This window comes from Streptomyces sp. NPDC090442, assembly GCF_044769405.1.
In the GTDB taxonomy this organism is placed as follows: Bacteria; Actinomycetota; Actinomycetes; order Streptomycetales; family Streptomycetaceae; genus Streptomyces.
On sequence record NZ_JBIVXW010000077.1, the window covers coordinates 1 to 45,240 of the forward strand.

Below are 45,240 nucleotides of genomic sequence, written 5' to 3' on the forward strand. Positions count from 1 at the left end.
GAGCCTGATGAGTCATCACAACCCAGACAACTCATAGAAACCACTCCATGTCCCCAACCGTGAGCAAGATCATCAATCGTGGGGCGACCCGTAACGTCGGCGACCGTCCGCACGGACGTCGTCCGACTGACGAAGGAACTGTCCAGGTTCCGGAGCCACCGGGCCGTCCGCGATCTGCAGCCTGCGTTGATCCGCGTGTCGCATACGGCTCAATGCTGACCAGGTCCGGTGGGCCACTCGGCGCGACCCCGTCATCTAGATGATCGGCACACAGGAGGCCGACGAGTTGTCCTGGATTGCCCGGCGATCGCATTCGCGTTCGCTCCGGTGTCCTCAACGTGTGTTGCCGCAATTCTGCGGAGACCGCCGCTCGAACATCCACTCTTCATGAGCGAAAGGAAATAGTCATGCCCGATGTCTTCGTCAATTACCGCACAGGGGACGAGGAGGCGACTGCGACGCTTATCGAACGAGAATTATCTCGCCGCTTCGGTAGCGAACGCATCTTCCGGGCCAGCAAGTCGATCTCCGGAGGGCAAGCCTTCCCACGGGAACTGATCACCGCCGTACGACGCAGCAGTGTCTTGCTGGCCGTGATCGGACCACGGTGGCTGGAGGCACGCACATCGGACGGCCGCCCCGCACTCGCTGACCCAAAGGATTGGATCCGTCGCGAGATCCTGGAGGCGTTCGGCAGTGGTGCCCAGGTCATCCCGGTCTTGGTGGGCCGTACCGACCGGCTCACCCGGGAGGCGCTGCCGCCCGCGTTGAGGCACCTGGCCGACTGTCAGTACCGGCGGCTGGACCACCGCAATGCGGAAGCCGACCTGGCACGGATCGGAAATGAACTCGCCCAACTTGTACCGGTGTTGGCACAGGCCGACCAGGCCGCTCGGCACAACGATGACGCACCGGTGGACTCCGAGCGCCACGGTAACCACTCCGGCGAGGTGCGAGGCACCCAGGTGCAGGCCCGCACCGTCACCACCCGGCAGCGGGGTGGCATCGGCAACGTCGGCCGTGACTTCTCTGGGACCTTCATCAGCGAACCGCGAGGCCCGCTCCATACCGGCAGTGGGGACCAGTACGACCTGCGGGACCAGTCCAGCGGTCCCCGGTTCACCGGCGATGGAATGGGGGTCAGTTATGTAGCCGGAGACAACTCCGGGAGCAACGAGCACTCGTCTGCGCCCCGGCACGGTGAGGGTGAGGAGCAGTGACGAGCGAGGGCGAAGGCGAGGAAGGCGCGCCTTGGAACGGCGCGTGGGTCGATGGCTCGCACAGCCGGGTCCACACGGGCGACGGGGCGCAGTACAACTACGCCTGGTACGTCATGGGTTCCGCCGAACGGCTGGTGCGGAAGGGAACCAACCGATGGCGGATCGTTCAAGACCACCGACTTCAGCTCAGCAGGTGTTTCGTGCCACCGATGGGACAGGTGGTTGCCGCCGAACGGCTCACCGCGCCCGGGGCGGTGGTGCTGCTCGACGGCGGGGTGGGGACAGGGCGGCGAACGGCGGCGACGATGCTGCTCCAGCACCTCGACACCGGCGCCGGAAGGTTCGAGGAACTCGCGGTGACCGACGAGGATGACGACCTGGACGCCTCTTCGGCCGACCGGTTCCTCCTCGACCTCTCGGGCGTGACCGACACCGAGTACTCCTCGGCCCAGCGCAACTTGGCACAGTACCGATCGGCGGTTGAGAAGTGCGGAGCGCGACTGGTCGTCGTGCTTCCTGCCGGGCGTGACCACCTGCTCGACACCGATCTTGTACCGCTCGTCGTACGGCTCGGCAGACCGCCCGCTGCCTGGGTCTTCGCTCGCCACCTGAAGACCATGGGCGTCGAGTTCTCGCCCGAGCAATTCGACGATGAGCGGTTGCACAAGCTCTTCCAGCGTTCCCCCATGGGCGAGTTGGCCTGGCTGGCCGAGTTGGTCCGCCGCGCCCGTGACAGCCGGGCGTACGGCACCACGGTTCCCGACTGGCTCGACGAGGCCATCACGGCAGTGACCGACCGGGCCGGTGCAGTGGCCCGGCAGATGGCCGCCCATCGGGACGCTCACCAGCGTGCCCTGCTGCTGAGCGCCGCCATGTTCAACGGTGCGACCGCCGATGCTGTGTTGCAGAGTGCTTACCTACTAATGGAGGTGCTCGACCACGACCGCGACGAGACACCGCGGCTGGCTCAGGCGGATCTCGGTGAGCACTTGAACACACTGGAGATCAGACGTGACCCGAGTGGTCGGGTCGGGTTCGAGCGACTCGCCTATGACGGAGCGGTACGGACGCACTTCTGGAACAACTTCCCGGACCTGCGCGAAGGCCTGCGCGACTGGGTCGGCAAGGCGGTGCTCCTTCCCGAACTGGCAGCTGAGGACCGTACGAATGTCGTGGCGAGGTTCGCCGAGCAGTCCCTTGCCGCCAACCGGCCGGACGACCTCTGTTGCTTGATCGAGGAGTGGACTAGTCCGGACCTCTCAGGTCGGCTGCGCGCGGAGGCGGCGGCCGCGCTGGAACTGGGGCTCAGCCATGATCGCCATGGCAGCAGGTTCCGGTCACGCGTCTACCGGTGGACCACCGGACCACGGTTGTCGCCCGACCTTGCGGAGGTACTCACCGACGTCTGCCACCAGGTGCTAGCTGCCACTCATCTAGACCAGGCCCTCGTGCGGCTCCGCCACCTGGCCTTGGGAACCGCGGGCAGACAAGTCTGGTCGGCCCGTTCGGCACTGCTTGAGCTGGCCCGGGGCAACGTAAGTGCGTACCAGAAGCTCGTCGACCATCTGGTCCGTAAGCCGACTGCGGTCGGCACGGCGCTCCTGCGTGACGCGCTGGACCCGGCAGAACTGCGCGTCGTCCCGCATTGGCCGACGGTGGCCCTCGCGTGGCACGCCGTCATGGTGGCCGGCACGCCGGACAACTGGGCGCCACTGGTGCACCGTTGGCTCACCACTGTCCATGCGGACCGGAGTTGGGCCTCCGGACTTCAGGCGCTGCTAGTAGCCGCGGCGACCGACACCAGCCTGCTCAACCGGCTGTATGCCATCACCTGTGACTGGGCAGCGGCCGACTCCCTGGGTGCCGCAGACGGCGGTACGCCGCGGGCGCTGACCGCCGATCAGTTCTGCCAGAAGATCGACCTCGCGCAGGGCGTCGACACCAGTGGTGGCGGCGTGCCGGATTCGGGAGCGCACACATGAAACGCGATAACGCGACTACGGCGGCGGCCTCGGGGTTCGCGGGCTGCCTGCTGCTCGTCCTCCTCGGCGGTCTGATGCAGTGGCCGCTGTGGCTGTGCATCTTGCTCCCCACCCTCGTGGCCGGGGTCACCCTGTTCCTGCTGAAGCGACCTGTCGACTCGGTTGGTCAGCCTCAACAGGGCACCCCTCCACCGCCACCCCCTCCTGGCGACGAGCCGTATCAGTGGATGTACTTGGACAGCGTGCAGGTCGCGAGTGCGGTCGCGGACTACTCCTTCCATCTGTCCGCTACGGTGTGGTGGCGGATGACGGCCCATCACCACGGTTTCCTGCACGCCAATCCGGCAGGTTTGGCGAACGCGGCGATCCTGCAGCGTGCCCGAGCCTTCGTGGCCTCCGCCCATCCAGGGGAGAGCGATTGGGGCGAACACCAACTCGCCGCGATGCTCGGGGCGCCCGCACAGGACGACTCGGGTCTTGTCCTCGCTTACGCGACCGACGTACGGCTGTCTCTGGCCGAGGCCGACCGAGAACGCCTCGCCGAGCAGGCGAGCCTCCGCAAGACGGTCGAGGCCTGGGAGCACAGCCGCCAGTACGAGCGCAACAAGCGTGCCTACATAGGAGGCGAGGTGCTCAAGTCCCCGGGCAGCGCGGTCGTGTGGTGGCTTGCCCGGCACGACGAAGAGGTCGAACGAGCGGTGGAGATGATCGGTCCGCTCGCCTGTCTTTCGGCGGCCGCCAACGATCTGGAACTTCCTGACTCCTTCCGACACCTCGTCTCATCCTTCGAGGACAACGAGGTGGCCGATCCGCCCGGCGGGCACAGTCATCCAGCCACACCGGACGTGCCGCCACCGAGCAGGCCACCCACCGGTGGGATGAGAGCGGAGCGGTTCGCCGAGTTGTTGGACGAGATCGACTTCCCCGAGGGATCAGCCGAACGTGCCGCCTACTTGGACCGCATGGCACGCGTCGCGGAGAACATGGGCAGCCCCGTGACCAGTGCCCGGCTGCGCGCCTACCTGTCTGAGCTTCGGAAGCCCCGATCCGATGGCGAGGCGCCAGCCGACACACCAACGGAGCAGCATGACGGCCCAGACACCGTCCGCCGAGCCGCAGACGGTGGCAACGAGGCGCCGTATCGCAGGGTTTGGGCGACGCCGTATCAGGCGCCATTCGCAGAGGCTGCTACTGAGGAATCGCCGGCTGGCCAAGAGAGCTCGGGCAGTGAAGAGACGTCGCGCGCCGACGATGGCGCAGTGACCCATACCGAAGCCGAAGGAAGAGGAAGCCATGACCGCTCTCCGTTCGATGGGCCTGATGAGTTCCGTTGACACATGGGTGGGTCGCGTTTGTGCGGACGAGAGGCTCTGCCTGCACCGTGCCTCGGACACCTGCGACCCGGTCGAGCATCTCGACCTTTTCGCCGCAAGGGCGGCGGTGTCCCCTTGGGCTGCCGATGAGGAAGTGCGACGCATGGTGTGGACATGTCTGGTCCGGCTCGCGCATGCCGAGGAGGACGGCATGGCGAGCCGATGGCCGGTGATCACCCTATGGATGGTGCTTCCGCAGTTGACGCGCGGCTCCCGCACCATTGCCCGGTCGCTACGGGCCGAAGTCGCCGACGTCCACTCGGCCATGGTCGCGGGGTTCCTTGCTGGCCTCCGCACGCTCGACCCGGACCGGCAATCAGATGTCGGGACCGCGCTCATCAGGCACGCCTTTGCCGCCGGGTGGCGGGTCGGCCGGCGGCCTGCCGCGGAGATACCCACGGAGGAAGTGGGCCTGGCGCCGGCGGCCGGTCTGCAAGGGGACCCGGAGCCGAAACCTCAGGACACGTTCCACGTCATCCCGGTGACGTGGCTTTCGTCCGACCTTGCGCAGCGGATCCAAGGCGAGCGGTTGGGGGCCCTGGCCGAACACCTCGGACTGATGGACCACGTTCGTGACCAGCGGAGGCGCCTGCGGACCCGCCGGCGGCAGGCCCTGCCGAGGGCGCATTCCGCATCTGTGAGGGCGCAAGAGACTCTCGACCTGCCTTGGGGAGGTGCGGGATGACCCGGCGCAGCGACGACACCATCACTCTCTCCGAGGCGTTCGGGCTGCCAGACGCGGTGAGCTTGGTCTTCGCCGCCGGCCTGTTCGGAATGAGCCGTTCCACGGCGTATCGGAGGGTCCGGCGAGGCGAGTTCCCTTGTGCCGTGGAGAAGGTGGGGCGCAGATACATGGTCACCATGAACGCCCTGCTGCGCGGCCTCGGAATCCAAGACGTCCGAATCCGCCCTGATGACATGGAGCGGGGTGCCACTCACGCACGGCAGGAGTAAACCCGACCGAATGCGTGCGGGCTTGACGGGGTGGACTGCGGGAGCTCCTCCGCCATGGCGCTCAACCCCCGTGTCTCTCCCGCCACTTGAGGGCGTGTTCCTCGATGTCGTAAGGGGTGAGGCCCAGCGGTGGGCCGTCCTGGGGGGCGGCCAGGGCTGCCCGGATGCGGTCGTTGATGTCCGTGAGGATGCGGCGGAGGGCGGCCTCGGTGGGGGCGTCGGCGGCGGCCGTCAGCGCGTCCTCGGCCTCCTTGCGCAGGACGAGGCTCGGCGGGAGGAAGGAGAGGTGCTCCCGGTGCATCTTGTCCCTGATCCACCAGGTCTCGTCGTAGGGCCGGTCGAGAGCGGGGAGTGGCTTGCCGAAGCCGGGGAGGCGCTCGAAGGCGCCCTGCTCGGCCGATTCGCGGATCTGCTTGTCGACCCAGCTCTCGAAGCTGACGCCGGGGGGTTTGCGCTCGGTCATCGTGGGGCCTCCCGAGATGTGGCCGGACGGTTCCCGCTCTTTCACGGTAGCGCAGTGCCACCGGCCGCCCGGGCCCGGGACGGCCGGTCAGCCGTCCCCGGGGCCGAGGCTCTCGGCGGGCCGCGGGGTCGGCTGGACGAACGGGAAGGCGTTGTTGCCGCCGCACACCATGGGGCCGACCTGGACGCCCTCGCCGACCAGGGTCACCATCACCAGGCCCGGTGGCTTGCCCCCGGGGACGCGGGCGTTGGCGGCGGTGCACACCAGTTGGTTCAGCGAGGCCGGGTCCACCAGTTTGGCGTTGACCGGCAGGGTGATGGTGACCCGGCCCTGCCCGGTCGAGGCGGTGAGCGGGGCGGGGAACTTGGGCACCACGCTGGAGAGTCCGCGCATCCGCTCGGCGTGGTTCGGCCCCTGCGTCAGGAGGTCGAGCGCGCCCTGCGGCTCCAGCGGCTCCTTCGTCCGACGGGTCGCCGAGTGCAGCCCGTCCGGGCCGTAGAAGAAGAGCTGCACATCGGCCGGGGGTTTGCCCGGGCCCCGCACCCCGGACGCCGGTTCGCCGGCGTCGATCACGTCGGTGGGCTCGATGCCGCAGCCGGCCAGGGCCGTGGTGAGCACCCCGGCCAGGGCGACCAGGCGGGCGGTGGTGCGGTGCGCGGTCAGGCGTCGGGCGGTCATGCGGTGTCGGTCCCCTTCCCCGGGCCGGCGGGATCGTCGGTGGGCGGGTCGGCCGGTGCGTCCGTGGGCGCGGCGGGTTCGTCGGCGGTCTCGCCGGGCGGCGCCTCCTCGTGGCGCAGCGGCAGCTCGACGGTGAACACCGCACCGCCCTCGGGGGAGTTGGCGGCGCGCAGCGCGCCGCCGTGCAGCCGGACGTTCTCCTGGGCGATGGCCAGGCCCAGCCCGCTGCCCTCGGACCGGGCGCGGGCCGAGTCCGCCTTGTAGAAGCGGTCGAAGACGTGCGGCAGCACCTCGGGATCTATCCCCGGGCCGGCGTCGCGGATCTCGATGCGGAGCGTGGCGTCGCCCGGCTCCGGCGCGTGCAGCACCACCCGGACCGGCTCGCCGCCGTGGTGCAGCGCATTGCCCACGAGGTTGGCCACCACCACGTCGAGCCGGCGCGGGTCGAGCCGGGCCCGGACGTCGTCCGGCAGGTCCGCGGTCACCCGCTGCTGCCAGGCGCGGGCCTGAAGGGTCTTGCGGATCGTCTCGGCGACGTCCACCTCGTCCAAGTGGAGCGCGGCGGCGCCCGCGTCGAACCGCGAGACCTCCATCAGGTCCTCCACCATCCGCGCCAGCTTCCCGGTCTCCTGGCTGATCAGCCGGACCGCGGAGGCGGTGTCCGGGTCCAGCGAGTCGGCGTCCTCGTCCAGTACGTCGGTGACCGCGGACATCGCCGCCAGGGGCGTGCGCAGCTCGTGCGAGACATCGGCCGCGAACCGCCGGGAATTGGCCTCCATGCGGCGCAGCTCCGCCATGCTCTCCTCCAGCTTCGCCGCCATCTCGTTGAACGTCCGCGACAGATCGGCGAGTTCGTCGGCGCCCTTCACCTCCAGCCGGGTGTCCAGCTTGCCCTCGGCGATCCTCCCGGCCGCCTGCCGCAGCCCGCGGACCGGGCGCAGCACCCCGCGCGCGGCGATCAGCGGCAGGATCACCGCCAGCGCGAACGCCGGCAGCGCCCCGCCGCGCGCCGCGCTCACCAGCGCCTCGACGTTGGCCTCCTCGGCGCGCAGCGGCAGTTGGGCGTAGACGGTCAGGGGGGAGGCCGTGTTGTCGGTCTGCCGCACCGGCATCCCGATCAGCAGCCAGGGCGAGCCGTCCCGGTCGATGCGCTGGAAGGCCGGCACCCGGCGCTTCTCCACCGACGACTTGAAGCCGGCCGGCACCACCATGTCGCGCCGCAGCCCGCCCTCGTCGCTGTCCGGGACGCCGTTGTAGTGCACCGAGATGTCCCAGTCCCGGGACTTGCCGGAGCGCTCCAGTTGCACCCGGAAGAAGTCCAGGTCGGACCGGGACGGCGGCACCGCCAGCTCCGGCGCCAGCGAATTGATCTGCGCCCGCAGGTCGTTGACGGCGGTGTCCTGGGACCGCTGGAGGATCGCGTTCCGCGCCTCGCGGTAGGTCAGGCCGGCGGTGGTCAGCGCGCTGACCGCGGCCACCAGGAGGAACGCCACCACGAGCCGGGCGCGCAGCCCGCGCACCGCGGAGGCACCCGACAGCAGGCGGCGCAGGCGGCTCACAGTGGTCCGAAGCGGTAACCGAAGCCCCGCACGGTCTGGACGTACCGGGGCGAGCGCGGGGTGTCCTCTATCTTCGTCCGCAGCCGCATCACGCAGGCGTCCACCAGCCGCGCGTCGCCGTGGTAACTGTGCTCCCAGACGTGCTCAAGCAGTTGTTGGCGGCTGAAGACCTGGCCCGGGGTGGCGGAGAGGAACAGCAGCAGCTTCATCTCGGACGGCGCCAGCGCCAGGTCCTTGCCGCCCTTGCTGACGACCAGTCCGGCCCGGTCGATGGCCAGTTCGCCGTAGGTCTCCACGGGCGCGGGCCCCGGCTCGGTGGCCGGGGCGCCGTCGGCGGGCAGCGCGGTGCGCCGCAGCACCGCCCGGATACGGGCCTCCAACACCTCGCCGCGGGCCGGCTTGACGATGTAGTCGTCGGCCCCGGCCTCCAGTCCGAGGACCACGTCGAGGTCGTCGCCGCGGGCGGTGAGCATGATGATCGGCAACTGGCGCTCGGCCCGGATGAGCCGGCAGATCTCGAAACCGTCCTTGCCGGGCAGCATCAGGTCCAGCAGTACGATGTCCGGGCGGAAGGCCGGCAGCGCCGCCAGGCCCTCCTCGCCGCTGGCCGCGGCCGCGACTTCATGGCCGCGCCGCCGCAGGGCGAGGGACACTCCGTCGCGCACGGCAGCGTCGTCCTCGATCAGAAGTACACGTGGCATGGGTCCAGTATCAATAAGTTTCATGATGGATCCGTAACAGGAGCAGCCTGTCCCGAGTCCTGTGCATCTGTGGGGGTGCGAGCGGCGTCCGTGCTTATGGGGCACACAAGCCGCCGGCAGACACAGCATCGCAGTACAACGAGGGGCGGGTTCGACATGGCAGGGCGCTTCGGCAGGGGACGGCGCTTCGGGATAGAGAGCGGCATCATCGGCGTGGCCACCGCGGCGGTGGCCTCAGCGGCGGCGGTGGGGGCGTTCGCGCTCCTCCAGCCCAGTGCCGAGGCCGACGTTCCCCCGGCGAAGAAGCCCGCCCAACCGCCGCGCACCGCACCGGTCGACCCGTCCATCGTGCACGCCTCGGACCGCCCCGGCCGCAGCCTCAACATCACCATCGACGACGGCCCGGACCCGACCTGGACCCCGAAGGTCCTGGAGGTCCTCAAGGAGAACGGCGTCAAGGCGACCTTCTGCATGATCGGCCCGCAGGCCGCGGAGCACCCCGCCCTCGTCAAGAAGGTGGTGGCCGAAGGCCACCGGCTCTGCAATCACACCGTCAACCACAACACCGCCATGGACCACCGGTCCGAGGACTACCAGTCCCAACAGATACTCGACGCCCAGAAGATGATCGAGGACGCGGCCGGCGGCGCCAAGGTCGAGTACTACCGCGCCCCCGGCGGCGCCTTCACCCCCTTCAGCCGCAAGCTGGCCGCCGAGCACGGCATGCGCCCGCTCGGCTGGAACGTGGACAGCAAGGACTTCGAGGGCGGCAGCGTCGCGACGATAGAGTCCACCGTCCGCGGCGAGCTCCGCAACGGCCCCACCGTCCTCTTCCACGACGGCGGCGGCAACCGCGCCCGCACCGTCGAGTCGCTCAAGCACCTGCTGCCGTGGATGAAGCAGCAGGGCTACGGCTTCGGCTTCCCGCAGCGGTAGCCGACGCCCTCCCGCGAGCAGCCGAACGGGCCGGTCACCACCGGCCCGTTCGTCGTTCCGTCGCCCCGCGCGCCTCATGCCGCGCCGAACAGCTCCGCCAACTCCCGCTCCACGCCCAGGTACTCGTGCTCCCGCCCGGCCGGCACCGCCTCGTACGAGCGGGCCAGGAACCGCCGGACGTCCGCGGTCCGCAACTGCACCATGGCGATGCCCTCGTCGGCGTGGAACTCCATCAGGACGCGCTCCGGGCCCGACGGCCGGATCCGCACATCGCCCCGCCCGGCGGCGGTCCGCAGCCCCTCGGCGAGCAGGTCCCGGGCGAACGCCCAGTCCACCGCGGCGCCGTCGAGCGAGATCTCCGGGGGGAAGGTCATCCGCACGGCCAGCGGATCCGACCGCCGGTAGTGCAGCACCGCGGGCACCGCTTCGCCGACGGAGGTCGCGAGGAGACGGACCTGGACGGCTTGGTCGATGGCGGGGTGCATCGCGCGGCTCCTCACGGCTGGTCGGCCCGCGGAACGCGGGCGCGGTCAGCCTGTAGGACGGTCTGCCCGGCTCCGCCGTGCATACGGCGGGGGTGTGATCTGCGTCATGTCGACGCCGTCGAACCGTCCCGCCGCGGGGAGATGAGGAATTCCTCCAAGATGCCGGGGGCCGCCGACGCCGCGAAGCCGGGCGCCGCCCCCTCCGCGAGGTCCGGGATGCGGTAGCCCTCCTCGCCCGCCGCCACCGCCGCGGTGAGCGTGACCAGCCCGGCCCGCCGGGTGAACGGCGAGGTGGTGAACGTCCAGGCGGCCACCGCCTCGCGCCGCAGTGCCACGGTGTCCCGGCTGAACGTCCCCGAGCGGACGACCAGATGGCGCCCGGCGATCCCGTGCCCAAGGTTCCGGTACGCGTCCCGGGCCAGCCACAGCACCACCGGCGTCGTCAGTACCGCGTAGATCCAGGCGGCGTGCAGCAGGACCGGGGTGAACGCCGCCCCGAGGCCGGCCAGCAGCGCGGTGCCCGGCACCACCGCGAACAGCAGCCCGCGCACCCGCCGGCGGCGCAGCGCGACCCGCGGATGCGGGGTCAGCGCCACCCCGGGGTGGCGCGCCAACGCGGCGTCGGGGAAGGCGGATTGGAGCGTTCCGCCGGCCACCCGGACCGCCTCCCGTCGGGGTGCCGGCGGCAGCAGTCCGCTGCGCTTGCGGTTCTCCTCCCTGTTGCCCAGCCCGCCGGCCACCGCGCGCACCGTCGCCCCGCCACCGGCCCGCAGCAGCAGCGGCTCGCACAGCACCACGCCGCGCAGCCGGGCGCGTTCGACGGTCACCGAGCGGGTGGTCAACAGCCCCCGGTGCACCCGCAACGAGCCGGCGTCGGCCCACTCCAGGCGGTAGTTCCACCAGTTCTCGACGTAGAGGACGACCGCGCCCACCGAGCCGAGCGCGATCACCGCCAGCAGCGCCGCCGGTACGGTCAGCCACAGCATCCCGTTGCCGAACTCCGCGAACGCCCGCCGCACGAAGCCGAGTTTCCACGGCTCGATGCCGATCTCGTGCAGCACCCGGTAGGCCGAGCCGCCCGCCACGAACACCCCGCCGACGACCCAGAAGGTGAGCGGCGCGTACCGCAGCCAGCGCCAACTGACCCGGGCCAGCACCGGATCCTCGGTGCCCGCCCCGGTGGCCGCGCGGGCCAGCAGCTCGACGCGCAGCCGCTCGCCCTCGGCCACCGGCAGGGCGTCCAGCGCCAGTTCGCCGCCGCCGTCCCGGGAGCCCGCCGTGCCGGCCCGCAGCACCGTGACGCCCAGCAGCCGGTGCAGCGGCGAGGCGGTCAGATCGACGGTGCGCACCCGGTGCAGTGGCACGCTCCGCAGCCGCCGGGTGAACAACCCGCTGCGCACGTCCAGGCTCTCGCCGGTGACCCGGAAGTCGGTGCGCGCCCAACGGATCAGCGCGGCCACCGTGACCACCGCGAACGCCGCCGCGATCGCGCCCAGGGTGAACCACGCGCCGGCGGTGATCCGGCCGCCGGTGGCCAGCGCGGTCAGCGCCAACGACCCCAGCGGCGCACCGAGCCACCCGCAGTGCACCACCAGGGTGCGCGGGCTCAACCGCCGCCACCCGCCCGCTCCCTGCTCCCCGACGTCGGCCGCGCCGCCGCCCGGCCCGATGCCGTCCGCGGCCCCGTACCCGCTCATGCGGCATCCCCCGGCACGTCCTGCGCGACCTCGCCGATCCGGCGGGACAGCTCCTCCGCGTCCGCGTCCGACAGCCCGGCGATCTTGATGTCGCCGGCGGTCGAGGCGGTGGTGACCACCACCGTCGCCAGCCCGTACCGCCGCTGTATCGGACCGCGCACGGTGTCCACGGTCTGCACCCGCGACAGCGGGGCGATCCGCCGCTTCTGCCAGAACCAGCCGCCCGCCGCGTAGACCGCGCGCTCGCCCAACTCCCAGGCGTGCACCGCGTACCGCATCCGCGGCATCACCGCGAGATAGCCCACCGCCGGCAACACCAGCACGACCAGCAACAGCGGCCCCAGCCACGGCAGCGCGCCCGGGAAGAAGAGCAGCGACAGTGCCGCCAGCACCAGCGCGGTCAGCAGCATCGGACCGCTGAGCGCGAGCAGCGCCTGGAGCCGCCACCAACTGCGGGCGCGCGGATCGACGCGGTGGCGAGGCGGTCGCAGGAGCGGTGCGGCGTGCTCGGGCATGAGGGTTCACCGTTTTCCAAGTCAAACGTATTGTGAGGCGGTACGTTATAACGGTACGGGCGACTTGTAAAAGTCGGCCGGTCAGCGGCACCGCCGGGAGTGGGCGCCGCGGACCGGAGCGCCGGACCGAAAGAGCCGTACAGCAGAAAGGACGCCGCCCGTGCCGAAAAAGGTGGATCACGAAGCCAGGCGTCAGGAGATCTCCGCGGCGCTCTTCCGGCTCGCGAACACCCGGGGTGTGGACGGGGTCAGCCTGCGCGACGTCGCCGCCGAGGCCGGCATCTCCCTCGGCCGCATCCAGCACTACTTCCGCACCAAGGACGAACTGCTGCTGTTCGCCCTGCGCCATATCAACCAGATGGCCACCGAACGCATCCGGCGGCGCATCGAGGCCCTGGCGGAGGAGCCCACGCCGCGCACCGTCCTGCGCGCCTGCTGCGCCGGGATGCTCCCGCTCGATCCGGAGAGCCGCGCCGGCCTCCTCGTCGCCGCCGCCTACTACTCCCGCGCCGTCCACGACCCCGCCCTCGGCGCGGAGGCCCGCGACGGCATCCCCAAGCTCCGCGACTTCTTCGCCGACCAGCTACGCCTGGCCGCCGCCCGCGGCGAACTCCCGCCCGAGCGCGCCACCGAGGACGAGGCCCTGCTGCTGATCAGCCTCACCGATGGGCTGGGGTCCTACGTGCTGCTGGGCGTCCACGAACCGGAGAAGGCCCTGGAACTGTTGGACCGGCATCTGGGGCGGTTGTTTGGCGCGGGGGGCGACGCCGCGGGGGGCGTGGCGGAGTGACGTGGGGAGGGCGCGAGGGAGGGGCGTGAGAGTGCCGCCTGCCGGCTCAGTGTCGCGCCGCGCGCTTCGAAGCGCCGGCTGGGGCGCGCCCCCCGAGCCGTTCGCCGTCCTCCCTGCGCCCTGACGGCGAGCCCTGGCGCCGCCCCTGACGCCTCCGCTGACGTGACGTCAACTCGCCCGTCGGCCGGCTTTCCGCGCTTTCCCGCCATCCGGCTCGGCCCGTACGCGCGCTCTGCCATCCTGTCGTCCGACCGTCGCGCGGAACCCGCCCCGCCGCAGCCCGGTGGGGCGGGTTCCGCGCGTCACCAGCACGACCAAGGGGAGGCGGCAATGCCGTACATCGGGGAGACCTGGCGGGTGGAACGGGGTGCGGACGTGGTCGGTGAGATCACCATCACCGAGGCGGGCTTCCCCTGGCTGAACGGCCGTTTCACCCCCGGTCCGGCCTTCGCCGAACTGGAGCCGCACTTCGCCCGGGAGCTGTCGCTCATCGACACCCTCGACGAGGACCTGGCCGCCTGGGAGGACGCCTACGCCCGCGCCAGCGACGGCGTCCGGCTGGTCGCCCCCGCCGGCCCGGTGGCGGAGTTCCTGCTGCACATCGAGGACGACGCGGCGTGGTTCCGCTGGAGCGACGAGCCGTTCCCGGTGGAGTAACGAGGGGCATCAACGGGCTTGGTGACGATGCATCAGATGACCTCTCGCCCCCACTCGGTCCAGTCGACCCGACCGACTCGACCGGCCACCCGACTGATCGGTTCGATCCGATCAATCCATGAGGCCGGCCAGCCGGCCCTCCAGTACCACCAGCAACTCGCCCAGTGCCGTGGACAGTTCCTCCTGGCGCCGCTCGCCGATCCCCTCCAACAGGGCCGCCTCGTACCGCAGTTGCTCGGGCAGCAACCGGTCGATGATCTCCCGTCCCTCGTCCGTGAGCGAGAGGTGGGTGACCCGCCGGTCGCGGTCGTCCGGCCGACGGCGGAGCAGCCCGCGCTGCTCCAACTGCCGGACGCGTTTGGTGACCGCCGCCCCCGAAGCGAAGGTCTCCCGCGCCACCCGGCCCGGGGTCAGCTCGCGGCCCATCCGCCGCAGCGTGGCAAGGACGTCGAACTCGGGCCGGGTCAGCCCCGCCCGCCGCAACGGTGCGTCGGCCGCCTGCTGGAACAGTGCGGAGCAGCGGTTGAGCCGCCCGATCACCGCCATCGGGCCGGTGTCCAGCCCCGGGTGCACCTGCTGCCACTGGCGCATCACCCGCGCGACGATGTCCTCGGTCACCCGCACTCTCCTCTCGGCCCCGTCCGTCCGGCCGGAATCCCGGTCGCTCACCGCACTCAATTGTGCCTGCCCGGCGGCGCGCCGAGGGGGCACGGGGGTCCAGGGGCTGAGGAGGCCGTCAGGCGGCCAGTGCCGGCGCGGACAGCCGCCGGACCAGAGCCGCCAGCGTCCGGTGCCCCTGCTGCTCGGCGTGGGCGATCCGCTCCTCGGGAAGCGCCCGCTGCCACCACTCGCCGGACGCCACCTCGACCGCCTCCCGCAACTCGACGAGCGAGCCGGCCAGTCGATCCCGCGCCCAGCCTGCCTCGCGCGGGGCGTCGGGGGTCGGGGATGGGGGAGGGGTGTGAGGTGAGTGGGTCGGCCTGGGGAGTGGGGCGGCGTCGGCCGGCACCGGTCGCGGCCCGAAGCCGTCCGGCCTCGGTAGCGGCCCGGCCCCCGCTGTCCCGGTCCCCATCCCCGAGCCCACCCCCGAGCCCGCCACCGTGCCCGGCAACCGCCCGGCAGCGCCCGCCGCCAGCAGTCGGGAGGCCGCCTCCTCGGCCCGGGCGACCCCGGCCAGCGCCAGATCGATCCGGTCCGCGGCCCGCCGGTTGGTGACCAGTACGCAGCACACCAGCCCGACCGCCGCGCCCACCACGGTGTCCAGCCACCGGTCGGCGATCAGCGTCCCGGCCGGCATCGGCCGGCCGAACTCCGTCAGCAGCAGCGCCATCGGCGTCACGCACACCGACCCCAGCCAGTAGTTCCGGCTGATCATGGCCTCCGCGCCGAGTTGGAACGCCAGCGCCATCACCACCATCGCGACGTGCCCCGTGTGGGTCACCGGCAGCACCACGGTGAACAGCGCCAACCCGAGCAGGTTGCCGAGGGTGCGTTGGAACGCGCGCTGCCAGGAGAGCGTGGTGTTGGCCTGGTAGATCGAGGCCGCGGTCACCACGGCCCAGTACGGATGCCCGACCCCCACGGCCATCGAGGCCCAGCCGGCCAGGACGCAACCCACCGCGACCCGCGCCCCGATGGGCAGCAACGGGGACCCGGGCCGGAGCCGGCCGACCACCGCCCGCACGCCCCGCGTCCGGTCCGGTGTCGGACGCCGGAGCCCGGGCCCGCTACCGGCCTCCAACGCCATGCCGGGCTCCAGCGCCACCCCCGACTCCCAGGCCACGCCCGCCAGTTCGGCGGCCTCCGCTGCGGTGAGCGTCACCTCCGGCAGCGGCCGCCCGCCGCGCAACTCCCGCGCCCAGCCGCTGAGTCGGCCGCCCTCCGCAGCCGGGTCCGGCGGGGTGCCGCCCAACGCCGACTCCGCCCGCACCAGCAGCCGTTCCCACCCCGCCCGGGTCGCCGCCTTCTCCGGCGTACGCGCCGGGACCAGGAACAACGTGTGCCAGGCCGCGTTCACCGCGGCCGCGGTGGCATGCCGGGCATGCGCCACCCCTGCCGGCTCCGCGCCAGCGGTCGACGAGGCACCGCCGGCCTCAGCCTCCGCCCGCGCCCGCAACAGTCCGGCGGCGGCCTCCAACGCCCGCGCGGTGGCGATCCGTTCCGGCCCCCGCGGCCGCACCAGCGCCGGCGCCATGCACACCAGCCACGCGAACGCCCCCGTGGCCAACGCCAGCCCCGCATGCGGCAACACGTCCGCCGGCCGCTGCGGCACGAAGAACGCCGAGGCCGCGATGAACGTCAGGATCAGATTCCCCGGCGGACCGATCCGCGACGCGTCGCACACCATCTTGTGCACCGCGGCGACCAGCGACGCCAGCACCACCAACACCGCGGCCGAGGTGACCAACGACGCCGCGGTCAGCGCGACGGCCAGGCTCGCCACCATCCCGAGCACCACCCACGACAACGCCCGGGCCCGCGCCGCGTACGGCAGACCGTGCGCGTACAGCGCGCACATCGCCCCCGCCGACGTGTAGAGCACCAGATCCAGCCGCCCCAACCCCAACAGCACCAGATCCGGCACGCCCAACGCCACCACCGCACTCAGCGCCGGCTTGTGCCACATGTCAACGGGCCGCCGCAATCGCACCGTGCTGCGCACCGGCAACGCCCGAACCCGCACGGCCCCCGCCCCACTCGCCGCCCCGGCCTTCTTCGACGTCTCGTCGGACACCTGGCCGACTGTCTCGTCCGTGGTCCGCTCCGTCCTCCACCACCCCGTGGCCCTGGCGCGCTTGGCATGCTTCCCCATGCAAAAACCTTAGCAGGTGTTTTACTAGTAAAAGAAATGCCTGGATCTCACCGCACCTCCCCACCACGCGACAATGTCCCCGTGCCAACCCCCAGGACCCTCAAGCCCACCGAACGGACCGGCGACATCGAGACCGTTCCGGAAGCTGGAGGTGCCGTGGGCGTCGAGGGCGCAGGGGGCGCCGCGCACGCCGGGAGCGCTTGGCGGGCCGAGAGCGCTCGGAACGTCGGGGGCGTCGAGGGCCGCGGGTGCGTCGGGGCACCGAGAGGACCGGGCCCGCCTGGAGTCTTGCGAGTGCCGGGTGTGTCCGAAAATCCTGCCGGGTCGGGAGCGCCGTGAAGGCCGATGAACGCCAAGGGTGCAGGGGCGTCGGGTGTGTCGGAGCAGGCGCGTCGAAGAAGGGCTGGGGCGTCGAGGACGCCCGGACCCTCGTGAAAGTCGGCACCACCACGCCCGCCGAGGACCGGAAGGAACCTGCTGCCAGTCGGAAGAGGGTCTGCTGGGCACTGGTAGTGGCCCGTCGAGAGTCGGAAGCGACCTGTCAAGGAGAGGAAGAGGTCCATCGGGGGCGGGCGCGGGGCAGCCGAGAATATTGAGGACGCAGGGAGCATGGGGAGCGCGGAGAACGTGAGGGGCGGAGTGGGAGACATGGAGACCACGGGGGTTACGCAGAGCGCCGGGGGTGCGGTGAGCGCGGGAGACGGCGCCAAGGCCACGAGCGGCGCGGAAGGTGTGAAAGGCGTGCGGGGTGCGGGTGGCGTGAAGAGGATCAAGGGCACGGAGGGCAACCAGGGCACCAGCGGAGTCAGGGACACCGGCAGCAACGCCGGTTCCGCCAGCGCTCGGAGCGCCAAGCCCCCCAACAGTCCCCAGCGCACCAAGCCCGCCCAGGACGCTGAGCCTGCCAAGGGCACTGACGGCACCAAGGCCACCAGGAGCACCAGGAGCACCAAGACCATCAAGACCGCCAAGAGTGCCGGGAGGGCGGCGACTACGTCCCCTGCCGCCGCCACCTCCGCCTCACCGGACCGCCGACGCGAACTCCTCGACACCGCGGCCGAGGTGTTCGCCGCGCAGGGCTACAACGCGACCACCGTTCGACAGATCGCCGACGCCGCGGGGATGCTCGCCGGCAGCCTCTACTACCACTTCGATTCCAAGGAATCGATGATCGACGAGATCCTCGCCACCTTCCTGGACGAGCTCTGGGCCGGCTACGACGCCGTGCTGGCGTCCGAACTCGGGCCCCGAGAGACCATCGAGGCCCTGGTCACCGAGTCCTTCCGGGAGATCGACCGGCACCGCGCCGCGGTCGCGATCTACCAGAAGGAGGCCCAACACCTCGCCGCCCAGCCACGGTTCGGCTATCTCACCGAATCCCAGCGGAAGTTCGAGCGGGCCTGGCTCGGCACGCTGGAGCGCGGCGTGGCCGAGGGAGTCTTCCGCTCCGACCTCGACCTCCGGCTGGCCTACCGCTTCCTGCGCGACACGGTCTGGGTCGCCGCGAGCTGGTACCGACCGCAGGGCCGACACAGCCCCGAGGAGATCGCCCGCCAATACCTCGCCATGGTCCTGGACGGCATCGCCCTCCCCGACTGACGCCCACGGGGACGTCCCCGCCACCCCACAAACCACGAACGCACCGCGGTCCCCGCGGCCAAGCGGCACCCGTTCAGGACCACCCACGCTCGCGCCCGGCCGCGCCCAGCGGCCCGCCCCTGGCCTGCCCTAACAGGGCACGTTCTTCACATAGAGGGCCCGCGGCCCAGCGGCCGTCCCGTACAGCACGTCCTTCGTCACGCCCTGCGGGAGCCGCCCGCGCCGGTCCGCGTGCTGCGGGACGACGATGGTGTAGCAGGCCGGTCGCTTGGCGCACAGGTTCGTCAACCGGACGTAACGCTGCTCGCCCCGGTCGAAGAACGCACGCACCGTCACGCACCGCGGTACGTGCTCGGCGGCCATCGCCTGCGGTGCCGCGGCGAGCGTCAGCGAGGCGCCGCACACCGCCCCCGTCACCGCTATCGACAAGATCTTCCGCATCCGCTGTCCCCCGCTCACTACGCCGGGACGGCGCACCGCCCGGCCCTCACTCGGCAGGCCACTCCGCCCCACCCGCGTCTCCCCAGACCACTCCACTATCGCGCCAACGGCGCCGGAACGCCCGGGACGTCCACCACGCCTATCACGCCCACCTAGGCATCGGCCCCCGCCCTGTCGCCCTGGGCTCCGCCTCATTCTCCACACCCGCACCCCGGATTTCAGCCCCCGATGGTCACCCGGGGTTCACCCACCCCATAGGCACGCCAGCGCGAGCGCCCAGCCTGCCGCCCCACCGCCGCCAGGCCGCCCGGCTCCTTTGGCCAACCTCGTCAGCACCCCCACATCCGTGCTGCGCTGCCCCCGTGCCCCCACCCCGCTCATAGGCGCGTCACCCATGCCGCACAGATCGACGTCGCGACGTCGCGACGCCTCAGCGTCTCGTCGACGACCCGGCGATCAAGCTGCTGAACTGAACGCCCCGCCCCCGCCCCCGCAACAATCACTTCTCAGTCGTTGCCGGAGGGGCGGGCCGCGATCACCTTCACCCCGCGCTCCGTGAACTCCCGACGCGTCTCCTCGGACACCGCACCATCCGTGATGAGGGTGTCGAAGACATCCGCGTCACCGACCCTGGCGAAACACCGCTGACCGATCTTCGACGAGTCCGCGACGATCACGGCCCGCCGCGCGCGCTCGGCCATGAGCCGGTTGATCCGGGCCTCGGCCTCGTCGTGCACCGTGGCCCCCATCACCGGATCCACACCGTTGGCCCCGATGAACGCGATATCGATGGAGATCTGCTGGAGCACCAACTCGCTGAACGGGCCCACGAGTTCATACGAACGGGAATGCGCAACGCCACCCGTGAGCACGATCTTGATCTGCGGCCGGACGGCCAGCTCGTTGGCGATGTTCAGCGAATTGGTGACGATCGTGAGCTGGGGTTGCGGGTCCGACTCCGCGAAGTCGGACCGGGTGGCGAGCACCCGCGCGATCGCGGTGGTCGTGGTCCCCCCGCTCAGCCCGACCACGTCGCCTCGCTCCACCAGCCGCGCCGCCGCCTTCGCCACGGACTCCTTCTCCGCCGACCGGTGCCCGTGCTTGTACCGGATCGGCAGGTCGTACGCCACCGAACTCAGCACCGCCCCGCCCCGGGTGCGGATCAGCAACTGCTGCTCGGCGAGGGCATCCATGTCGCGCCGCATCGTGGCCGCCGAGACCTCCAGCTCGGTCGCCGCCTCCTCGACATCCACCCGGCCCCGGTCCCCGAGCAGCTCAAGCAGTGCGTTCATTCGTTCATGGCGCTTCATGGCGCGAGCCTAATTCGTTGCCCCAACCGCAGCGCTCCCCGGCCCACGGACACCTGCTCACCTCCACCAGCCGACCCGTTCCCCGACCCCGCTCGCGGCAGCCGGGCATGCGCGTCGAGGCCAGCGCGATCGGGTCGGGGTCGCCTCAGCCACTCCCACTCACCCCCGAGCCGTGGTCTCCGCCACCCGGAGTTCCGCGGGGGCCGTCACCGGAGTGTTCAGCACCTCCAGCAGTCGGGCCGCCTCCTGTGCGACCGCCTCCCGTGCGGGCTTGAGGTACTTGCGGGAGTCCACCAGCGACGAGTCCGCGTCCAGCGTGCGCCGTATTGAGCCGGTGAAGACGGAGACCAGGTGCGTGGAGATGTTGATCTTCGTCATGCCGGCGGCGATGGCACGGCGGAGCTCGTCGTCCGGCACGCCGGAGGAGCCGTGCAGGACCAGGGGGACCGGCAGCGTGGTGCGCAGCGCCGCGATCAGCTCCTTGTCCAGTTCGGCGGTGCGCTCCCGCATCGCGTGCGAGGAACCGACGGCGACGGCGAGCGCATCCACGCCGGTGGCCTGGACGAACGACAGGGCCTCGGCGGGGTCCGTGCGCGCTCCGGGCGCGTGGACGCCGTCCTTCCCGCCGACCTCGCCGAGCTCCGCCTCGACGAAGGCGCCCCGTTCGTGGCACCAGGCGGTGAGGGTGGCGGTCGTGGTGACGTTCTGCTCGTAGGGGAGGGCGGAGGCGTCGATCATGACCGATCTGACGCCGGCCGCGATGCCCTGGTGGACCAACTCCGCCTGGGTGAGGTGATCGAGGTGGACCGCGATCCGGGCCGTGGACTCCTCGGCGAGGGCGAGAGTGGCCCGGGTGAGGGGCAGCAGACTGCCGTGATAGCGGATGCAGTTCTCGCTGATCTGGAGGATCAGCGGGCGGTCCGTGCGCTCGGCGGCGGTGACCAGCGCCTCGGCGGTTTCCAGATGGATGACGTTGAAGGCCGCGGCGCCGACCCGCGCGTCACGCGCGGCATCGACGATCGATGCGGTGGGGACGAGGGGCATGTGTCCTGACTCCCTTGTGGAACCGGTCGGTTGAGGTCGGGGAGGGGAGGAGGGAGGGGTGAGGTCGGATGGTCAGGGGGTGGCCGGTTCCTGGAGCATGACGGAGCGGGTGAGGCTGCGGGGGTTGTCCGGGTCCAGGCCGCGGGCGCGTGCCCGCTCCAGGGCGACCCGCTGGACGAGAACCAGGTCGGCCAGCGGATCCCGGTCGTGGGACACGAAGTGCGCCCCGGTCCGTGCCACGTCCGCCTCCAGGCCCTCCGGTGCCGGCCCGAAGAGCCAGGTGACCCGGCCGGGGGCAGCTATCGAGATCGGGCCGTGCCGGTACTCCATCGCCGGGTAGGACTCGGTCCAACTCTGCGATGCCTCCCGCATCTTGAGGGCCGCCTCGTTGGCCAGGCCGTAGGTCCAGCCGCTGCCGAGGAACGAGAACTGTTCGGCGTCCACCCACTCCTGTGCCACCGGCGCGGCCAGTGCCTCCTCGGCGTCGTCCACCGCGCGCGAGACGTCGTGGCCCAGTTGCGCGCGCAGCAGGGTCAGTGCCGTGGTCGCGAAGCGGGTCTGTACCACGGACTGCTCGTCGGCGAACGGCAACTCGACCGTCGCGTCGGACAGTTCGACCGCCGGCGTCTCCGGGTCGCCGAGCAGCGTCACCGTGGGGATCCGGCCCCGTACCGCCTCCAGCACCCGCAGTACCTCGGTCGTCGTGCCGGAGCGGGTGATCGCCACCACCGCGTCGTAGCCGCGGTCGCCGTCGAGGAACGCCTCCGACGCGGGGAAGGGGTCCGTGACGCCCAAGCCGGCGCTCTCGCGCAGCGCGGCGTAGGACTGGGCCATGAACCACGAGGTGCCGCAGCCGACGACGGCCACGCGCTGGCCGGCCTTGGGCAGTGGCCCGCCGGCGGCTCCGATGCGCGCCGCCTCCCGCCAGGTCTCCGGCTGGCTGCGCAGTTCCTGCTCCATGTACGAGGTCTCGCTCATGGACGCCTCCCGTGGTGCGTGATCCCTGATGGGGATGGGTGATGGATGGTGCGTGATTGAGTGCAGTATTGCAGTCGTGGTGCAACTTTCTGCTTTGCTGATGCCGACTCTACGCATGTTCGCGCACTCGTTCCATCCCTCGTGCGGGTGATCGCGGTAGAGGGGTTCTGCAGTTGGGTGTCTGTGTAAGGGAGTTGAGGGATGTGGCGTGGCGTAGTGGGGAAGGGGAAGTGGGTAGTTCATTGTTGACAGGTGCGTGAAAGGTGCCTGATATTCGCAAGATCGGTCATGCGGTCCGGGCGTGACCGTCGACGTGGCGCCCCGGCGCCCGTCACGCAGTACGCAGCAATGACGCTCCGTCGCACTAAGGACTCCCCATGTCCACTGCCCCGCTCTCCGCACCACGCCGCGCCGGCGGCCTGTTCGCCCTCACCGGCGCCGTCGTCGGCGTCATCTACGGCTATGACACCGGCAGCATCTCCGGTGCTCTGGTGTTCCTCAGCAAGGACTTCGGCCTCACCGAGACCGAAAAGGGACTGGTCAACAGCATCCTGGTACTCGGGTCGATACTCGGCGCGATGTTCGGCGGCAAGTTGGCCGACGTGCTGGGCCGCAGGGCCGCGATGCTGATCGTCGCCAGCTCGTACGCGGTCTTCGTCGCCCTGTCCGCGTTCGCCCCCAACGTCGTGGTGCTCGACGCCGTCCGCTTCCTGCTCGGCATCGCGATCGGCATCTCCATCGTGGCGGCGCCCCTCTACGTCGCCGAAGCGAGCCCGGCCCGCATCCGGGGCGCCTCCGTGGCCGCCTACCAAGTGGCCACGGTCGTGGGCATCGTCCTCACGTACTTCGTCAACTGGGGCCTGTCCGGCGGCGGTCACTGGCGCTGGATGCTCGGCCTCTCGGCGATCCCGGCGGCGATCGTCCTGATCCCGCTCTTCCGGCTGCCGGACACGCCCCGTTGGTACGTCCTCAAGGGGCGCGACGAACGGGCCGTCGAGGTCATGGCGAGGACCGACCCCGAAGCCGACGCGCGGGCCGAAGTCGCCGCGGTGCGTGCCGCGTTGACAGCGGAGAGCGGCGGCTCGGCGCGTTCGCTGCTGCGCAAGCCGTACCTCCGCGCCGCGCTCTTCGTCGTCGGCCTCGGCTTCTTCTGCCAGATCACCGGCATCAACGCCGTGACGTACTACAGCCCGCAGATCTTCGAGCAGATGGGCTTCACCGGCAACGGCCAGAACTTCCTGCTGCCGTCCTTCGTCGAACTCGCCTCCCTGGTGGCCACGGTGCTGGCGATCCTCATCATCGACCGCCTGGGCCGCCGGATGGTGCTGCTCACCGGCATCGGCACGATGGTGGTGATGCTCGCGGTCCTCACCGTCGTCTTCAGCGCGGGCGAGCTGCACGGCACCACCACCTGGGTGGGCTTCGTCGCGATCCTCCTCTTCACCGCCGCCTTCAACTTCGGCTTCGGGTCGCTGATCTGGGTCTACGCGAGCGAGGCGTTCCCCGCCCAGTTGCGCTCCATCGGGGCGTCGGCGATGCTCACCGCCGACCTGGTCGCCAACCTCCTGATCGCCCAGTTCTTCCCGTCGCTGATGACGAAGCTGGGCCCCGCCCCGACCTTCGCGGGCCTGGGCGTGCTCGCTGTCGGAGCCCTGGCGTTCGCCGCGTTCACCGCGCCCGAGACCAAGGGCCGCCAACTGGAGGAGATCCAGGACTACTGGCGCAACGGCGGCCGCTGGCCCACCGCGTCCGCCGCCGGCACGGCCGACCCCGGACCGCTGGGCAATTCGGCCGCCTCCCCGGCCGCGCCGTCATAGCGCGCGCCAGGAGGAGCCGCGGTACACCGCGCGTCCGTAGCCAGCACGCGGCCCGGCCCGCCGGACGGTTCCGGTGGGCCGGGCCGCGGCGTGGACGGGGGCGTCAGGACGGGAGTTGTTCCCGGTACTCCGCCAGGGCCGGCGCGGTCTTGGTCGCCACGAACTCGGTGATCCGGTACGTGCAGACGCCGGCGCGCACGAACGGGTCCTCGGCCGTGAGCTTCTCCACGGTCGCCCGGTCGGTGCCGGTGGCGATGATCACGCCGCCGTCCCGGGGGTTCTTCCGCCCGGAGGCGATGAAGTGGCCGGCGTCGTAGCCCCGTTCCAACCAGGCCACATGGTCCTGAAGGGCGGCGTCGACGCGGTCGAGGGGCGCGGTGTAGGTCAGTTCCAGCACGAACATGACAGCAAATATAGAGCGCGGGCCGCGGGCCGCCCGCGGCGCACCCGCCCGGCCGGCGGTTCGGTAGCGTTGCCGGCACCATGGACACTCCCGCAACCATCTCCCGCGCCGACGAACTGCGGCACTGGCCGGCGGACGAAGCCTCGGCCCGCGCGGTCCAGGACCGGCTGCGCGCCCGCGTACGGCTCGACGAGGCCGGTCCTGAGCCGGGCTTCGAAGGCACCGTGGTCGGCGTCGACGTCGCCTACGACGACGAGCGGGACGTGGTCGCCGCGGCCGCGGTCGCCCTCGACGCCCGCACCCTCGCGGTCGTCGACGCGGCCACCGCCGTCGGCCCGGTCGCCTTCCCGTACGTCCCCGGTCTGCTGGCCTTCCGGGAGATCCCGACGGTGCTCGACGCGCTGGACCGGCTCGCCCGTACGCCCGGCCTGGTGGTCTGCGACGGCTACGGGCTGGCCCATCCGCGGCGCTTCGGACTCGCCAGCCACCTGGGGGTGTTGACCGGACTGCCCACCATCGGGGTCGCCAAGAACCCCTTCGCCTTCCGGTACGAGGCGCCGGGCCCGGAGCGCGGCGCCACCTCCCCGTTGTTGGACGACCGGGCGGCGGGCGGAGTGCCCGAAGAGGTGGGACGTGCCGTGCGCACCCAGAAGGGCGTCAAGCCGGTGTTCGTCTCCGTCGGTCACCGGGTGGATCTCGACCGGGCGTGCGCGCACACGCTCCACCTGGCCCCGACCTACCGCCTACCGGAGACCACCCGGGCCGCCGACTCCCTGTGCCGTCAGGCGCTGGCCGGCGCCTGACGGCTGGTCCGGCTACCCGCGGACGACCCGGAACGTGATCCCGGCATCCTGGAGCCGCCGGGTGAGCGCGTCCCCCATGGCCACCGCCGGCGTCACCTGGCCCGCGGTGTCCGGGAGTTCGTCGAAGGCCAGGCTGAGCGCCCCCTCGGCGAGCATCTTCGCGGTCTCGTCGTAACCGGGGTCGCCGCCCGCGACCTCGGTGATCAGGCGGGTCCCGCCGCCCGAGGCCACGAACCGCACCGCGAACCAACTGCGCGCCCGCCGCTCCGGGGCCGGCCCCTCGCCCGGTTGCAGCCAGCCGGACAACCACCGGCGGGCGGGCGGTACTTGGGCGAGGGCGGCCAGCGCCCCTGCGCCCACCATCCCGGCGACCGCCGTCGGCAGCCTGCGCACCCCCGCGTAGTGCCGGTACCGGAAGTCCGGGCCGTAGTCGTCGAGGGCGGTCGCCGAGCGGGCCACGACCCGTGGGTCCAGGGTGGGCAGCGGGATGCCCCAGGTGCGGGTCTCGCGGCTCCGTACGGGCGGCCCGAAGGGGGCGCGCACGCTGCGGCCGGCGGGCGGCGCCTCGGACCGCCGGCGGGCCCGGGCGACCCGCGCCATGGCGGCCGGCCGCCCGACCGCGGTCAACGCGGAGGCCAGAGTGCCGCCGGAGAACGACGCGTTGGTCCGCACGAAGCCGTCGATGCGCAGCGGGACGCCCTTGGGGAGCAGCCCGACCGTGTAGTGCACGCCCAGGTCGTACGGGACGGAGTCGAAGCCGCAGGCGTGCACGAGCCGCGCCCCGGACGCGCGGGCGGCGGCGTCGTGGCGCAGGTACATCCGGTCGACGAACTCCGGCTCGCCGGTGAGGTCCAGGTAGTCGGTGCCGGCCTTGGCGCACGCCGCGACGAGCGGTTCGCCGTGCAGCAGGTAGGGCCCGACGGTGGTGGCCAGGACGCGGGTGCCGGCGGCGAGGGCGCGCAGCGACTCCGGGTCGGCGCTGTCGGCCCGGAGCAGTGGCAGGTCCGCGCAGGCCGGGTTGAGGGCCGCCAACTGGTCGCGCAGGCGCTCCAGTTTGGCGGTGCTGCGGCCGGCGAGCGCCCAGCGGCAGTCCGCGGGGGCGTGCCGGGCCAGATAAGTGGCGGTGAGCGCGCCGGCGAACCCGGTTGCTCCGTACAGGACGACGTCGTGGTCCCGTCCCGAGGTGTCGTGCCGTGGCATCTGGGTCCTCCCTGGTCCGAGGTCCGGACCCTAGGCAGGCCGCCGGCGGAACGTCAACGACGGGAGGGGAGGGGGCTGCGGGCGGTATTGACGTGGAGAGCGCGCGGGGCCAGATTCATGCGGTGAGGCGGGACGTCCGACGTCCGGTTTGGGCGGGAGTGTGCGGGTACGTAACGGCCGTGAGGCGGGCGGCTCTTGGAGGAGGCCCGATCCTGCGATGACACGCCCCGTGGACACCCCGGACCGGGCGCCGCGCCGCGCCTGGTGGCGCGAGGTCGCCCCGCGCCAGTGGAAGGCGCTGGCCGCGGCCTGGATCGGGTACCTCCTCGACGGCTTCGACTTCGTGCTGATCACCCTGGTGCTGACCGAGATCGCCCACGATTTCCGCCTGGACACCGCCACCGCGGCCTCGCTCGTCGCCGCCGCGTTCATCACCCGTTGGCTGGGCGGCGCGCTCCTGGGGGCGCTGGGCGACCGACGCGGCCGGAGAGCGGCGATGGTGGCCAGCATCCTGCTCTACTCGCTGGGCACCTTCGCCTGCGGGTTCGCCTGGGACTACACCAGCCTGTTCGCCGCCCGGTTGGTGATCGGGCTGGGCATGGCGGGGGAGTACAGCACCAGCGTGACGTACGTCCTGGAGAGCTGGCCCGCACGACTGCGCAACCGGGCCTCCGGATTCCTCATCTCCGGCTATGCGGGCGGCACGGTGCTGGCCGGTCAGCTCTACGCCTGGGTGGTGCCCGTAGGGGGCTGGCGCTGGATGTTCTGGATCGGGGTGCTGCCCGTTCTGGTCGCCCTGTGGATGCGCAGATCGCTGCCGGAGTCCGCGGAGTGGCGGAACGAGGTCGGCGGCGCCGCGCACCGCCCCGGGGACGAGGAACCGGAGCGCTCCCATCCGTTCTGGTCGTTGTTCGTCCGCGGGCCCCGCCGGCGGGCCAACTCCGCGCTGGCGGCGGTCGCCTGTGCCGCCCTGTGCTGCGCGTTCACGCCGCTGGGCGCGGGGTTCGTGCCCTGGTCGGCCACGGTCGCCGCGCTGTGCCTGGTCGCCTTCGCGGTGCAACTGGGCGGACGTCGGGGCTGGTTGCGGTACGTCTCCCTGATGGTGACGGTCTTCTGCGCGTTCCTGTACAGCTGGCCGGTGCAGTCCCTGTTGCCGACCTACCTCAAGTCGGACCTGGGTTACACCCCGAGGCAGGTCGGCGCGGTGATGTTCTTCGCGGGCTTCGGCGCCATGGCCGGCTGTTGGCTGGCCGGGTTCGCCGGCGATCTGCTGGGGACCCGACGCGCCTACGCCTGGACCCTGTTGGCGTCGTTGGCGTTCGTGTTCCCGGTGTTCGCGGTGCGCGGGAGCCTGGTGGGGCTGGGGGTGCTGATCTTCGTGTTGTTGGCCCTGGGGCAGGGCATCTCCGGGATCCTGCCGAAGTACATCGCGGGCCACTTCCCGACCGCGACCCGTGCCGCCTCGCTCGGTTTCGTCTACAACGTGGGGGCGCTGGGCGGGGCGGTGGCGCCGGTCCTGGGGGCGCAGCTCGCCCGGGGCATTCCCCTGGGGCGGGCCCTGGCGGTGCTCACCTTCGGGCTGACGCTCCTGGTCGTCGTCCTGGTGGGCGGCGATGTTCCGCGGCGGCTCGGGCGGTTGGCTGACCGTCAGGCGATCGATGACCACCTCGTGCCGGGGCGGGAACCGGGGTCGGAGCGGGACGGAGTGCGCGGGGTGCGTGCGGCGGACGCCGACGGCGGGGAGGCGTCGGCGGGTGCGCCGTAGTAGAGGAGCGGGCCGCCCATGGGGCCCCTGGGTGGCTCAGGCGTGCGCGTCGGGGGCGGCGGTCACTCCGTGCTGTCGTCGTGCCGCCCCAGTGCCACCCCGCGGACGCCGTCGAGTTCCGTCAGCGCCTCGACCAGGGGGTGTGCGGAGCCACTGCCCTCCAGCCGGAGCAGTACCTCGGCCGCCATGGAGACGTCTGCCGGGGCGGTCTCCACCTGGACGTCGGTCACCCGGAACCCGCTGCCGGTGCACAGCGCCAACATCCGTCCCAGCAGCCCCCGTTGTGTCTGGTAGGTCAGGCGCAGCTCTATGCGGTCGAGGGGTGTGCCCGAGGTGATCCGCTCCGACACCTTGGAGAAACCGCGCACGATGAGGAAGTGCACGGCCGTCGCGCCTATCGCCAGCAGCGGCAACCCGCCGCCGCACGCCATCCCGATGGCGCAGGTCAGCCAGATGGTCGCGGCCGTGGTCAGCCCCCGGACCGCGTCCTTGCGCACGAAGATCAGGCCGCCGCCGATGAAGCCGATGCCGGAGACGACCTGCGCGGCGACCCGGGACGGGTCCAGCGCCACGCCCTCGATGCCGAGCATGGAGCTGAAGCCGTGTATGGACACTTCCATGAACAGTGCGCTGCCCACGCCGACGAGGGTGTGGGTGCGCAAACCGGCGCTTTTCTGCCGGGCCTCGCGCTCCAACCCGATCAGCGAGGACAACAGCAGGGCTATGGCCAGCTCGGCGAACTGGCGCAGTCCCTGCCCGGCGCGGACGTCGAACAGTGCGGAAGAGAGCTGTGACATGACGGCATTGTCCCTCCACCGGCCCGGCGTTCGGGGCTGTGCGGGCCGTTGTCAGTGGTCGCGGTTAGCGTTGTTGGCGACGGGATGCGCGGGCGCATGCGCGGCTCACGGACGGGCAGCGCGCCGGTGTCGGGACGGGGGAGCGGACGTGGAGGACGGCATGACGAGGACGGCGCGGCCGAGGGCGGCGGCGGTGCGGGCGACGGCGGCGCCCGGTCGCCGGATAGCCCCCGTGCGGCTCATCGACCGGCTCGGCGGGGGATAGCGGCGCGGCGACAGCGGCGCGCGAAGGCCCGTGGCGGAGATGGCGGTTGAGCATCGACGCGACGGGTCTTTTGACGTTGACGGCCACTTGGCGCGAGGGGGCTTGTGGAAAGTGGAACGCGTTCTTAACATCGCGAGTGTTACATCAGAAGTGTCACAGTGCGGAAGGCATGGGGCGCGATGACGGAGTCAGGCAACGGCCCGCTGAGCGGCGTGCGGGTGGTGGAGCTCGCCGGCATCGGCCCCGGCCCGTTCGCGGCCATGCTGTTGGCCGATCTGGGCGCCGACGTCGTCCGGGTGGACCGGCCAGGGGGCGCCGGGTTGGGCATCGATCCGGCGTCCGACCTCACCAACCGCAACAAGCGCTCGGTGCTGGTGGACCTCAAGCAGCCGGCCGGGGTCGCGAAGGTCCTCGATCTGGTCGAGCGCGCCGACGTCCTGATCGAGGGGTACCGCCCCGGCGTGGCCGAGCGGTTGGGCGTCGGGCCCGAGCCCTGTCTGGCCCGCAATCCCCGTCTGGTCTACGGCCGGATGACCGGCTGGGGCCAGCAGGGCCCGCTCGCCGGCACCGCCGGGCACGACATCGGGTACATCGCCATCACCGGCGCCCTCGGCATGATCGGCCCGCCCGACGGCCCGCCCGCTATTCCCGCCAATCTGCTCGGCGATTACGCCGGCGGCTCGCTCTACCTCGTCATCGGGGTCCTCGCCGCGCTCCAGCACGCCCGCGCCGAGGGCGGCGCGGGCCAGGTCGTCGACGCCGCCATCGTCGACGGCACGGCCCATCTGACGGCGATGATCCACGGCATGCTGGCGGCCGGCGGCTGGCAGGACCGGCGCGGCGCCAATCTGCTCGACGGCGGCGCGCCGTTCTACGGCGCGTACGAGACCGCGGACGGCGGCTATATGGCCGTCGGCGCGCTGGAGCCGCGGTTCTACGCCGAGTTCGTCCGCCTGCTCGGCATCGAGGACGAGGTCCCGGGGCGGGACGACCTCGCCGCCTGGGGCGCGTTGCGCACGGCCATCGCCGACCGCTTCCGGACCCGCACGCGGGACGAATGGACCGCCGTCTTCCAGGAGTCCGACGCCTGTGTGGCCCCCGTGCTCTCGCTGCGCGAGGCGCCCGGGCACCCCCACCTCGCCGCCCGCGGCACCTTCACCGAGCACGCCGGCCTCACCCAACCCGCCCCCGCGCCCCGCTTCTCCGCCACCCCCGGGACGCTCCGCAGACCTCCCGCCCGCCCCGGCGCGGACACCGAAGAGGTCGCCCGCGACTGGCGCGTCCCCAGCCTCACCGGCCCGGACGCCGTCCCGCGCGACACCGAGCGGAAGGAGGCGGCCCACTGATGGCACCGTCCACCGGCGTCCGGCACGCGGCCGCCCCGCGCCGCGCGGGCGAGGCGGTCGCGGCCCGCGTCGAGCGGGCTCGCCTCGCCGTGCAAGTCGGCGGTTCCGGCGTCGAGTTGGGTGTGCTCCGCCGGGTGCGTCTTCGCGGCCGTCCGGTCGGGCCTGAAGGGCACGCCCGTGGGCGTAGTCGGGCGAGCGTGCTCCCGGCCGCAGATTCCCAACCGTCGCTGGGAGGCGCCGCAGCCCTCGCACCCGTCCCCGCCCCCGAGAGCAGGACGGCCGCGCACCCCGGGCCCGCCACGACGAGGCCCATCGCCCAACCCGCCCAGCCTGTGGGTCCCATGAGTCCCCGGAGCCCCCGATCCCGTTCCATACGCCCGGACCCAGGCACCGGCTGGGGCCCCGGCCCCGCGAAGGTCATCGGGATCGCCAACGACCGTTCCTGAAGGCCCGATCGAGGAGCGTTCGCCGGTCCGACCGGGGAGCACCCGCCGTCGTACGAGGAAGCGCTCGTCGGGGCTCCGGCCCCGGGCGGGCAGTGAGCACCGCCGTCCACCCACGACCATCCCCCGAAGGGACAAGCAGAGTGAAGCGCCAGATCTTCACCGAGGACCATGACGCCTTCCGCGAGACGGTGCGCACCTTCCTCGCCAAGGAGGTGACGCCCCACTACGAGCAGTGGGAGAAGGACGGCATCGTCAGCCGGGACGCCTGGCGGGCGGCCGGTCGGCAGGGGCTGCTGGGCCTGGCCGTGCCCGAGGAGTACGGCGGCGGGGGCGCCACCGACTTCCGCTACAGCGCCGTCCTGGCCGAGGAGTTCACCCGCGCCGGCACCCCGGGGTTCGCCATCGGGCTGCACAACGACATCATCGGCCCCTATCTGACCTCGCTCGCCACCGACGAGCAGAAGCGCCGCTGGCTGCCCGGGTTCTGCAGCGGCGAGATCGTCACCGCCATCGCGATGACCGAGCCCGGCGCCGGCTCCGACCTCCAGGGCATCCGCACCTCCGCCGAGGACCGCGGCGACCACTGGGTCCTCAACGGCTCCAAGACCTTCATCTCCAACGGGATCCTCGCCGACCTCGTCATCGTCGTCGCCAAGACCACCCCCGAGGGCGGCGCGCACGGCCTGAGCCTGCTGGTGGTCGAGCGCGGCGCCGCCGGCTTCGAGCGCGGTCGCAACCTCGACAAGATCGGCCAGAAGTCCCAGGACACCGCCGAGTTGTTCTTCAACGACGTCCGGGTGCCCAAGGAGAACCTCCTCGGCGAGCTCAACGGGGCGTTCGTGCACCTGATGACCAACCTCGCCCAGGAACGGCTGGCGATAGCGGTCGCCGGGATCGCCGCCGCCGAGCACCTGCTGGAGATCACCACCGGCTACGTCAAGGAGCGCGAGGCGTTCGGCCGGCCGCTGGCCAAGCTGCAACACATCCGGTTCGAGATAGCCGAGATGGCCACCGAGTGCGCGGTCACCCGCACCTTCCTCGACCGCTGCATCGCCGACCACTCCGAGGGCGCCCTCGACGCGGTGCACGCCTCGATGGCCAAGTGGTGGGCCACCGAACTGCAGAAGCGGGTGGCCGACCGGTGCCTCCAACTCCACGGCGGGTACGGCTACATGACCGAGTTCCCCGTCGCCCGGGCCTTCACCGACGGCCGCATCCAGACCATCTACGGAGGGACGACCGAGATCATGAAGGAGATCATCGGCCGCTCCCTGCTCGGCTAACCCTCCCGATCGTGCCTTCCGGTCCGGAACGTCAGCGGCTGACGCCGCGGGCCCCGGACCCCGGCCGATAGAAAGGCTTTTCAGTGAGCACCGAAGCGTATGTGTACGACGCGATCCGCACCCCCCGCGGCCGCGGCAAGGCCAACGGCGCGCTGCACGGCACCAAGCCGATCGACCTCGTCGTCGGCCTGATCCACGAGGTGCGGCGGCGCTTCCCCGACCTGGACCCGGCCGCGATCGACGACATCGTGCTGGGCGTCGTCGGACCGGTCGGCGACCAGGGCTCCGACATCGCCCGGATCGCCGCGATCGCCGCCGGGCTGCCCGACACGGTCGCCGGCGTACAGGAGAACCGCTTCTGTGCCTCCGGCCTCGAAGCCGTCAACATGGCCGCCGCAAAGGTCCGTTCCGGCTGGGAGGACCTCGTCCTGGCCGGCGGCGTGGAGTCGATGTCGCGGGTCCCGATGGCGTCCGACGGCGGCGCCTGGTTCGCCGACCCGATGACCAACTTCGACACCGGCTTCGTCCCGCAGGGCATCAGCGCCGACCTCATCGCCACCATCGAGGGCTACTCCCGCCGCGACGTCGACGAGTACGCCGCGCTCTCCCAGGAGCGGGCCGCCGCGGCCTGGAAGGACGCCCGCTTCGAGCGCTCCGTCGTCCCGGTGCGGGACCGCAACGGCCTGGTCGTCCTCGACCACGACGAGCACCTGCGCCCCGGTACCACCGCCGACTCCCTCGCGGGTCTGAAGCCGTCCTTCGCCGCCATCGGCGACGCCGGCGGCTTCGACGCGGTCGCGCTCCAGAAGTACCACTGGGTCGAGAAGATCGACCACGTCCACCACGCCGGCAACTCCTCCGGCATCGTGGACGGCGCGGCGCTGGTCGCCATCGGCTCCAAGGAGGTCGGCGAGCGCTACGGCCTGACCCCGCGGGCCCGGATCATCTCCGCCGCGGTCTCCGGATCCGAGCCGACGATCATGCTCACCGGCCCCGCGCCGGCCAGCCGCAAGGCGCTGGCCAAGGCCGGCCTGACCATCGACGACATCGACCTGGTCGAGATCAACGAGGCGTTCGCCGCGGTCGTGTTGCGCTTCGTCAAGGACATGGGCCTCAGCCTGGACAAGGTCAATGTCAACGGCGGCGCCATCGCCCTGGGCCACCCCCTCGGCGCCACCGGCGCGATGATCCTGGGCACCCTCGTCGACGAACTGGAGCGGCAGGACAAGCGCTACGGCCTGGCCACCCTCTGCGTCGGCGGCGGCATGGGCGTCGCCACCGTCATCGAGCGCCTCTGACCCCTCGTCCCACCCCACAACGGAGTAGGCAAGCCATGAGTGAATCCACCACCATCCGCTGGGAACAGGACGAGACCGGCGTCGTCACCCTCGTCCTCGACGACCCCGACCAGTCCGCCAACACCATGAACGACGCCTTCAAGACCTCCCTGAAGGCGGTTGCCGACCGGCTGGAGGCCGAGCGGGACGGCATCCGCGGCATCATCTTCACCTCCGCCAAGAAGACCTTCTTCGCCGGCGGCGACCTGCACGACCTGATCGCCGTCACGCCCGATCACGCCCAGCAGGCGTTCGAGGCGGGCAACGGCATCAAGCGCGACCTGCGCCGGATCGAGACGCTCGGCAAGCCCGTCGTCGCCGCGATCAACGGCGCCGCGCTGGGCGGCGGTTACGAGATCGCCCTCGCCTGTCACCACCGCGTCGCCCTGGACACCCCCGGCACCAAGATCGGCCTGCCCGAGGTCACCCTCGGCCTGCTGCCCGCCGCCGGCGGCGTCACCCGCACCGTCCGGCTGCTGGGCATCACCGACGCGCTGCTGAAGGTCCTCCTCCAGGGCACGCAGTACAACGCCACCCGCGCCAAGGACAACGGGCTGATCCACGAGGTGGCCCAGAGCGCCGACGAACTGCTCGCCAGGGCACGGGAGTTCATCGACGCCCACCCCGAGTCCCAGCAGCCCTGGGACGTCAAGGGCTACAAGATCCCCGGCGGCACGCCGGCCCACCCGAAGTTCGCCGCCAACCTCCCGGCGTTCCCCGCCAACCTCAAGAAGCAGCTTGCCGGCGCGCCCTACCCGGCGCCGCGGAACATCCTCGCCGCGGCCGTCGAGGGCTCCCAGGTCGACTTCGAGACCGCGCAGACCATCGAGGCGCGCTACTTCGTCGAGCTGGTCACCGGCCAGGTCTCCAAGAACATGATCCAGGCGTTCTTCTTCGACCTCCAGGCCGTCAACGCCGGCCGGAGCCGCCCCAAGGACGTCGAGCCGCGCACGGTCCGGAAGGTCGGTGTCCTGGGCGCCGGCATGATGGGCGCCGGGATCGCCTACGCCTGCGCCAAGGCCGGCATCGAGGTCGTCCTCAAGGACGTCACGCTGGAGGCGGCCCAGCGGGGCAAGGAGTACTCCGCGGGACTGCTCGCCAAGGCACTGGCCAAGGGGCGCACCACCGAGCAGAAGCGGGACGAGCTGCTGGCCCGGATCACCCCCACCGCCGAGCCCACCGACCTCGCTGGCTGCGACGCGGTCATCGAGGCGGTCTTCGAGGACGTCGCCCTCAAGCACAAGGTGTTCAAGGAGATCCAGCACGTCGTCGCCCCCGACGCGCTGCTGTGCTCCAACACCTCCACCCTGCCGATCACGGTGCTGGCCGAGGGCGTCGAGCGGGACGCGGACTTCATCGGCCTGCACTTCTTCTCGCCGGTGGACAAGATGCCGCTGGTGGAGATCATCAAGGGCGGGCGGACCGGCGACGAGGCGCTGGCCCGCGCCTTCGACCTGGTGCGCCAGATCCGCAAGACGCCCATCGTCGTCAACGACTCGCGCGGCTTCTTCACCTCCCGCGTCATCGGCCAGTTCATCAACGAGGGCGTGGCGATGATCGGCGAGGGCCTCGACCCGGCCTCCGTCGAGCAGGCCGCGGCCCAGGCCGGCTACCCGGCCAAGGTGCTGTCCCTGATGGACGAGTTGACCCTCACCCTCCCGCGGAAGATCCGCAACGAGACCCGGCGCGCCGTCGAGGAGGCCGGCGGCACCTGGGAGCCGCACCCGGCCGACGCCGTCATCGACCGCATGGTCGACGAGTTCGGCCGCCCCGGGCGCAGTGGCGGCGGGGGCTTCTACGAGTACGGCGAGGACGGCAAGCGGACCGGCCTGTGGTCGGGGCTGCGGGAGCGCTTCCAACGGGCGGGCGCCGCCGTCCCGTTCGTGGACATGCAGGAGCGGATGCTGTTCTCCGAGGCGCTGGACACCGTCCGCTGCCTGGAGGAGGGCGTACTGACCTCCGTCGCCGACGCCAACATCGGCTCCATCCTGGGCATCGGCTTCCCGGGCTGGACCGGCGGCGTGCTCCAGTACATCAACGGCTACCAGGGCGGGCCGGGGCGGGAGGAACTCGTCGGTCCGCGCGGGTTCGTGGCCCGCGCCCGCGAGCTCCAGGCCGCCTACGGTGACCGGTTCGCGCCGCCCGCGCTGCTGGTCGAAAAGGCCGAGCGGGGCGAGAGGTTCACGGACTGAGTGGGTGCCGGGGGCGGGCCCTGGCGGTCCGCCCCCTCAGCCCTCGCGCCGGCCGACGCCCGCGTCCCGGCCCTCCCGGCCGTCGCGCTCGCCCGCGCCGAGCCACTCGCGCAGCTCTTCCCTCATCGACCGTTGGAAGGCGGTGACCAGTGCCTGCACCACCATCGGCTGCATGTGCGCCGAGAGCGACTTCACCCGCGCCACCTCCGCCGCGTCCGCCCCGCCGTCCCGGTACGGCTCCCATACCTCGTCCTTGAAGAGCCGGCTGAGCTCGCGGGCCGCCGAGCGGGTGTGCTCGATGACGACGGTGCGCGCCGCCAGGATCGTCTCCAGCGCGATCGGCACGTCGAGCAGCCGCGCCCCCAGGTGCAGCAGCCCCGGATCGACCCGGAAGACCCGGGGGTCCGCTGTCCGCACCAGGACGTTCATCGCCGCCAGCCGGTCGAGGTCCTCCTCGGTCAGCTCCCGGCCGACCCGCCGCTCCAGTTGGTCCCGGGTCGCGTCCTCCGCCTGGTCCGGTAGCCAACTGGCCACCAGGGCCCGGTGGATGGCCAGGTCCTGGGCGCTCAGATCGGGCGGCAACTGCGCCAGGTAGCGTTCGATGGCGGACAGCGTCAGGCCCTGGTGCTGGAGCTCCTCGATCAGCGCGAGCCGCGAGAGGTGGTCCGCTCCGTAGCGGCCGACCCGGCGCGGGCCGATCTCGGGGGGCGGCAGCAGTCCGCGGGTGCTGTAGAAGCGGATGGTGCGGACCGTGACGCCGGCACGGGCGGCGAGTTCGTCGACGGTCAGGTCGGGCGCGGACTCCATCATGTTCAACAGTATTGCTGTCTCACCAGCCTTGTGAAACCTTCTCACCGCTCCCTCGCACAGCCGGGCTCCCGCCGGGTGGGGCCCGGACCCTCGTACGGTCCGCAGCGCACGTCCCACCCTCTCGGGAGGCCGCCATGACCACGCCCCTGCGCATGCCCGGTGATCCGGGCGAACTGACGCTGCCCGCCCTGTTGTTGCGCAACGCCGAGGACCACGGGGCGCGGCCGGCCCTGTCGTGGCGCGCCCCGGAGGCCGGCGGTTGGCGGACGCTGAGCTGGGCGGCGGCCCGCCGGCGGATCGGTGAACTGGCCGCCGGCTTCCGGGCGCTGGGCGTCCGGCGCGGGGAGATCGTCCTGCTGATGATGGGCAACCGCGCCGAGCACTGGCTCAGCGATCTCGCCCTGGTGCACCTGGGGGCCGTGCCGGTCACCGTCTACGGCACCGCCGCGCCGGGCCAGATCGCCCATATCGCGCGGCACAGTCGGGCCCGGCTGGCGGTGGTGGAGGGACCTCGGGAGCGGGCGCGTTGGGCGCCGCTGTTCGACGATGCGGCGGCCCGGTTGGAACGGCTGGTGACCGTCGAGCCGGGGGAGGGGGCGCGGCCCGGAGGGGCGGCGGACGGGCGGCACGAGAGCTTCGCCGCGCTACGGTCCCGGGGTGCCGCGGCGTACGACCCGGGGGAGTTCGAGGCCGAGTGGCGCCGGGGCGGGGCGGAGGATCCGCTGACCGTCGTCTACACCTCCGGGACGACCGGCGACCCCAAGGGCGTGGTGATCAACCACCGCCAGGTGGTGCAGAACGCGGTGGCGCTGGACGCCGTCGTGGAGCTCCCGCACCACGTCGAGCACCTCTGCTACCTGCCCTTCGCGCACATCGCCGAGCGGATGTTGGGCCTCTACCTGCCGGTCTTCCGGGCCTCGCACGTCCACCTCTGCGCGGACCCGGCGCAGGTCGGGGCGGTCGCCCGGGAGCTGCGGCCGGCGCAGTTCTTCGGGGTGCCGCGGGTGTGGGAGAAGCTGACCGCCGCGGTCCGGGCCGTGCTGGACCAACTGCCCGAGGAGCGCCGGCGGGCGGTGGTCGCGGCGGCGGAGACCGCCCGCGCCCATGTCGCCTGCCGGGAGCGCGGGGAGCGACCGCCCGCCGGGCTGGCGGCGGCGTACGCGACGGCGAAGGCGGAGGTGCTGGATCCGCTGTTGGCGGCGGCCGGCTTCGACCGGCTGGTCTGGACGGCGAGCGCCTCGGCGCCGATGCCCCAGGAGGTGGTGCGGTTCTGGGCCGGCTTCGGCATCGTGATCATGGACGCGTGGGGGCTGACCGAGACGGTCGGGGTGGCCACCACCAACGCCCCGGGGGCGTTCCGCCTGGGCTCGGTCGGCCGGCCGCTCGACGGGCTGGCGGTGCGGACGGCCGCGGACGGGGAGATCGAGGTGCGCGGCCGGACGGTGTGCGCGGGGTATCTGCGGGCGGACGGGACGGTGGAGCCGGTCACCGGGGCGGACGGCTGGTTCCGCACCGGCGACATCGGGCGGATCGACGCGGACGGCTTCCTCTGGCTGACCGACCGCAAGAAGGAAATGATCGTGACCTCGACCGGCAAGAACGTCTCGCCGGCGCTGGTCGAGAACGCCCTCAAGGAGCACCCGCTCATCGGGCAGGCGCTGGTGCACGGCGACGGCCGGTCGTATCTGGTGGCGCTGCTGGTGTTGGACCCGGAGCTGGCCCCGGCCTGGGCGGCGCGGCACGGAGTGACGGGGAGCTTGGCGGAGTTGGCCCGGAATGCGGTGGTCCGGGCGGAGGTCGAGCGGGGCGTGGCGGCGGCCAACGCCCAGCTGAACCGCACCGAACAGGTCAAGCGATTTTCGTTGCTGGGTGAGGAATGGGGGCCGGAGAGTGGCGAACTAACGCCGTCGCTGAAGCTCCGCCGCCATGTCATTCGCCACATATACGGACAGACCTTGGAGCGAATGTACGCCATGTGATGTCGCACACAGACGGGGGGCCACTCTTCGGGGAAGGTGTGCCGACTGGCCGTTCGCGCGACCCGCGGTGCCAGTGTGGTCGAGCTCTCCGAAAGCGAGATGAACCAGTAGTGAGCACAAAAACCGTCGAAGATGCATCCCAGCGATCATCGGGCGGGGGGAGCGGGATCCGGCAGGACGCGGGGGACGCCGGCTACAGCAAGGGCCTCAAGGGCCGACACATCAACATGATCGCCATCGGCGGCGCGATCGGCACCGGCCTCTTCCTGGGGGCCGGCGGCCGACTGCACTCCGCCGGTCCCGCGCTGGCCATCGCCTACGCGGTCTGCGGCCTCTTCGCCTTCTTCGTCGTCCGGGCCCTCGGCGAGCTGGTGGTGCACCGCCCGTCGTCCGGCTCGTTCGTCTCCTACGCCCGGGAGTTCCTGGGCGAGAAGGGCGCCTACGTCGCGGGGTGGATGTACGTCGTCAACTGGTCGACCACCGGTATCGCCGACATCACCGCGATCGCCCTCTACACCCACTACTGGAGCATGTTCACCAGCATCCCGCAGTGGGTGATGGCGCTGATCGCGCTGGCGGTGGTGCTCACGGTCAACCTGATCTCGGTGAAGATCTTCGGCGAGCTGGAGTTCTGGTTCGCCATCATCAAGGTCGCGGCGCTGGTCGCCTTCATGTTCATCGGGATCTTCCTGCTGGCCACCCAGCACCCGGTCGACGGACACACCCCGGGCCTGCATCTGATCAGCGACCACGGCGGGCTCTTCCCGACCGGTCTGCTGCCCGTGGTGGTCGTGCTCCAGGGCGTGGTCTTCGCCTACTCCGCGGTCGAGCTGGTCGGCGTCACCGCGGGTGAGACCAGCGATCCGCAGAAGGTCGTGCCCAAGGCCGTGAACTCGATCATGTGGCGGGTGGGGATCTTCTACGTCGGCTCGGTGCTCCTGCTGACGATGCTGCTGCCGTGGAACGTCTTCAGTGCCAACGAGAGTCCGTTCGTCACCGTGCTGTCCCACGTGGGCATCCCGCACGCGGGCGATGTGATGAACCTCGTCGTGCTCACCGCGGCGATGTCCAGCCTCAACTCCGGCCTCTACTCCACCGGTCGCATCCTGCGCTCGATGTCCATGGCCGGCTCCGCGCCGAGGTTCGCCGCCCGGATGAACCGCAGCCAGGTGCCCTACGGCGGCATCATGCTCACCTCCACGGTGTGCGTGCTCGGCGTCGGGCTCAACTACTGGTTGCCGGGCAAGGCGTTCGAGATCGTGATCAACATCGCGGCGCTGGGCATCATCAGCACCTGGTGCACGATCATGGTCTGTCACATGGTCTTCGTCCGCCGGGCCAAGGAGGGCCTCGTGGAGCGCCCGCGCTTCCGACTGCCGGGCACGCCGGTCACGGACATCGCCACCATCGTCTTCCTGCTCGGGGTGATCGTGCTGATGTGGTTCGACAAGGGCGTCGGCCGGCAGACCGTGTTGATGGTTCCGGTCCTCGCGGTGGCGCTGGTCGTCGGCTGGTTCGCGGTGCGCGGCCGGGTGCGCCGGATCGCGGAGGAGCGCGAACTCGCCGAATAGGGCGCGCGCGGACGGAGGTTCGCGTTGATCGGGGCGGTCGCGGGGCCCGAGGGGCACCGCGACCGCCCCGGTGCGTCCGGCCCGTTGTCAGTGGTCGTCCGTACCGTTGAGACATGGCTGAGAAAACGGGGATCGACGCCGTCATCACCTATGTCGACGGTGATGCCACCGCGCCGCAGGGCGCGGGCGTCAAGATGATCGTGCACGTCTGCAATGACGTCGGGGGCTGGGGCAAGGGCTTCGTCCGCGCCGTCTCCCGCCGCTGGCCGGAGCCGGAGCGCGCCTACCGCCGCTGGTACCGGGAGCGCGCGGGAAACGACTTCGGGCTGGGCGCCGTGCAGTTCGTGCGGGTCGGCGAGGAGTTGTGGGTGGCCAACGTCATCGGGCAGCGCGGGATGGCCCGCCGGGCCCGCGGCCCCGCTCGACCGGCGGGCGCCCCCGTCGGCGGGGCGGGGGCGCCGGTGCGGTACGAGGCGATAGCCGCCGGCCTCGGCCGGGTCGCGGAGCGGGCCGTGGAGTGGGGGGCATCGGTTCACATGCCGCGGATCGGCTGCGGCCTGGCCGGCGGGACGTGGTCCCGCATGGAGCCGCTGATATCCCGCCGGCTGGTCGAGCGCGGGGTGGCCGTGACGGTCTACGACGGCTGACGGTCCGGGGGGTGCCGTACCGCGGGGTCCACGGGGTCCACCGGGCCAGGGGGCTTGCGGGGTCACGGGCCGTGCGCCGGATCAGCCGGCGACGAGCGGGTAGTGGTCGGAGAGGTTGGTGTAGGTGTACTTCTTGCCCCAACTGGAGACGGTCCAGGGCGCCGACTGCTCCTTGACCACCGTGTTGCGCCAACCGGCCGGCCGGGCATGGCCGTTGCGGAACAGCACGTAGTCCAGGTCCTCGCGGGGGTCGTTCGGGTAGCGGTACGACGCGATCGAGTTCTCGTGAGTGTCGAAGGAGTACGGGTGGCCGGTGCGGCTGTCCGCGGGGGCCAGGTCGCCGTTGGCCAGCAGGGCCTGGTACTCGGTGCCGTGGAAGTCGATGTTCAGGTCGCCGGCGACCATCACCTCCTCGTCCGCCGGGATGTGCTGGGCGTCGAGGAAGGCGTCCATCTCCTTGAGCTGCTTGGCGCGGTCGGCGGCGGCCTCGCCGGCCCTGCAGCCCGAGTCGGTGGACTGGGTGTGCGTGCCGACCACGTGCACCCTGGTGCCGGACACGTTCAACTCCGCGTAGACGAAGCCCTTGTTGGAGAGGGAGTCCGAGCCACAGGAGTCCTTGTAGATGTACTGCTCCTTGCGCAGGATCGGCCACTTGCTGAGCAGCGTCACCCCGCCGTCCTCGGGCACGACGGACGAGTAGGCGCCGCCGGTGGCGTCCCAGCCGCTCCTGCTGCGGCCGACCACCGGGGTCTGGTGCGGATACTCGGCGGCCGCCCGGGACTTGAGGGCGTCGGAGGCGGAGTTGTCGAAGGCTTCCTGGAGCACGACGACGTCATTGCCGTGGAAGAAGTCCGCGGCGGGGAGGGCCTGGGCCCGGTGGTCCTGGCCCCAGTTGGGATAGAGGTTCTTGCTCATGAGGAAGGTGTTGTAGGTGAGCACCTTGAGTCGAGGAGCGCTCGCGGCCGACGCGGTGGGGGACGCGACGGCCAGCGTGGCGGCGAGGGCCGCGGCGATCGCGGCGGCCCGGGACGTACGCTGCGCGGAGTGCGGCACGGAATCTCCCTGTGCAGGTGGGGGGTTGGTGGGAATGAACCGGCGACGCACATCAAATCAGCTTGGGTTACTTCTAGGTAACCTCCCGGTGGGTAGGAGATGGACGGATCATGGCGCGCGTCGGTGGCGCCCCGCCGGTGCCCTTCGGCGCGTGAGTCGCCGGCCGCGGCAGGGTCGTGGGCGCGCCCCGCTCCCGTCCGGGCAGGCCGTCCGGGGTACGGAATGCCCGTTGCGCTGGGCGTCGTTACAAAGTGATTCGGTTAGTCTCTCTGTCGCTGGCGGGGTGCCGTCGGTGCGTGGCGGCTCTGCGGAGGGGGACCGATGGCGGACGAAGGGCGGCTGCTGGCCCGGGCCTTGGAGAGCGGGCCGGGCGACGGGGGAGCGCTGACCGAGCGGATCCTGGACGCGGCGCGGGAGCAGTTCATGACCTTCGGGCTGCGCCGGTCCACCGTCGACGACGTGGCCAAACGGGCCGGGGTCTCGCGGGTCACGGTGTACCGACGGGTGGGCAGCAAGGACGAGTTGGTGCAACGGGTGCTGCTGCGCGAGTACCGGCACTTCGTCGCCGAGGTGGACGCGGCGGTGGCCGGGCTGCCGACGATGGAGGAGCGGATGGTGGAGGGGTTCGCCGCCATCCTGCGGCTGACCCGGGGGCATCCGTTGATCGGCGGGCTGCTGCGGCTGGAGCCGGAGACCATGCTGCCGTACCTCACGCTGGAGAGCGGGCCCTCGTTCCTGGCGATGCGGGGATACCTGGCGGGGCATCTGCGCAGGGCGCAGCGGCAGGAGGGGGACGGGTCCGGTGAGCCCGCGGGGGATCCGACGGCGGTCGCCGAGCTGATGGTCCGGATCACCGTCTCCTTCCTGCTGAATCCGGTGAGTTGCTTCGCGCTGAACGACGACGAGCAGGCGCGGGGCTTCGCCCGCAGGTATCTGACTCCGCTGCTGGACCGCTGAGCGGTGTCGGCCGCCGACTGCCGGTGAGGACGGCCGCGGGATGCCCGCCGACCGGCTCGCCGGTGGGCGGGGAAGGGGAGAGCGGCGCGGTCGTCAGCCGTCCTCGTGGGGCAGCGGGCGGAGCGGACGGTGCTGGGCCCAGGCGGGCCCGAGGTCGTCGAGGGTGTAGCCGAAGGGGTAGGAGCGGGGCCGGTGCAGGCCGGGGCGGGAGTCGGGCCGGGCGGGCAGCAGTCGGACGAGCGCCGCCCGGGCGCGCAGCGCGCGGCGGGCCAGCGCCCGTAACCAGGACGGCTGCGGCGGGAAGCCGAGGGCGCGGAGCAGCGGTTCGTCGAGCAGGGCGAGGGAGAAGCGGGCGATGGCGGGGCGGAGCGCGGCCGGGTACCAGGAGGCCATGACCCGGAACGTGGCGTTCGCGACCCGGTGGTTGGCCGGGTGGTAGGCGAACCGCTCCGCCTCGTAGGCGTCCATGAGCCGTTCGTAGCCGGCCATGGTGCGGGGCGCGCCCTCGATGCCCATCAGGGTGGCCAGCTTGTGGCCGACCAGGGCGAGGGCGGCGTTCTCGTTGGCGCACAGCGGACGCCAGCCGTAGCGGTCGATCCAGCGCTTGGGGCCGACGACGGTGGTGGCCAGGACGTAGCGGTAGTCCTCGTTGGGGATGCGGTACTTCCCGTGGATGCGGTTGAGGTGGCGGGCGGCGGCGCGGCCGCGGTCGGAGTCGAAGCCGTCGGCGGCCATCTCGTAGCCGAGCAGCACCGTGTCGTCGTAGCGCTTCTGCCCGTTGCGCTCGAACTCCTGCGTGCGGTCGAGGAGTTGGGAGATGCGCGGGATGCCGTAGTCGCGCAGGAAGGCGATCGAGACGCCCTGGGTGTAGTCCCACGGGAATTCGTACTGGATGAGCCAGCGGAAGATCTGCTCGAAGTCCCGCTCGGGATCCATCCGGCGGATGGTGCGCAGTCGGGTGTAGCGGCCCATGGTGCGTGCCTCCTGAGGTGGGTGGCGTGCGGGCGGTCGGCTAATGGCTGCCCAGGTGCGCGTAGCGGGCCTCCGCGGCGTCGGCGAGGACCTGGCCCGCGGTGACCGGCCGCAGGGTGAGCGAGGGCAGCCGGACGGCGATCGGGAGGTTGGCGGGGATCACGTCAGCGCCGAGGCGGACCGACGGGGTGCGCACCCTCAACCAGGGTATTTCCAGGGCGCCTTGGAGGGAGGTGGCGTAGACGTCGACGTTGCGGATGTCGAGTTGGACATCGAGGAGACGGGGGGTGCCCTCGGGCCCGGTGACCCGGAGGCGGTAGTCGTCGGCGACGATCCGGGCGGCGTGCACCCACAGGACCTTGATCCGGCCGCCGCCCAGGGTGGGCAGATAGGTCGCGCCGTGGACGACGGCGTCGGTGGCGGTCAGGCGGGTGGCGCTGACGGTGGGGTAGTAGGGGCTGACGGGGTAGGTGGCGCGGCCGGGGCCGGGTTGGCGGCCGATGACGACAGGTGGGGCGAGGGCGGTGAGGTCAGCGGGGGTGCCGATCTCGCCGGGGCGTGCGGTGCGGATGGGCGGCGCGGACCGGCCGCCACCGGACGGGGGCGGGCCGGTGGGGGCGGGGTCGTCGGCGCCGCCGGTGTCGAGGCCGGTGAGGCAGGGCAGCGGGGCGCGGCCGGGGGCGTCGCGCGGGTCGTCGCCGGTCGCCCGGGCCGGTGCCGCGGTGGTCAATCCGGCGGCGAGGGCGAGCGGGAGGGTCAGGGCGAGGGCCGCGGCGCCGGGCCGGCGTCCGGGCCGGCTCTCAGGCGCTTTTGGGCGCGCGGCCACCGCCCCGTCCTCCGGTTCCGTCGCGTCCGTCGGTCCCGGAGGTGCCGCGTTCGGCAGCCACCCGAAGGCCATCGACGAGCCCAACAGCCCCAGCCCGCAGCCGATGCCGAAGCCGCCGAGATTGGTGGTGGCGAGCGAGACCAGGGAGGCGATGGCGGTCACCACCGAGACGAACAGCCGTTGGGCGGGCGCGAAGACGAAGAACAGACCGCCGGCGATCAGCACCAGCCCGACCCCGACCGCGGACATCGCGCCGACGCCGACCTTCAGCATCAACGGCAGCGGCGCCAGCGGCAGTGCGATCAGTTCCAGCCCGCCGGCCACCGTCCACAGCCCGGCCCAGAAGGGCCGTCGGCGGCGCCAGGAGCGCAGCGGGCGGCGCAGTCCGGGCGCCGGCAGGACGCGGTCGAGCCAACTGCCGGTCTCCTCGGCGAGCTCGGCGAGGAAACCGAGGACGAAGGTGAACACGGGCCCTCCTGGCGGCTAGGGCGCTTCTGACGGATCTCCGCGGCGTCGCGGCGTCTGGCACGCACGCTCGCGGCGTTGCCGAAATGTCCCCATAGCTCCGCTATGAAGA

At 71.8% G+C, this 45,240-nt stretch carries 40 protein-coding genes; 20 read left to right on the forward strand and 20 right to left on the reverse strand.

What is annotated here, in order from left to right:
* Positions 1 to 407 precede the first annotated feature (407 nt).
* Genes ACIQU6_RS36525 through ACIQU6_RS36545 form a run of 5 tightly spaced genes read left to right on the forward strand, consistent with a single transcriptional unit; the run spans position 408 to position 5,529 of the window.
* Positions 408 to 1,220, forward strand: coding sequence for a toll/interleukin-1 receptor domain-containing protein (locus tag ACIQU6_RS36525; RefSeq protein WP_403486038.1), 813 nt, complete (start codon positions 408 to 410; stop codon positions 1,218 to 1,220).
* Positions 1,217 to 3,202 (forward strand): hypothetical protein, encoded by a 1,986-nt coding sequence (locus ACIQU6_RS36530; protein WP_403486039.1) that lies wholly within the window; start codon positions 1,217 to 1,219, stop codon positions 3,200 to 3,202. Before ACIQU6_RS36525 ends, ACIQU6_RS36530 begins: the two co-directional genes overlap by 4 nt.
* A complete protein-coding gene (locus ACIQU6_RS36535) occupies positions 3,199 to 4,536 on the forward strand; it encodes a hypothetical protein (RefSeq protein ID WP_403486040.1) in 1,338 nt (445 codons plus the stop codon). Before ACIQU6_RS36530 ends, ACIQU6_RS36535 begins: the two co-directional genes overlap by 4 nt.
* The gene (locus ACIQU6_RS36540) at positions 4,496 to 5,260 is read left to right on the forward strand and encodes a hypothetical protein (RefSeq protein ID WP_403486041.1); all 765 of its coding nucleotides are present in this window, start codon (positions 4,496 to 4,498) and stop codon (positions 5,258 to 5,260) included. Before ACIQU6_RS36535 ends, ACIQU6_RS36540 begins: the two co-directional genes overlap by 41 nt.
* Positions 5,257 to 5,529, forward strand: coding sequence for a helix-turn-helix transcriptional regulator (locus tag ACIQU6_RS36545; RefSeq protein ID WP_403486042.1), 273 nt, complete (start codon positions 5,257 to 5,259; stop codon positions 5,527 to 5,529). The genes ACIQU6_RS36540 and ACIQU6_RS36545 overlap by 4 nt, the downstream gene beginning before the upstream one ends.
* Before the next feature lie 61 nt (positions 5,530 to 5,590).
* On the opposite strand, the gene ACIQU6_RS36550 is transcribed toward ACIQU6_RS36545, so the two are convergent.
* The 4 genes from ACIQU6_RS36550 to ACIQU6_RS36565 form a co-directional block, all read right to left on the reverse strand.
* The gene (locus tag ACIQU6_RS36550) at positions 5,591 to 5,992 is read right to left on the reverse strand and encodes a DUF1992 domain-containing protein (RefSeq protein ID WP_403486043.1); all 402 of its coding nucleotides are present in this window, start codon (positions 5,990 to 5,992) and stop codon (positions 5,591 to 5,593) included.
* An 87-nt stretch (positions 5,993 to 6,079) separates the two neighbouring features.
* A complete protein-coding gene (locus ACIQU6_RS36555) occupies positions 6,080 to 6,670 on the reverse strand; it encodes a hypothetical protein (RefSeq protein WP_403486044.1) in 591 nt (196 codons plus the stop codon).
* Positions 6,667 to 8,229, reverse strand: a complete 1,563-nt coding sequence (locus ACIQU6_RS36560; protein ID WP_403486045.1) for an ATP-binding protein — start codon at positions 8,227 to 8,229, stop codon at positions 6,667 to 6,669. The genes ACIQU6_RS36555 and ACIQU6_RS36560 overlap by 4 nt, the downstream gene beginning before the upstream one ends.
* A complete protein-coding gene (locus ACIQU6_RS36565) occupies positions 8,226 to 8,930 on the reverse strand; it encodes a response regulator transcription factor (protein WP_274912338.1) in 705 nt (234 codons plus the stop codon). Before ACIQU6_RS36565 ends, ACIQU6_RS36560 begins: the two co-directional genes overlap by 4 nt.
* Before the next feature lie 156 nt (positions 8,931 to 9,086).
* Here ACIQU6_RS36565 and ACIQU6_RS36570 point away from each other — a divergent pair, with 156 nt between their 5' ends.
* Entirely contained in the window at positions 9,087 to 9,866 is a 780-nt protein-coding gene (locus ACIQU6_RS36570; RefSeq protein ID WP_403486046.1) for a polysaccharide deacetylase family protein, read from the forward strand.
* Between the two features lie 74 nt (positions 9,867 to 9,940).
* Here ACIQU6_RS36570 and ACIQU6_RS36575 read toward each other — a convergent pair whose 3' ends face one another.
* The 3 genes from ACIQU6_RS36575 to ACIQU6_RS36585 all read right to left on the reverse strand — a co-directional run bounded on the left by ACIQU6_RS36575 (position 9,941) and on the right by ACIQU6_RS36585 (position 12,563).
* Positions 9,941 to 10,351: an SsgA family sporulation/cell division regulator gene (locus ACIQU6_RS36575; RefSeq protein ID WP_403486047.1), complete on the reverse strand. Its 411-nt coding sequence runs from the start codon at positions 10,349 to 10,351 to the stop codon at positions 9,941 to 9,943.
* 104 nt (positions 10,352 to 10,455) lie between these two features.
* On the reverse strand, positions 10,456 to 12,048 hold the full coding sequence (locus tag ACIQU6_RS36580) for a PH domain-containing protein (RefSeq protein WP_403486048.1): 1,593 nt from the start codon (positions 12,046 to 12,048) through the stop codon (positions 10,456 to 10,458).
* A complete protein-coding gene (locus ACIQU6_RS36585; RefSeq protein WP_376562689.1) occupies positions 12,045 to 12,563 on the reverse strand; it encodes a PH domain-containing protein in 519 nt (172 codons plus the stop codon). Before ACIQU6_RS36585 ends, ACIQU6_RS36580 begins: the two co-directional genes overlap by 4 nt.
* A 160-nt stretch (positions 12,564 to 12,723) precedes the next feature.
* Here ACIQU6_RS36585 and ACIQU6_RS36590 point away from each other — a divergent pair, with 160 nt between their 5' ends.
* Both ACIQU6_RS36590 and ACIQU6_RS36595 read left to right on the forward strand, forming a co-directional pair.
* Positions 12,724 to 13,353 carry a TetR/AcrR family transcriptional regulator gene (locus ACIQU6_RS36590; protein ID WP_403486049.1) on the forward strand — a complete coding sequence of 210 codons (630 nt, stop codon included), beginning with the start codon at positions 12,724 to 12,726 and terminating at the stop codon, positions 13,351 to 13,353.
* 330 nt (positions 13,354 to 13,683) lie between these two features.
* A complete protein-coding gene (locus ACIQU6_RS36595) occupies positions 13,684 to 14,010 on the forward strand; it encodes a hypothetical protein (RefSeq protein WP_403486050.1) in 327 nt (108 codons plus the stop codon).
* A 111-nt stretch (positions 14,011 to 14,121) separates the two neighbouring features.
* On the opposite strand, the gene ACIQU6_RS36600 is transcribed toward ACIQU6_RS36595, so the two are convergent.
* Both ACIQU6_RS36600 and ACIQU6_RS36605 read right to left on the reverse strand, forming a co-directional pair.
* The gene (locus ACIQU6_RS36600; protein ID WP_403486051.1) at positions 14,122 to 14,628 is read right to left on the reverse strand and encodes a MarR family winged helix-turn-helix transcriptional regulator; all 507 of its coding nucleotides are present in this window, start codon (positions 14,626 to 14,628) and stop codon (positions 14,122 to 14,124) included.
* 118 nt (positions 14,629 to 14,746) lie between these two features.
* Positions 14,747 to 16,636 (reverse strand): FUSC family protein, encoded by a 1,890-nt coding sequence (locus tag ACIQU6_RS36605; protein WP_403486052.1) that lies wholly within the window; start codon positions 16,634 to 16,636, stop codon positions 14,747 to 14,749.
* Between the two features lie 1,143 nt (positions 16,637 to 17,779).
* Here ACIQU6_RS36605 and ACIQU6_RS36610 point away from each other — a divergent pair.
* Positions 17,780 to 18,421 (forward strand): TetR/AcrR family transcriptional regulator, encoded by a 642-nt coding sequence (locus ACIQU6_RS36610; protein WP_403486074.1) that lies wholly within the window; start codon positions 17,780 to 17,782, stop codon positions 18,419 to 18,421.
* 129 nt (positions 18,422 to 18,550) lie between these two features.
* Here the strand turns inward: ACIQU6_RS36610 and ACIQU6_RS36615 are convergent, their stop codons facing one another.
* From ACIQU6_RS36615 to ACIQU6_RS36630, 4 genes are all read right to left on the reverse strand, one after another.
* Positions 18,551 to 18,862 carry a hypothetical protein gene (locus ACIQU6_RS36615; RefSeq protein ID WP_403486053.1) on the reverse strand — a complete coding sequence of 104 codons (312 nt, stop codon included), beginning with the start codon at positions 18,860 to 18,862 and terminating at the stop codon, positions 18,551 to 18,553.
* A gap of 506 nt (positions 18,863 to 19,368) precedes the next feature.
* Positions 19,369 to 20,172, reverse strand: coding sequence for a DeoR/GlpR family DNA-binding transcription regulator (locus ACIQU6_RS36620; RefSeq protein ID WP_403486054.1), 804 nt, complete (start codon positions 20,170 to 20,172; stop codon positions 19,369 to 19,371).
* 159 nt (positions 20,173 to 20,331) lie between these two features.
* Positions 20,332 to 21,216, reverse strand: coding sequence for a class II fructose-bisphosphate aldolase (locus ACIQU6_RS36625; RefSeq protein ID WP_403486055.1), 885 nt, complete (start codon positions 21,214 to 21,216; stop codon positions 20,332 to 20,334).
* A gap of 72 nt (positions 21,217 to 21,288) precedes the next feature.
* A complete protein-coding gene (locus ACIQU6_RS36630; protein WP_403486056.1) occupies positions 21,289 to 22,194 on the reverse strand; it encodes an SIS domain-containing protein in 906 nt (301 codons plus the stop codon).
* Positions 22,195 to 22,571: 377 nt separating this feature from the next.
* Here ACIQU6_RS36630 and ACIQU6_RS36635 point away from each other — a divergent pair, with 377 nt between their 5' ends.
* The gene (locus tag ACIQU6_RS36635; RefSeq protein ID WP_403486057.1) at positions 22,572 to 24,011 is read left to right on the forward strand and encodes a sugar porter family MFS transporter; all 1,440 of its coding nucleotides are present in this window, start codon (positions 22,572 to 22,574) and stop codon (positions 24,009 to 24,011) included.
* Between the two features lie 103 nt (positions 24,012 to 24,114).
* Here ACIQU6_RS36635 and ACIQU6_RS36640 read toward each other — a convergent pair whose 3' ends face one another.
* Entirely contained in the window at positions 24,115 to 24,414 is a 300-nt protein-coding gene (locus tag ACIQU6_RS36640) for a YciI family protein (RefSeq protein WP_376569561.1), read from the reverse strand.
* 80 nt (positions 24,415 to 24,494) lie between these two features.
* On the opposite strand from ACIQU6_RS36640, the gene ACIQU6_RS36645 reads away from it, so the two are divergent.
* Positions 24,495 to 25,217 carry an endonuclease V gene (locus tag ACIQU6_RS36645; protein WP_403486058.1) on the forward strand — a complete coding sequence of 241 codons (723 nt, stop codon included), beginning with the start codon at positions 24,495 to 24,497 and terminating at the stop codon, positions 25,215 to 25,217.
* 12 nt (positions 25,218 to 25,229) lie between these two features.
* Here ACIQU6_RS36645 and ACIQU6_RS36650 read toward each other — a convergent pair whose 3' ends face one another.
* Positions 25,230 to 26,417 (reverse strand): saccharopine dehydrogenase family protein, encoded by a 1,188-nt coding sequence (locus ACIQU6_RS36650; RefSeq protein WP_403486059.1) that lies wholly within the window; start codon positions 26,415 to 26,417, stop codon positions 25,230 to 25,232.
* Positions 26,418 to 26,634: 217 nt separating this feature from the next.
* On the opposite strand from ACIQU6_RS36650, the gene ACIQU6_RS36655 reads away from it, so the two are divergent.
* Complete coding sequence (locus ACIQU6_RS36655; protein ID WP_403486060.1) at positions 26,635 to 28,182, forward strand: sialate:H+ symport family MFS transporter; 1,548 nt, start codon at positions 26,635 to 26,637, stop codon at positions 28,180 to 28,182.
* A gap of 62 nt (positions 28,183 to 28,244) precedes the next feature.
* Here the strand turns inward: ACIQU6_RS36655 and ACIQU6_RS36660 are convergent, their stop codons facing one another.
* Positions 28,245 to 28,979: an MgtC/SapB family protein gene (locus tag ACIQU6_RS36660; protein ID WP_403486061.1), complete on the reverse strand. Its 735-nt coding sequence runs from the start codon at positions 28,977 to 28,979 to the stop codon at positions 28,245 to 28,247.
* A 444-nt stretch (positions 28,980 to 29,423) separates the two neighbouring features.
* Between ACIQU6_RS36660 and ACIQU6_RS36665 the strand changes: the two genes are divergently transcribed.
* From ACIQU6_RS36665 to ACIQU6_RS36680, 4 genes are all read left to right on the forward strand, one after another.
* On the forward strand, positions 29,424 to 30,590 hold the full coding sequence (locus tag ACIQU6_RS36665) for a CaiB/BaiF CoA transferase family protein (RefSeq protein WP_403486062.1): 1,167 nt from the start codon (positions 29,424 to 29,426) through the stop codon (positions 30,588 to 30,590).
* 586 nt (positions 30,591 to 31,176) lie between these two features.
* Positions 31,177 to 32,319: an acyl-CoA dehydrogenase family protein gene (locus tag ACIQU6_RS36670; protein ID WP_403486063.1), complete on the forward strand. Its 1,143-nt coding sequence runs from the start codon at positions 31,177 to 31,179 to the stop codon at positions 32,317 to 32,319.
* An 83-nt stretch (positions 32,320 to 32,402) separates the two neighbouring features.
* Positions 32,403 to 33,617, forward strand: coding sequence for an acetyl-CoA C-acetyltransferase (locus ACIQU6_RS36675; RefSeq protein ID WP_403486064.1), 1,215 nt, complete (start codon positions 32,403 to 32,405; stop codon positions 33,615 to 33,617).
* 35 nt (positions 33,618 to 33,652) lie between these two features.
* Positions 33,653 to 35,848, forward strand: a complete 2,196-nt coding sequence (locus tag ACIQU6_RS36680) for a 3-hydroxyacyl-CoA dehydrogenase NAD-binding domain-containing protein (protein WP_403486065.1) — start codon at positions 33,653 to 33,655, stop codon at positions 35,846 to 35,848.
* A 36-nt stretch (positions 35,849 to 35,884) separates the two neighbouring features.
* Here the strand turns inward: ACIQU6_RS36680 and ACIQU6_RS36685 are convergent, their stop codons facing one another.
* The gene (locus tag ACIQU6_RS36685; RefSeq protein ID WP_403486066.1) at positions 35,885 to 36,658 is read right to left on the reverse strand and encodes a MerR family transcriptional regulator; all 774 of its coding nucleotides are present in this window, start codon (positions 36,656 to 36,658) and stop codon (positions 35,885 to 35,887) included.
* A gap of 134 nt (positions 36,659 to 36,792) precedes the next feature.
* Here ACIQU6_RS36685 and ACIQU6_RS36690 point away from each other — a divergent pair, with 134 nt between their 5' ends.
* The 3 genes from ACIQU6_RS36690 (at position 36,793) to ACIQU6_RS36700 (ending at position 40,855) form a co-directional block, all read left to right on the forward strand.
* Positions 36,793 to 38,637, forward strand: a complete 1,845-nt coding sequence (locus ACIQU6_RS36690; protein WP_403486067.1) for an AMP-dependent synthetase/ligase — start codon at positions 36,793 to 36,795, stop codon at positions 38,635 to 38,637.
* 110 nt (positions 38,638 to 38,747) lie between these two features.
* On the forward strand, positions 38,748 to 40,208 hold the full coding sequence (locus tag ACIQU6_RS36695; protein ID WP_403486068.1) for an amino acid permease: 1,461 nt from the start codon (positions 38,748 to 38,750) through the stop codon (positions 40,206 to 40,208).
* A 113-nt stretch (positions 40,209 to 40,321) separates the two neighbouring features.
* Positions 40,322 to 40,855, forward strand: coding sequence for a macro domain-containing protein (locus ACIQU6_RS36700; RefSeq protein ID WP_403486069.1), 534 nt, complete (start codon positions 40,322 to 40,324; stop codon positions 40,853 to 40,855).
* Positions 40,856 to 40,936: 81 nt separating this feature from the next.
* Here the strand turns inward: ACIQU6_RS36700 and sph are convergent, their stop codons facing one another.
* The gene (gene sph, locus ACIQU6_RS36705) at positions 40,937 to 41,908 is read right to left on the reverse strand and encodes a sphingomyelin phosphodiesterase (RefSeq protein WP_403486070.1); all 972 of its coding nucleotides are present in this window, start codon (positions 41,906 to 41,908) and stop codon (positions 40,937 to 40,939) included.
* 321 nt (positions 41,909 to 42,229) lie between these two features.
* Between sph and ACIQU6_RS36710 the strand changes: the two genes are divergently transcribed.
* A complete protein-coding gene (locus tag ACIQU6_RS36710) occupies positions 42,230 to 42,865 on the forward strand; it encodes a TetR/AcrR family transcriptional regulator (RefSeq protein ID WP_403486071.1) in 636 nt (211 codons plus the stop codon).
* Between the two features lie 93 nt (positions 42,866 to 42,958).
* On the opposite strand, the gene ACIQU6_RS36715 is transcribed toward ACIQU6_RS36710, so the two are convergent.
* Together ACIQU6_RS36715 and ACIQU6_RS36720 are read right to left on the reverse strand one after the other, a co-directional pair.
* Positions 42,959 to 43,837 carry an oxygenase MpaB family protein gene (locus ACIQU6_RS36715; protein WP_403486072.1) on the reverse strand — a complete coding sequence of 293 codons (879 nt, stop codon included), beginning with the start codon at positions 43,835 to 43,837 and terminating at the stop codon, positions 42,959 to 42,961.
* 40 nt (positions 43,838 to 43,877) lie between these two features.
* Complete coding sequence (locus ACIQU6_RS36720; RefSeq protein WP_403486073.1) at positions 43,878 to 45,131, reverse strand: DUF6114 domain-containing protein; 1,254 nt, start codon at positions 45,129 to 45,131, stop codon at positions 43,878 to 43,880.
* Positions 45,132 to 45,240: the final 109 nt, after the last annotated feature.

Excerpts from the sequence above, each read along its gene's own strand:
- ACIQU6_RS36545 (WP_403486042.1), top strand. The coding sequence starts at position 5,257 with ATGACCCGGCGCAGCGACGACACCATCACTCTCTCCGAGGCGTTCGGG.
- ACIQU6_RS36625 (WP_403486055.1), bottom strand. The coding sequence starts at position 21,216 with ATGCCCCTCGTCCCCACCGCATCGATCGTCGATGCCGCGCGTGACGCG.
- ACIQU6_RS36565 (WP_274912338.1), bottom strand. The coding sequence starts at position 8,930 with ATGCCACGTGTACTTCTGATCGAGGACGACGCTGCCGTGCGCGACGGA.
- ACIQU6_RS36595 (WP_403486050.1), top strand. The coding sequence starts at position 13,684 with ATGCCGTACATCGGGGAGACCTGGCGGGTGGAACGGGGTGCGGACGTG.
- ACIQU6_RS36710 (WP_403486071.1), top strand. The coding sequence starts at position 42,230 with ATGGCGGACGAAGGGCGGCTGCTGGCCCGGGCCTTGGAGAGCGGGCCG.
- ACIQU6_RS36550 (WP_403486043.1), bottom strand. The coding sequence starts at position 5,992 with ATGACCGAGCGCAAACCCCCCGGCGTCAGCTTCGAGAGCTGGGTCGAC.
- ACIQU6_RS36585 (WP_376562689.1), bottom strand. The coding sequence starts at position 12,563 with ATGCCCGAGCACGCCGCACCGCTCCTGCGACCGCCTCGCCACCGCGTC.
- ACIQU6_RS36640 (WP_376569561.1), bottom strand. The coding sequence starts at position 24,414 with ATGTTCGTGCTGGAACTGACCTACACCGCGCCCCTCGACCGCGTCGAC.
- ACIQU6_RS36650 (WP_403486059.1), bottom strand. The coding sequence starts at position 26,417 with ATGCCACGGCACGACACCTCGGGACGGGACCACGACGTCGTCCTGTAC.
- ACIQU6_RS36680 (WP_403486065.1), top strand. The coding sequence starts at position 33,653 with ATGAGTGAATCCACCACCATCCGCTGGGAACAGGACGAGACCGGCGTC.
- ACIQU6_RS36660 (WP_403486061.1), bottom strand. The coding sequence starts at position 28,979 with ATGTCACAGCTCTCTTCCGCACTGTTCGACGTCCGCGCCGGGCAGGGA.
- ACIQU6_RS36525 (WP_403486038.1), top strand. The coding sequence starts at position 408 with ATGCCCGATGTCTTCGTCAATTACCGCACAGGGGACGAGGAGGCGACT.
- ACIQU6_RS36555 (WP_403486044.1), bottom strand. The coding sequence starts at position 6,670 with ATGACCGCCCGACGCCTGACCGCGCACCGCACCACCGCCCGCCTGGTC.
- ACIQU6_RS36580 (WP_403486048.1), bottom strand. The coding sequence starts at position 12,048 with ATGAGCGGGTACGGGGCCGCGGACGGCATCGGGCCGGGCGGCGGCGCG.
- ACIQU6_RS36615 (WP_403486053.1), bottom strand. The coding sequence starts at position 18,862 with ATGCGGAAGATCTTGTCGATAGCGGTGACGGGGGCGGTGTGCGGCGCC.
- ACIQU6_RS36655 (WP_403486060.1), top strand. The coding sequence starts at position 26,635 with ATGACACGCCCCGTGGACACCCCGGACCGGGCGCCGCGCCGCGCCTGG.
- ACIQU6_RS36635 (WP_403486057.1), top strand. The coding sequence starts at position 22,572 with ATGTCCACTGCCCCGCTCTCCGCACCACGCCGCGCCGGCGGCCTGTTC.
- ACIQU6_RS36690 (WP_403486067.1), top strand. The coding sequence starts at position 36,793 with ATGACCACGCCCCTGCGCATGCCCGGTGATCCGGGCGAACTGACGCTG.
- ACIQU6_RS36665 (WP_403486062.1), top strand. The coding sequence starts at position 29,424 with ATGACGGAGTCAGGCAACGGCCCGCTGAGCGGCGTGCGGGTGGTGGAG.
- ACIQU6_RS36535 (WP_403486040.1), top strand. The coding sequence starts at position 3,199 with ATGAAACGCGATAACGCGACTACGGCGGCGGCCTCGGGGTTCGCGGGC.
- ACIQU6_RS36700 (WP_403486069.1), top strand. The coding sequence starts at position 40,322 with ATGGCTGAGAAAACGGGGATCGACGCCGTCATCACCTATGTCGACGGT.
- ACIQU6_RS36575 (WP_403486047.1), bottom strand. The coding sequence starts at position 10,351 with ATGCACCCCGCCATCGACCAAGCCGTCCAGGTCCGTCTCCTCGCGACC.
- ACIQU6_RS36540 (WP_403486041.1), top strand. The coding sequence starts at position 4,496 with ATGACCGCTCTCCGTTCGATGGGCCTGATGAGTTCCGTTGACACATGG.
- ACIQU6_RS36715 (WP_403486072.1), bottom strand. The coding sequence starts at position 43,837 with ATGGGCCGCTACACCCGACTGCGCACCATCCGCCGGATGGATCCCGAG.
- ACIQU6_RS36685 (WP_403486066.1), bottom strand. The coding sequence starts at position 36,658 with ATGATGGAGTCCGCGCCCGACCTGACCGTCGACGAACTCGCCGCCCGT.
- ACIQU6_RS36605 (WP_403486052.1), bottom strand. The coding sequence starts at position 16,636 with ATGTGGCACAAGCCGGCGCTGAGTGCGGTGGTGGCGTTGGGCGTGCCG.
- ACIQU6_RS36645 (WP_403486058.1), top strand. The coding sequence starts at position 24,495 with ATGGACACTCCCGCAACCATCTCCCGCGCCGACGAACTGCGGCACTGG.
- ACIQU6_RS36570 (WP_403486046.1), top strand. The coding sequence starts at position 9,087 with ATGGCAGGGCGCTTCGGCAGGGGACGGCGCTTCGGGATAGAGAGCGGC.
- ACIQU6_RS36620 (WP_403486054.1), bottom strand. The coding sequence starts at position 20,172 with ATGAAGCGCCATGAACGAATGAACGCACTGCTTGAGCTGCTCGGGGAC.
- ACIQU6_RS36630 (WP_403486056.1), bottom strand. The coding sequence starts at position 22,194 with ATGAGCGAGACCTCGTACATGGAGCAGGAACTGCGCAGCCAGCCGGAG.